Here is a 57,671-nt window from a genome sequence, read left to right on the forward strand (position 1 = left end):
AACCGGCCGGTGCCACGCCTTCCGATTTCTTGAATACCCGGCTGAAATAATGCTCGTCCTTATAGCCCACTTCCTTGGCGATCTGCTTGACACGTTCGGAAGAGAAGAGCAGCTGCTTGGCCCTTTTTATCCGTTCCTCCTGCAAATAGGCCATAGGTGTCTTGTCTGTAAGCTGCTTGAACGCTCTGATAAAATGATTGGTGCTTAAGCCCGCCATTAGAGCCAGTTGCCCAACTTTAAGCTCTTGGTTGTAGTTGTTCTTCATGTGGGCAAGCACAATATCCATCCCTACAGCCTTGTCCTGCACAATACGCTTACTTGGTTGAAGTATCAACGCGAGCAGCTGTTGCAGCCGGTGCTTGGCGTGCATGATTTCCTCCAGGTTACGGGTACGGTGAAAGGAGGTCATTTGCCGGTTGATCTCTGCAGCCTGCGGATGGCCAGATGCTTCAAGCTTCCCGCTAACCGGAAATACCGGAGGATGTAGCTCCTGGTGCCTGTGATCCTTACGAAGCTGTATACAGGAGAAGAAAATGATCACATAACGTAGCGGTTCTGTCGTCAGCGCTTTGCCTTCCACTGAAGTTTCGGGCAACAACAAAAAGAAATCTCCTTTATTCGCTGTAAGCAGCCCTCCATTTAGGATAATCTGTCCTTTACCTTCTGTGACATAACACAAGGCATGGTGGTGAAGGGTCCTTCGGGGCAAAGCTTCCCCTTCTGCCAATCTTCCGTAATAGCTGTGTACGCTTGAAAAAAACAAGCGCTCCAGCCTGAACGCTGCCTGCGGTATTGTGGATAACATGCGTTCCTCCTCGTTCGGCCGGGAAAATAGCAACTGCTAGATTCGGCAGCAAGTTAGCAGCCCAAGGGACTACCGGATGGCAAAGCTCGCAACCGGACATCCCTTAGGCTGGTTTCTATTGGTTTCAAGTCTCGTAAATAATATTGCCCGTCTCGCTCAGATCATAGCTGTGAATCGAGCTTAGCTCACTGCGGAAGGCCTCCGAGCGCAGAATATCCAGAATGGCGTTAATCCAGGCTTCATTCTCCGGCTTCTTCACCATGACCAGATCGTAGCGCTCGCGGATCAGCGGAATGAAGTCGATGCCGTCAATGATTTTGGCCGCCTTCTCGGTGCCGATGCCCACATCCGCCCCGCCTCTTGCCACCAGGCTGGCTACTGCCAGATGGCTGTTCTCTTCATTAGAGTATCCGTTCAGGCGGGAAGACGGAATTCCATGCAGGCGCAGCTGTTCATCCAGCAGCACCCGGGCGCCGGAGCCGCGCTCACGGTTAATCAGCGTTAGCCCGTCCTGCCGGAGATCCCCCCAGCTGCGGATGCCCAGCGGATTGCCCTTCTGCACATAGAAGCCTGCGCTGCGTGTTAGCAGATGCACTACAATATAGGAGAAGCCTACGAGCAGCTTGCGGATATAGGGCAGGTTATACTCGCCGCTATCGCCATCCAGCAGATGGGTACTGACAATATCTGATTCGCCCTGATACATGGCGATGAGGCTGTCCAGACTGCCTGCATAGGAACGGAGCGGGCGGGTGGAGGGCAGGGTCCGCTCCAGATGGGTCGCCAGAATATCAAGTGACATATCCTGCCCGGTAATGACTACATGTACACCGCTGCTCTTCATGCTGTGCGGCGGCGGGGAGGCGAAGGCCTGATAAGGCGCAGCGAACGGGGGGCCCATCTGCTGCGCTGACTGCGCCTGAGGCAATGCAGCTTCGCTCAGCCCGCCCCCGGGCAGCGGATGCGCAGAAGGCCCGCTGTTGCGGGAATTCTGCTTGTACCTCTCCAGATCAGAGAGGTCAACCCGCATCTGCTTGCCGACACGGTAAGAGGGCAGCTCGCCCTTTTTAATGAGATCATAGACCTTGAGCTTGGAGATTTTGAGCAGCCGGGCGATTTCCTCGGTTGTATAGGAAGTATTCTCGGTCATGTATTGTACCCTCCTGGGGGATGGACATCGGCAGATTCACAAATAGCCATATTAGGATAGCCTTATTATGCTCAAGACTACCTTATTTTGTGAACCTGTGCAATCCGGGCAGGCCCCCTAATAGGTCATATGGCGGTCTGTCTTCGCCTGCTGCACATCGGATAGCTGAATCAGCTCCGAGACGGTAACAAACCGGAAGCCCTGCTTCCTCAGCTCAGGCAGAATGATCTTCAGTGCTTCCTTCGTCTGCGACGGCCCGTGGACATGGTCGTGGAACAGGACAATATCGCCGCTCTTGGCATTGCGGATCACCCGGCTTGAGATGTTCCAGACGCCTGGGCGGTTCCAGTCGCGGGTGTCCTGATGCCAGGACCACAGCACGGGCTTAAGGCCCATGCTGTTGGACACATCGATCAGCGTCTCGTCATACATGCCGCCCGGCGGTCTGAACAGGCTGCTGTGTCTGCCGGATATCTTCATAATTTCCTTCTCCGTCAGCGCAAGCTCCTCCTGAATCTGCTCCCCGGAGATCGGCCTTTTGAAATAGACATGATTATAGGTATGGTTCGCCAGCTCATGTCCTTCATTAATCACGCGTCTGGCGACATCGGGATAAGCGGCGATCCGCTTGCCAATCGCAAAAAATGTGCATTTCGCTTGATACTCATGCAGCACCTCCAGAATGCCGTCCGTCTCCAGGGGGTCCGGGCCGTCATCGAAGGTCAACGCAATCACCTTCTGGCTGGTGCGCACTTCCCAGATCATATCGCCGCGCTCCTCATAGTAGTAGCGGTTTTTTGCCTTGTTCGGACTGCCCAGGGCCAGATCGGAAGGGCTGTGCATCAGCGCCAGTGCGGCAAGAACTGCGGCGGTCAATCGGGTGGCTGTTCTCATGGCTCTCAAATTCACTCCACACTTGTTTTTATAAGCGGTTCTTGCTGCTTAAGTCTTAGAATGCTCTATCCCCCTTGGTTGCTATGCATCTATAGCAGCCCGCAGGGCGATTTGCATTTTAGAGTGAAAGTTCCGGCAGAAATGACTTATAATAAGTTACTAAATACAGATCAAGGAATAGGGGCGGCGGAGATGAGACTGATTGAACAAAGAGAGCATAGACAATATCCCGAAATCACGAAGCTGGAGACCTCCAGAGCCGCATATGAACGCGACTATTCGCGTCTGATCCATTCGCCGACCTTCCGGCGGCTGCAGGGCAAATCGCAGGTGTTCGGGGCCGGAACCGGGGATTACTACCGGACGCGCCTGACCCACTCGCTGGAGGTGGCGCAGATTGCCCGTGAAGCGGCCAAGAGTCTGCTGCGTTCTTACCCGGAAGTAGAGACAGGAGCGGCGGAGAATCCGGGCCTGGTCATTGATCCCGAGGTAGTGGAATGTGCGGCAATCGCCCATGACTTCGGACATCCCCCATTTGGACATAAGGGAGAAGAGGTGCTGGACAGCCTGCTGGAGAAGCTGGTTACCCGCAAGACGGTGGAGGCAGTGGCCAAGTCAGGCGCAGGTCCGGTTCAGCAGCAGACGATTCATGAGAGCATGAAGCGCAAATATGAGCATTTTGAAGGGAACGCCCATAACTTCCGCCTGATTATGTTCCTGGAGAAGCGCGAGAATATCGACGGTCTGAACCTATCGGACGCGGTGCTGCTGGGCATTAACAAATATCCTTTTCCCGGGACGGTGCTGAAGAAGGGGATGTATCTGCATGAATGGGAGTATATCCATGAGATCCGCACCCAGTGGGGAATTCCGGCAGGCAAAAAGACGCTGGAAGCGCAGCTGATGGACCTGTGTGACGATATTGCTTATTCGGCGCATGATCTGGAGGACGGCATCAAGGCCGGTAAGATTGAGGTACATGAGCATTTCCTGCATGACGACTATATCCAGCGGCTGATTGTGGAGAAGATCACTACGCTTGAGGATGCCTTCTGGTCCGGCTGGAACAAGTCGGCGATCCGCTTCAAGGTGGAGGAGGTGCTGAGTTCATTCCTTCGGGTCTGGAAGGAGAAGATGCCTACCTGTGAGAATGACTATTCCCGCACCCGCCGTGAAGTCAAGGCCTATTGGGTCAGCACCTTTGTCGCCAGCCTTGGCGTAATCGGGGACGGGGACTGGAAGAAGGTTACCTTCATTAAGGAAGGCAAGGAGGATGAGGATATGCTGCGGACCGTCAGTGTGCTCAAAAGCTTCGCCTGGGTAACGATGATCCGCGATTTGCGCGTGCAGCGTCTGCAGAAACGGAGCGAGTGGATACTGCGGCGGCTGTGGGAGGCATTCCTTGATCCCGAGACCTCCCGGAGCATTATCCCTTCGGACTGGCTGCAGCGGTTCGAGAAGGATCAGAAGTCGGCCAAGCCGATCTGGACCTGGGAGCATATGGTGACCGATTATATCGCCGGAATGACCGATGCCTTTGCCGAGAAAATCTACAATGAGCTGTACGGGCTGAAGGTCGGTTCGATATACGATCTGGATTAGACCTATACTGGATTAGACCTATATATGTGGAGCCTTTACCTGTCCGCCGTTTGGGCTGGCAGGTAAAACCTTACATCGAGAGAAACATGTAAATTTTTAACCGACTGTTGCCGACATAGTAAATGTAACCTATTTTTTTTTGCTTTTTTTATGAAAATAAATGAAATCAGATGGAAAATGGTGTAAACATCCAGATATTATCAAGGGGGCACACAGGTGTGGGTATAGGTCAGCGACTGAAGGATCTGTTAGGAAAAGGGAGGAAGGGAGCAGACAAGGAGCAGCAGGCAAGTCTGTTCCGGGGCAGAAAAAGCATCGGCTCCAAGATAGCCTACGGTTATGCGGCTCTGGCTGTATTCGTTATGATTAGCGGCGGGGTTTCGCTCTATCAAATGAACAATATGCAGAAGAACACCGGGAACATTATTAAAAATATCATTCCCGAGCTGAACAAAATACACAATGTCAATTACCTTACAGAGCATGTTATGGCCCTTAGCCTGCAGCATATCCTGAGCACTGATAACGCGGACAAAAACGCGCTTGCGGAAGAACGGTCCAAATTCATCGGCAAAGTAGCGGATACTTTTAAGGAATATAAAGCCAATCTGAAAGGAGAGCAGGAGCTGAAGCAATTACAGTCGCTTGTCGGGAAATGGGGCGAGTTCTTGACTGTCAACAATCAGGCGATCCTGCTCAGCAGCTCGAATGACGAGAAATTAGCCCTGGAGGTATCGCGGAAAGGGATTGACGCTTTTAATTCCATGCAGGTAGATCTGGATGCGCTGGTGGCGCACAGCCAGAAGGATGCTGAGGACGAGGGCAAAACTTCTGCGAGTATTTTCAATACCGCCGGGAGAATGAATATTGCAACTGTGCTGATTGTCCTTATCGTTATCGGTCTGGTGAACATGTTCGTCCGCAGAACGATCATCAATCCGCTGAAGAAAGTAACGGCGCAGCTGCAGCAGATCTCGAGCGGGGATCTGACGGCGGAAGAGACGCTGATCCGCAACAAGGACGAGATTGGCCTGCTGGCCAAGACCGTGAATGAAACGAACCGCACGCTGCTGGAAATGGTCAGCCGGATCAGAAATGTATCCAGGGTCATTACGGAGCAGGGCGATGTGCTGATGCATACAATTGCTGAAACCAAGGAAGGCAGCAGCCAGATTGCGCTGACGATGGAAGAGCTGGCCACAGCCTCCGGAAGCCAGGCCGAAGCAGCGGTGGATGCCTCCAAGGCGGTGGAGGAGCTGAATACGTTAATTGAGAATTTTGCCGGCAGAGGTACGGATCTCTCCAATCATTCAGAGCAGGTACGTCAAAAGGGTGAAAAGGGCCGGGCGCTCATGGAAAGCTCCGTGGCGCAGATGAACGAGATTGCCGATGCGGTCTCGCAGTCTATGGACACCGTAGAAGAGCTGAACCGCAAGAATGAAGGTATCTTCCATCTGGTGGGGGCCATACGAAGCATCTCGGAGCAGACCCATCTGCTGGCGATCAATGCCGCTATTGAAGCAGCAAGGGCCGGTGACAGCGGACGCGGCTTCGCCGTTGTCGCACAGGAGGTGCGGAAGCTGTCAGAGGATGTGCAACAGACGGTCTCGGAGATCACAGAGATTACGCAGGGCATCCAGCTCGACTCCAGAACCATGGTAGAGCAGCTGCGCGGCGGGGTAGCCAAGACGGAGCAAGGCAGCCGGCAGATTGTCGAGACCGGTGATGCGCTGGCTGAGATCAACGGCTCGGTCCGCATGATGGCGGTGACTATCGACGAGATGAGCCAGGATCTGCAGCAAATGACCGGTGCCAGCGAGACCATGAACGAGTTCAGCCAGCATATCTCGGCACTCTCCCAGCAATCGGCGGCAGGTGTCGAAGAGACCTCGGCTTCAGCGCATGAGCAGCTCAGCTCGACCACCGCTGTGGCTAACGGCATCTCGGAGCTGAAGCTGCTGCTTGCGGAGCTCCGGGAGTCGGTGACTCGCTTTAAGGTGTGAGGGGGATAGATTGAAGCAGCGAAATTTCGGAGATTAGGGATACGCCGTGACTGCAGAGAATGTTTGGACTTCCGGCCGCTGTTAGATTTGTATTTCCTCATTTAAGCTGCTGTAAGCAGTAGAAATACAAATCTAAAGGCGGACGCTAACGCTCCTACAGTTCCAAACTTCTCTTCCGCCACTGCTCCCTAATGGGTGAATTTCAAGTTCAATCTATTTAGGGATGGAAGTAAATAAAGAGCCTCTGCTTAGTTTAGCAGAGGCTCTTTATTATGTGTGAATTCGTGAATCACTGAATGAACTGAATTGCTGAAATTAGTTAAAAGAGTTGAATGAGCTGGGCATGTATGCGACACAGCGCACCAGTCTCCCCGGCCGCCCAAGCCCCCTAATACTGGCGGCTATAATCCACCAGATTGCGCGAAGGCTTGCCGGATTCCAGGTAGGCCTTCATGTTCTCCACGAAGATGTCGACCACCCGGTCGGCATAGCGGTCGGTTACCCCGGCACAGTGAGGGGTGATGATGACCTGCTCCATGCCCCAGAGCGGGTGGTCCTCCGGCAGCGGCTCGGTCTCGAAGACATCGAGGCCCGCACCGGCCAGCTGGCCGCTGTTCAGGGCAGCGATCAGATCGTCCGTATGCGTGGTGACGCCGCGGCCAATATTAATATAGTAGGCCCCCTGCTTGCAGGCGGAGAAGACCTCAGCATCGAACAGCCCGCGCGTTTCGTCGGTGAGCGGCAGCGTGTTGACTACGAAGTCTGCTTCGCGAACGGAGTCCTTCAGCTCCCTGGTGGTGAAGATCTGGTCGAAGCCGTCCACCGGTCGCCCGGAGCGGCTGACACCGACCGTCTTCATCCGGAAGGCTTGGGCGATTCTGGCGGTCTCGCTGCCGATCGCGCCGGTTCCGGCGATGACGATTGTCTTGCCGGTCAGCTCGCTCTCCTGTCCGTCCGAGTGCCAGCGGCGGTTCTGCTGGTTACGGATGGCTGTGTGCATATTCCGCGTGAACATTAGCATGAAGCTGAGGATGACAGCAGTAATCGGTTCCGCATGCACGCCGCTGGCGTTCGTCAGCTGAATTTCGCGTTCCTTCAGGGCATCCAGCGGAAGCTTCTCTACTCCGGCGGACCAGGCTTGTACCCAGCGGAGCGGTGAGCCCTGGCGCAGCACAGTGTCCCGGATGCCTTTGCCCCAGCCGATAATAATCTCTGCGCCGGAGAGCAGCTCCAGATCAGGGTTCCTGGAATCTCCAAGGGTAAGGGTGTACTCTGGTGCAGCGGCGCGGATCAGTTCCTGTTGAGCAGAGGACAGCTGCTGCATACAAACGATGGATTTAGTCATGATGGTTCCCTCCTGTTCTACATTTCAGTAGAGAAATAGACGATAAGTATAGATAAGCATAACAAATCTGTCTGGAAAGGTGAAATTCGCATGAGCCATTTGGACCCGGAGCAAGAAGTTGAGCGTCTGTTCGTTGCGGTGCCGTTGCCTGATACGCTGCTTGAATATCTGAAGAATGAGTCTGCCCGTGTGTCGTCCGGACTTAAATTTGCCAGATGGACACATTTCAAAGATTTCCATATTACGCTTCAATTTCTTGGAGATACCCCCAGGGAAAATATTCCATCTCTCTATGAGGCACTCCGGAAGGTTGCGCGTTCAAGTAAAGGCTTTCAGCTGAAGCTCGGCGAATGGGGCACCTTCGGTCTTCCAGACTCGCCAAGAGTGCTCTGGGCCGGGATTTCCGGCGAATTGGAGCCGCTGAAGGAGCTGCAGCAAAAGGTAGTTTCAGCGACCCTTCCCCTAGGCTATACCCCAGAGATGCGAACGTACAATCCCCATTTGACAGTAGCCCGCAAATACCGAGGAGAAGATCCGTTTACGCTGGAGCAGCTGGAAAATTTACGGATAAAGAATCAGCCCCCGGGCGAATTACTTCCAGACATAGGCTGGACGGTAGAGGGTTTTGTGGTGTATGCTACCAGGATGCATGCCATTCCTATGTATGAAATGACTGAAAAATTTACATTTTTCTGAATATAAAATCGACAAGAAAGTTTTCAAAGCTTCCATTTTCGGTTACATACAATAGGAATGTGCCGTAAAATAGGAGGTAAAACATGTTGATTTTCAAACAGAGCCGCTATATTGCGCTGCTGGTTGGTGTAATCCTAGTGTCTTTCTCAGCGATAAGTTTGATGAACCCCGAAGGAACTGCTGCTACCGGGGAGAATGTAATAGAAATGGGTAAGCTGAAGTCTGCAAGCCATCAATCGGTAGAGCAGCTTATTCCGCAAGCCGCATCGGTCCTGCACAGGACAAGCCATTCAGCCGGAATCATTACACCCATGCTCTACACCACAGCTGCCAAACCGGTTCATACCTGGACCCGCACGGTGAGTGCAGGATGGTTAAGTCCCGAGAAGCTGCAGCGCAAGGACGCTGTCAAGCCGGCTTCCATTGTGACTAAGCCTAAGGTAACTGTGGTGAAAGCATCGCCGCCAGTGGCGCAAGCGCCCAAGATCGCGGCAACGGGGACGAAGAGTGTGAAATCAAGCAAGGCTGTAACTCAGCAACATCCCCCCGCAACATTGTTCTTCTCCCGGACCAAGCTACTACCCAAGGAGCAGCAAGCTGAAGCTACCTGGAGCTACGCCGTATCCGGAGAAGACCTGCATCTGCTGCAAAAAATCGTCATGGCAGAGGCAGAAGGCGAACCGTACAAGGGCAAGGTGGCAGTTGCCAACGTTGTTCTAAACCGGCTGCGGTCAGCCAATTATCCCGACACTATTAGAGAAGTCATTTATCAGAAAAGGCAGTTCAGTCCTGTGGCCAACGGGCGTCTTAAACGCGTGAAGCCAAATGCGGATAGTATTAAGGCTGTGAATGCAGCGCTTATGGGGGTCAAAGAGGTTACGGATGATACCTATTTCTTCCTGTCGCTGACGCTGGCACAGGATTTGACCGTGCATCATTCACGGACATTCGCCAAGACCATCGGCAATCATACCTTTTATAAATAAAAAAGCCCGCTGCACATCAGACGCTATACGTCTATTCTGTTACGGCCTTATGTAATGCAAAAACCTCCAGCCCGCAGGATCTATGGGCTGGAGGTTCTTTGTGTTAGGGAATCAGGATAAGGGCTTAAGGTGTGACATAGACGGCTTCTTCGCTCCGTACTTTGGGCGGAGGGGCGCTCCACGCCTCGGAGAAGACCGCTTCCGCAGCTGGCTTCCCAAGCATCTTAAGAATGGTGGCGGCGCAGTGCTGCGGCTGCTGGAGGTCCGGAGAGGCCTTGCGCTTCTGCGGTCCCCCGAATCCGGCATATTCGCTTAGCAGCATGGAGAACCATTTGTCCACGACGCCCGGATTCAGCATCTCGGCCAGTCCCAGCTCGACGAAATACTGGCTGTTCTTCTCTTCCTGGCCGGGGATGGCGTTATAGAACAGCATCGGAATGCCTTTGGCCTGACCTTCAGTGCAGGTCATTCCGCCAGGCTTCGTGATCAGCAGATCTGAGGCATCCATCAGCTTGTTGATCTCACTGCTGTAACCGAGAATCCTTACATTGGGATGGTTCAACAGGGGGTTGGCCTGCATTTTGGCTATAGCCTTGTCGTTGCTGCCCATACAGAAGATAAGCTGGATCTCATTGATCCGGGCGGTGAGCGAGTTCATAATATCCTTGCCGAACATCAGGCCCCAGCCGCCGCCCATAATAAGCGCAGTCGGGATGTCGGCAAGCCCCAGCTCTTTGCGCAGCTTAGTCTTGCCCTGGGACTCCCAGAATTTCGGATGCACGGGAATCCCGGTCACTGTCACCAGCTCGGAGGGGACGCCGCGCCCCGTAAGAATGGACTTGACCCTTGAGGTCGATACCAGATATCGGTTGGCTTCCGCATTCACCCAGCTGCCGTGGGCATCATAATCTGTAATCAGCGTATAGAACGGTACATCAAGCCCCTGGTGCTTCAGCCTGGAGATGACCGCAGCGGGAATCGGATGCGTGCAGATAATCAGATCCGGCCGCAGCTGTTCAATGACCTGAGAGGCATGGGTATAAAAAATCCGGTGAAGGGCCAGCTTGGTCAACCGGTTCAGTGATTTATGATATTGGGTCTTATACATCATGCCGACCAGCTTCGGCTGGCTGCTGACAGTTTTGCGGTAAGCGGAAAGAATCCAAGGAGCGACCGTAGGATTCAGGAATTTTCCGAGCTCGAAGACCCGGCACTGAACATCGGGATTCAGCAGTCGTATTCCTTCAGCCAGAGCATAGGCTGCCCCTGTATGGCCCGTGCCGAAGCCTTCCGAAAACAGCAGTACTCTTTTCTTTCGCATAAGTTCACCTGCAACTTTCCATTATAGATAGGTTTGTTAGATAGCTTCATTAGTAGTCCGTCTGCGGTTACCGCGTACATGCTTCTCCTAATATTATACTAGGGATTTTGCTTCTTTTCTCACATTATACAAATAAGACGTAAATAGAAAGTTAAAACACTGCAATAAAATAAAAAAATTTAGCAAAAGTATTGCAAAGGTATAGGCAAAGTGGTAAAGTTGGTCTTGACCGAGTGACCGGATTAGTAAAATGGTCAAAACGGAAGTGGCAGACGATCCTTCAGGAAAGGGAGTGTATGAATGGCTGTGGTAGATCGAAGGCAGCAGGTGCTGCAGGCGGCGACGAAGTCTTTTTCATTATTCGGATATAAGGCAACAACGATGGACCAGGTCGCCAAGATTGCCAATGTCGGCAAAGGGACGATTTACACCTTTTTTACGAACAAGGAACAGTTATTTGATGAAATCCTGCGCGATGTTATCCTCGAGATGAAAATGATCGCCGAGCGGGAGATTAGGCGCGATAAGCCGTTTTTTGATAATCTGCACCGTGTGCTGGATGCCCTGCTGGAATTTCGGAGCGAACACGAGCTATTCATCAAGCTCTCCCAGGAGAGTCTGGACTTCGGAACGCCGCAGGCTGGTGAAGGACTCGACAAGATCGAGAGTGTGGTGCTTGAATATCTGGAACGGGAGGTGGAGCAGGCCATTCGTCAAGGGGAAATCAAACCCTGCGATCCCCAGATTGTGTCGGTGGTAATGTTCAGGTTATATATCGCGCTTACTGCTGAGCTGAGCAAGGTACATGTGCCGTTGACCAAAGAACAGATCAAGTATTACTTTCATCTGTTTTTGGCAGAGGGGCTGTCACAGTAGAAGTTAAGTCCGGTATAGGGATGGCGTTTCGTACAGCTGCGCTTTCCCTGATAGGAATTGACGGGCTGAGGCGGATGGTGCTGAGTTGGATCGTACTGAACAGGATAGACCCATTTTTTTTGCCTTTGAATGACCGAATGGGGAAAACAGTCATCCAGTGTTACTGTAATATTCACGAAACTATCATTTCACAGCAAGACATCGTATTTTCAAGAGAGAGCATATGATCATAAGGAGAGAACCAGAATGAAATCTTTATCCGTGTTTATGAAGGATCTTGGCGCGGTATTCAAGAATCCCAAGATGCGTATTTCCATGTTCGCCATTCTATTTATTCCTGTTCTGTACAGCGGATTGTTCCTGAAAGCATTCTGGGACCCTTACGGTAAAATGAACGAGCTTCCGGTAGCGGTTGTCAATCAGGATAAGGGTGCTGATTATGAAGGCACCAAGCTGACCGCCGGAGAAGATCTGGTCACGGAGCTGAAGAAGACGGACGGGTTCAAGTGGAATTTCGTCAGCCGGGAGCAGGCGGAAGCCGGGCTTGCGGACAATACCTATTATATGGCGATTGTGGTTCCGGAAGACTTCTCGGCCAAGGCAACTACACTGCTGGATGCAGATCCGCAGCCGGCCAAGATCATCTACGAGCCGAATGAAGGCTACAACTTCCTGGCAGGCCAGATTGGCGGCACGGCAGTGAAGGATATCAAGAGCAAGGTATCTGCCAAGATTACAGAAGCTTATACCAGTTCTGTGTTTGATAAAATCACCAAAATCGCAGACGGTCTGGGCGAAGCCGGAGACGGTGCGACCAAGATCGCAGACGGCGCCACTAAGCTGGATGACGGCGCGCTGAAGCTGAAGGACAATCTGGTAGTCCTCACCGAAGGCACCGGCAAGCTGCTGGATGGTGTAGCGCCGCTTACACAGGGCGTGAGTGATCTGAATAACGGTGCAGCCGCACTCAAAACCGGCAGCAGCACGCTGGCCGGAGGACTGCAGCAGTTATCCGCAGCGCATAAGCAGCTGCAGGATGGGGTGACGCAGTCGGCAGCGGGCAGCAAGCAGCTGAATGCCGGGCTGCAGAAGACGGCAGCCGGAACAGCTTCGCTACAGGCTGGAACAAAGTCGGCTGTCGTCGGCACCGAGAAGCTGCAGACAGGTACGAAGGCAGTTGTGGATGGCAGCGCGAAGCTAGCCGCCGGATTATCATCCTCCGCCGAGGGCAGTGCGAAGCTTGAAGCCGGACTTACGGCTTCGAAGGACGGAAGTGCCAAGACAGCAGCCGGAGCTAAGGCGGTGTCTGACGGTCTGCAGGCGCTGGCGAAGTCGAATCCTCAGCTGGCAGCAAGCCCTGAGGTGCAGAAGCTGGTGGCAGCAAGCGCAGCAGTAGCTGCAGGCGCGGCGCAGCTGGACCAGGGCCAGCAGCAGCTCCTTGACGGAGCTGCGGCCCTGAACAGCGGCCAGGAGCAGCTGCTGCAGGGAGCGAATCAGCTGCACAGCGGTTCACAGCAGCTGGATGCAGGTGTGGGTCAGCTGCATGAGGGAGCGCAGAAGCTCTACGCAGGCAGCACACAGCTGCTGGATGGCCAGAATCAGCTGGCCGCCGGAGCAGGCGCACTGGAGAACGGCGGCGTGAAGCTGGCCGCAGGCATGAAACAGTTCGGCGCGAAGCTGGACATCGCAGCAGCGGGCGGCGTGAAGCTGGCAGACGGCGGCAAGGCGCTGGAAGCCGGCACCACGAAGCTGCTGGCTGGCGCAGGCAAGCTGGGCAGCGGCCTTAGCTCGGTAGCCGATGGCTCGAAGAAGCTAAGTGACGGAGCGGGGCAGCTGAAGGATGGCCTGGATGAGCTGAAGACCGGCTCCGGTGAGCTGGCAAGCAAGCTGGGCGATGCGGCTTCACAGACCAAATCGGTGAACAAGACCGATGGACTGGTATCGATGTTCGCCCAGCCGGTACAGATCGAAGAAGTGAAGGTTAACAAGGTGCCTAACTACGGCACAGGATTCGCTCCTTACTTCCTGTCCCTCGGATTGTTCGTAGGTGCTCTGATCTGTACGATTGTTATCCCTATGCGTGATTCCGAAGTCATTGGCGCCAGCCGGTTCAACCGGTTCATGAGCCGTACACTTACATTCTCCATGATGAGTGTGCTTCAGGCTCTGCTGGCTGTCCTGATTGTCTTGTATGGTCTGGGACTTGAAGTACAGAATGTACCCTTGTTCTACGCCTTCTCGTTCATTACCAGCCTGGCCTTCATGTGGATGATTCAAGCGATTGTTACTTGGTTGGATCAGCCTGGCCGCTTCGTAGTCATTCTGATTCTGATCTTCCAGTTGACTACAAGCGCAGGAACCTTCCCGCTGGAGCTGATTCCTAACTGGATGAAGATCTTCAATCCGCTGCTGCCGATGACTTACAGTGTCAAAGGCTTCAAGGCAGTAATCTCTACGGGAGACTTCGGCTCCATGTGGGCCGATGCAGGAACGCTTGGCGCTTATGGGGTAATCTTCCTGGCTCTTACCTTTACCTACTTCATGACCCGCGACCGCGGCAATGAAGCGGTACTGAAAAGTGAACAAGTTTTGACTGTATAAATCAACAACATTCTTTGTAAAACATACGAACCAAAAGCGCCCCTTTACGGGGCGCTTTTGGTTTATTCATAAATATAAATAGCTAAAGGAAGTGCTGTTTTCAGGCCGGGAAAATGATTGAAACGCTTTCAGTGCATAAGCGCTTATTCGTCATTTATGCATAATTATACATTCGACAGTTTTTTTACGCTTTTATTCGCTAAAGCTGCAATGCAAAAGCAAATGTTAATCAAGCTCATAAAAAAGTTTAAATTGCGCTCATGTCAGCTCGATGATAAAATAATAACACCAATTCTGCCTGAATAATTATTAAGATTTTCCGCTGAAAAATTTTCCTGGAATTCCGTCTACTTTATAATAGAGAGGTTGCATGTGATGAGACACACTGAACTGCCCGGCAAACAGGGCCTTTATGATCCCCAGTTCGAAAAAGACGCTTGCGGCATGGGATTTGTCGCGCATATAAAAGGCAAGCCGTCCCATGATATTGTCAGTAATGCACTGACTATGCTCTTCAATATGGAGCATCGGGGAGGCCAGGGAAGCGAGCCGAACTCTGGAGACGGAGCCGGCATTATGCTGCAGATTCCCCACCGTTTCTTTGCCGGCGAAGCTGCGAAGCTGGGCTTTGAGCTTCCGGAGCCGGGCCATTATGGCGTGGGCATGATCTTTCTGTCTCATAACGAGGAGATCCGCGCCCGCCACGAGGCGCTCCTGAGCGAGATTATCGCGGAAGAGGGGCAGCAGGTACTCGGTTACCGCGATGTCCCGACCTTTGACGAAATGCTCGGCAAGACAGCCAAGGCTGCTAAGCCTTACGTACGCCAGGTATTTATCGGCCGCTCGGAGGGAATCAAGGATGATCTGTCCTTCGAACGCAAGCTGTATGTGATCCGCAAACGGGCAGAGCTGGCAATCCGCTACGGCGGGGCAGAAGAGGGCGAATCCTTCTATGTGCCGAGTCTTTCCTGCAAGAAGATCGTATACAAAGGCATGCTCACTACCGTACAGGTAGGACAATTCTATCTGGACCTCCAGGAAGAGACGCTGGAATCAGCGATTGCGCTGGTCCACTCCCGCTTCAGTACCAACACCTTCCCAAGCTGGGAACGTGCCCACCCTTACCGCTTCATGATTCACAACGGTGAAATTAACACCCTTCGCGGCAATGTGAACTGGATGCATGCCCGCCAGTCGCTGTTCAAGAGCGAGAAGTTCGGAGAAGACATCAGCAAAGTTAAGCCGGTGGTGAACCCGGACGGCTCCGATACGGCCATGTTCGATAATACCTTTGAATTCCTCTACCTGAGCGGACGCTCCCTGCCCCATGTGGCGATGATGATGGTTCCTGAGCCTTGGAGCAATCATGACAGCATGGACGAGAAGAAGAAAGCCTTCTATGAATACCACAGCACCCTGATGGAACCGTGGGACGGACCTGCCGCAATGGGCTTTACCGACGGTGTACAGATCGGGGCCATCCTGGACCGTAACGGCCTGCGTCCTGCACGTTACTATGTCACCAAAGATGATCTGATTATTCTTTCCTCTGAAGCGGGTGTCCTCGATATTCCGGCAGAAGATGTTCTATACAAAGACCGGCTGAGACCGGGCCGCATGCTGCTCGTGGATACGAAGCAGGGCCGGATTATCTCGGACGAAGAGGTCAAAGCCGAGATCGCCTCCGAGCAGCCTTATCAAGAGTGGCTGGATGAGCATCTGATCGGTCTCGATCAGCTCCCGGATGCACCGGAGCTGCCGAATCCGAAGCATGATAATGTGCAGCAGCTGCAGCAGTCCTTCGGATATACCTTCGAGGATCTGCGCAAGGTGCTGGAGCCTATGGCCTCCACAGGCGCCGAAGCTGTCGGCTCCATGGGTTACGATTCGCCGCTGGCCGTACTGTCTGACCGTCCGCAGCGCCTGTACAATTACTTTAAGCAAATGTTCGCCCAGGTCACCAACCCGCCGATTGACGCCATCCGTGAAGAACTGGTAACGTCCACAGCGACTACGATCGGACCTGAACGCAACCTGCTGAAGGCAGAACCGGAGAGCTGCCGGCAGATCTCGCTGGATTCTCCAATTCTCTCGAACGAGGATTTCGCCAAAATCCGTCATGTCCGCCGTGCGGGCTTCAAGTCGATGTCCATTCCGATTCTCTTCCCGGCCGAGTTGGGGGCAGAGGGTCTCAGAATTGCGCTTGACCGGATGAATGAGGCGGCAGACCGCGTCATGGGCAAGGGACATAATATCCTTATTCTGTCCGACCGGGGTGTAGACCGCGAGAATGCGGCAATTCCGGCGCTCCTGGCAGTCTCCAGCCTGCATCACCATCTGATCCGCTCGGGAACCCGTACCAAGGTCAGCATCCTGCTGGAATCCGGCGAACCGCGTGAAGTTCATCATTATGCGCTTCTGCTGGGTTATGGTGTAAGTGCGGTCAATCCTTACCTGGCCTTCGAGAGTCTGGATGACATGATCAGCCAAGGCCTGCTCCGCGGAATCTCGCATGAGAAGGCTGTGAAGAACTATATCAAGGCAGCTACGAAGAGCGTGGTCAAAATTCTGTCCAAAATGGGAATCTCCACGATTCAGTCCTATCGCGGGGCACAGATCTTTGAAGCGGTCGGTCTGAATTCCGAGTTCGTAGACCGTTACTTCACTTGGACACCTTCGCGTATCGGCGGAATTGGCCTTGCGGAAGTGGCGCAAGAAGCACTTGCCAGCCATAACCGCGCCTTCACCGACAAAGACGGCAACGATATGGTGCTGGATTCCGGCGGTGAATACCAGTGGCGCAGTGACGGGGAAGAGCATCTGTTCAACCCGCAGACCATTCATCTGCTTCAGCACTCCGTGCGCAGCGGTGATTATGAGATGTATAAGAAGTATGCAGCGCTCGTTCAGGGCGAAAGCGAGAAGCACCAGACGCTGCGCTCGATGCTGCAGTTCAAGAGCGTAGGTGCTCCGGTATCGCTGGATGAGGTAGAATCGGCTGAATCGATCATGAAACGCTTCAAGACCGGTGCCATGTCCTTCGGCTCGATTAGCAAGGAAGCACATGAGACGCTGGCTATTGCCATGAACCGTATCGGCGGCAAGAGCAACACCGGGGAAGGCGGAGAAGATCCGGCGCGCTTCCTTACGGACGCTAACGGCGATTCCCGCCGCAGTGCGATCAAGCAGGTCGCTTCGGGACGGTTCGGCGTTACCTCCAACTATCTGGTGAACGCCGACGAGATTCAGATCAAGATGGCGCAGGGCGCCAAGCCGGGTGAAGGCGGACAGCTGCCGGGCCGCAAGGTATACCCTTGGGTGGCAGAGGTCCGCGGTTCAACGGCAGGCGTGGGACTGATCTCGCCGCCGCCGCATCACGATATCTATTCGATTGAGGATCTGGCAGAGTTGATCTATGATCTCAAGAATGCCAATCCGCGCGCTGCCATCAACGTGAAGCTCGTCTCTGAAGTCGGCGTCGGCACCATTGCCGCAGGTGTGGCGAAGGGCCGCGCTGATATTATCCTGATCAGCGGTTATGATGGGGGGACCGGCGCTTCGCCGATGAACTCCATCCGTCATGCCGGACTCCCTTGGGAGCTGGGCCTGGCGGAGACCCACCAGACGCTGATGCTGAACAATCTGCGCGACCGTGTCGTGCTGGAGACTGACGGCAAGATGCTCAGCGGGCGCGACCTCGCGGTAGCCGTTCTGCTGGGTGCTGAAGAATACGGCTTCGCTACTGCACCTCTGGTAGCCGTAGGCTGTATCATGATGCGTGTATGCCAGATGGACACTTGTCCGGTGGGCGTAGCTACCCAGAACCCTGAGCTTCGCAAGAACTTCATGGGTGATCCGCAGCATGTGGTGAACTTCATGACCTTCGTGGCACAGGATCTGCGCGAGATTATGGCAGAGCTGGGCTTCCGGACGATTGAAGAGATGGTCGGCCGTACCGATTGTCTGGATGCGGTTAAGGCATCCACGCACTGGAAGAAGAAGGGTGTCGATCTGAGCAGCCTGCTGCACATTCCGGCTATGCCGGAAGGAAGCACACGCTTCCGCAGCAAGTTCCAGAACCACGGTCTGGAAGAGACTCTGGATATGACGCATCTGCTCGATATTGCTGCACCTGCGCTGGAATCCGGCACGGCAGTGGAAGCTTCCCTGCCGATCACGAACGTGAACCGTGCCGTGGGTACGATTCTCGGCAGTGAGCTGACGCGCAAATACGGCGCAGCCGGATTGCCGGACGATACGATCCGCCTGCACTTTACCGGATCTGCGGGACAGAGTCTGGGGGCATTCGTGCCGAAGGGCGTCACCATTACCGTTGAAGGCGACTCGAATGACTATGTCGGCAAAGGGCTGTCCGGAGGCAAGCTGATTATCCGGCCTTCGCGCAAGGCTACCTTCGCGGCAGAAGAGAATATCATCATCGGAAATACGGCGCTGTACGGAGCAACCGGCGGCGAAGCTTATGTGAGCGGTATTGCCGGTGAACGGTTCGCCGTCCGCAACTCCGGGGCGAATGTAGTCGTTGAAGGCGTAGGCGACCACGGCTGCGAATACATGACCGGCGGCCGTGTGGTTGTACTGGGTGCAACAGGCCGTAACTTTGCAGCAGGGATGTCGGGCGGTATCGCTTATGTATACGATCCGGATAATACCTTCATCAAACGCTGTAACCTGGAGATGGTGCTGCTGGAGCGTGTAGAGGAAGCGGACGAAATTGCTGAACTGCATGCTATGATCAGCCGCCATACCCAGCATACAGACAGTAATGCGGGCCGGGCAATTCTGGATTCATGGGATGAGGCCCTGCCGAGATTTGCCCGTGTCATTCCGAAGGATTACAAACGAATGTTGGAGCAGATCCGCAAGGTGGAGAGCAGCGGTTTGACCGGTGAAGCTGCACTGATGGCTGCTTTTGAAGCGAATATGCGTGAGCTTGCGCGTGTTGGCGGTTAAGATTTTACACTTCATAAGTGATGTGCTTCAGCATTGACGGAGCGCATTGTCAATTCAAGAGGCTACCTCTTTCCCATATGGAAGAGGTAGCCTCTTATGTTTTTCTTACAGGAAATTAGGGTCTCGTCTGATGGTGATAAAGTATGTGTAGAATTGTGGAGGAGAAATGCTCCTTCATTTATCCACAAGATGCTGGCGCGAGGGTGGGCGGGCCAAGTGTATGTGAAAAACAGCATACATTGTGCTGGCGTGCAGGGTATCCCATTCATCCGGCAGATTGATTTTGTTTCCTTTCTATACTTTCCCTGCATTTCTTCCCTAATTTCAGGGAAAAGGAAAGGTGTGGTAAAATATATAAATGGTTGAAACGGGTTTTGGATATAACAATAAAGTGTAAGTAACGGAGGGGAAGTCCAAACCTTTCCCGCAGTTGCGATGGACACTTTAAGTTTATCTGTACCCGTTTCACACCAAACCGACGAAAGGAAGTGAAGTTATGCCGAATACGGCAGAAGTGGTGAAGCCTGTAGCCAGCCTGATGGGGGTTACCAAAAGAATAGGCTCCAAAACGCTGATCAGCGACTTGACACTCGACATTCCACCAGGGCAAATCTTCGGATTCCTCGGGCCGAACGGAGCCGGTAAAACCACTACCATCCGTATGATGGTAGGACTGATCTCCATTAGCCGCGGGGATATCCTGATCTGCGGACGAAGCATCAAAGACCATTTTGAAGAGGCCATAGCTAATGTGGGGGCCATCGTAGAGAATCCTGAAATGTACAAGTTCCTAACCGGATACCAGAATCTTCGCCAGTATGCCCGCATGGTGCCAGGCGTGACCAAAGAGCGCATCAATGAAGTAGTTGAGCTGGTCGGCCTCAGTCAGCGGATCAATGACCGGGTCAAGACCTATTCCTTAGGGATGCGCCAGCGGCTGGGGGTAGCCCAGGCTCTGCTGCACCGGCCGAAGCTGCTGATTCTGGATGAGCCGACCAACGGACTGGACCCGCAGGGTATCCGCGAGCTGCGTGATTATCTGCGCAAGCTGTGTCAGACTGAGGGGACAACCGTGTTTGTCTCCAGTCACCTGCTGTCGGAGATGGAGCTGATGTGCGATAGTGTGGCGATTATCCAGAACGGCCGGCTGATCGATGTGAAGCAGCTTAAGACGGTCGGGGATGCAGCGGTACCGGTAAGCCAGACGTTCTTCGAGGTAGATAACCCTGAGGCTGCACTGGCGCAGATCGGCCAAGGTGTAATCATGGAAGGCGGATTAGCAGTAGATGCGGTGCGGGAGGAGATTGCTGAGCTGAATGCCAAGCTGGTAGCTGCCGGGATTAAGGTCTACAGCATCAAGTCGTTGTCCCGTTCGCTCGAAGATCAATTCTTGGAAATTACAGGAGGTGAAGGCATTGGGTGAGTTCGCTTCTCTCATACATAATGAGAATATCAAAATATTCAGACGTCTGCGGACATGGATTATGCTGGTTCTTCTGGCACTGATGAGTGCGCTGTTTCCGGCGCTAATTCATTTCACCACGAACGGAAGTAATGTAGTCGGGCTGTGGGACAGCTTCCGGACCACCGTAACCATCGCATTTTTCCTGAATACCATCTTCACTGCCTTAGTGGCTGCCGACTCCGTAGCGGGCGAATTCACCTGGGGAACGATTAAGCTGCTGCTGATCCGCCCTTGGAGCCGCTCCAAGATTCTGCTCTCGAAGTATATTTCGCTGGTTATCTTCAGTCTTGTCAGCACGGGAGTGCTGATCCTGTTCGGCTATGGCTCCGCCTTTATTTTCTCTTCCGGGGCTGCAGGGATTACGGGGGACATGGTGATGGGCTGGGGGCAAGGGGAATATGTCTTCATGCTGATTCTGTGCAGCTACATTGAGCTGTTCCTGACAGCAGCCATTGCCTTCATGATCTCCAGCGTATTCCGTTCCAGCGGCCTGGCGATTGTGCTGTCGCTGTCGATCATGTTCACCAAGGATATCTTTATCGCCATCTTCAACCCCGACCGGTATGAGTGGGCGAACTATCTGATTTTTGCCCATATGAATCTTAGTAATTATGTGGTGTCGGATACCGGTCCCGGGGGAGCGACGCTGGGGTTCGCGATTGCCGTCCTGGCTGTGTATTATGTGGTATTCATGGCGGTATCATGGATTGTGTTCCGTAAAAGGGATGTAGCAGCGTAAGTAGCAGGATAGGGCTGGCTAGTGTAACCGTACAGGCTGAGAGCTTACGGCTCATGCGCCCTCCAGCTTACTCTGCTTGCTCTCTCTGCGCTTGCCTGCAGTCTTCTTGGTATTGACCGTTTGCAGCCCGCCCGCTGTCTCAGGGGCGGGCTGTTCGGTCATGGCCACAGCCCCGTTCAGCAGGCTGCCTTCCGTAATGCTCAGGGAACCGGCGGCAATGTTACCATGCAGCTGTCCTGTTCCGGTGAGAATGAGCTTCCGCTGGGCGGTTACGTCTCCATAGACCTTGCCGGCGATAATGATCTCCTGCGCCTCAATGCTGGAGTGGACGGTGCCTTGTTCACCAACCGTCACTGTACCCTCACACAGAATCTCCCCGCTGAAATTCCCTTCAATCCGCAGGTTCGTATCGCAATGCACTTTCCCCTCAAGCTTGCCGCCATGTCCGATCAGCGAGTCGGTTGACTTGGGTGAAGCACCCGGTTGACGTCTGTTCCACATTCCAGCATTCCTCCTTATATTCTTAATATTATGAAGGCTTAACATAGTTGAGCGGATTCACCGGCTTGTTCTGCTTCACGACCTGAAAATGCAGATGGGGGCCCGTGCTGCGCCCGGTGCTGCCCAGCATGCCGATCTGCTCCCCTTTGCCGACCCGCTCACCGGGGGTGACTATCATCTGGTTCAAATGCATGTACCAGGTCTCCAGTCCATTGTCATGCTTGATGATGATGTATTTGCCCCGGGCTCCCATTTGTTCTGCAGAGGTAACTACGCCGCCCAGTGCTGCGTATACTGCATCTCCGATATTTCCGGCAATATCAATCCCGGAATGATAAGCAGAGACGCCCTTGAAAGGATCGGAGCGGTAACCGAAGCTGGAGGTAATGACCTTCGAGCCGGTAGGCCACATCACGGCCCGTGCCAGCCGGGCTTGCTTCTCCTGGGCTTGTTTTGCCTGAAACTCCGCTCTTGTCTTGTGTGCCTTCTCGGCCTGTGTAATCGTGCTTGAGATACTGCTGATCATCTCATCCATTATGCTGTGGATCTCCTCGAAGTCGTCCTTTGTCTCCTCAACCAGCCGCTGCGGATCATTCTCGTAGACGGCGACATATTCACCGCCGACCTGCGGATTGGCAGGCAGGCTCAGTGCTGTAGCAGCAGCCCTGATCCGGAAGTTGAGGGCAGGCGATACGGCAGCAGAGAGAGCTTCCGGCTGTTCCCGGATGAACGGGCCGGCGCTTAACCGGCTGACCTTGCCATAGCTTCCGGCGGCTGCGGTTCCTGCTCTGGTATCAGGCAAATCTGCCACTACCGGCTGGCTGCCTTTGAAGGAAGCTGCTGAGGTTGACGTATCCGCGCTGTAGGTCTTGGCGCCAACATTTTCAGTGCGGATAGCCGCACTAGAACCGCTACCGGCAGCAGAAGAGGTGGTTTCTTTGTTGATCAGTGATTGCAGTTGCTCTTCCAGCTCAGTCACACTCTTCAGCTTGTCTTTAATGCTCTCCGCTTCCTCCGAGAGCTCGCTGACCTGGCCGCGCAGCTGCTGTAGCGCCTGATCCTTATCGGCAACCTTCAGCTCCATGCGGATATTGGTCAGTGATAAGGCGGCCGCTTCGGCCTCCAGCTCTGCGATGGACCGGGAGGCATGGATATGCATGGAGGTGACCAGACTGGAGAGGGACAGCGCGGCCGCGGCAGGCAGCGCCAGAGCGAAGGGCTTTGACATTTGCAGCTGCTTCACAGGCCGTCCGGCCTCACGCATAACGAGCAGCGTAATCTTTTCCTGACTTGGCTGACTCTTCATAACGTCTCCTTACTGCGGCCATGGCAGCCGCTGGGTATGAACTGACTGAAATCATCTGTCGGGGTGCAGGGGGCTTATCCGATTCGTCCTACTACTCTATGTATTCCATAACTAAGGTGAACATGACAACGGTTTACTTGAATAAAGAAGGAGAGTTAAGGCAAAACCTGTAGTAAGCGCAGGCTTCTGCCGCCGCAGATTTCTCATGAAAGTTAGCAGGCGCTGTCTATGCCCGCAGAGATAGTAATAGTTCATTCAGCTGATCAGGAGGACCGGAATGAGGATATTTGCCGTGATCTTATGTCTTTTTATTGTGCAGCTTGCCATTATTACCGCTTCCGAATTCCGCCGTCCGCAGCGGGCGCTTGCCTGGATATGTATTACCTTCTGTTGCCCGCCGCTGGGTCTGCTGTTCTACTATTTCCTGGGGCGCGATTACTGGCAGAGCCGCAAGCTCGTGAACCGGTGCGTCTCCCTGCTGCGGGAAATCCGTATTCATGTTGCCGGCAAGATTCATAAGGTCAAGCAGGCGGAGGATACCGGCAACCCCGGATTTGAACACCGCTCTGAGCTGCTGTATCTGTTCTCTGAACTGGCGGACAGTCCGGTTACAAGCCACAACCGGTGTGAAGTGCTGTCCAGCGCACAGGCAGCGTATAAGTCCATGCTGGAGATGATGGAAGGTGCGCAGGAGCATATCCACATGGAATTTTATATTTTCCGGGAGGACGGGATCGGCCGGCAGTTCCAGGAGCTGATGATCCGCAAGGTACGCCAGGGGGTGAGGGTGCGCCTGCTGTGCGATGGCCTGGGCAGCCATAAACTTAGCCGGGGCTTTGTGAATACACTGAAGAACGCGGGAGTGCAGGTTTATTTTTTTCTGCCGCCGCTGACTGCACTGCCGGACCGCCGGTTCAACTACCGCAATCACCGGAAGATCCTGGTGGTGGACGGACTGACCGGATTCACCGGAGGCATGAATATCGGCGATGATTATCTGGGCAAAAATCCGGAAATGGGGTACTGGCGGGATACACATCTGCGGCTTGAAGGGGATGCTGTCTATCATCTGCAGTATGTGTTTCTCAAGGACTGGCGGCTGGCGGCCGGTGAAGCTCTCAGCCATCCGCGCTTCTTTCCGGATCATGACTGTAGCGGAAGGGAAGCCGTCCAGATTGTCGCCAGCGGTCCCGATGCGGGCATAGATGCCACCCAGGAGATGTATTTTGCTTCCATCTGTGCCGCGAGGCAACGTATCTGGATGACCTCTCCATACTTCATCCCCGACCCCGCGATTTGCAGGGCGCTGAAGAATGCAGTCCTTAGCGGTGTGGACGTAAGGATTATTATCCCGGCGAAGCCAGATAACAAGCTGGTCTATTATGCCACGCTGGCGTATCTGGAGAATCTGCAGGACGCCGGCGTGAAATTTTACCGCTATACCAGAGGGTTCATGCATGCCAAGGTAATGATTATTGACAGCCTGCTGGCCACCGTCGGCAGTGCCAATCTGGACATGCGCAGCTTCTATTCCAACTTCGAGCTGACGGCGGTGCTGTTCCGTCCGGAGACAATTACAGAGCTGGCTGAGGACTTCAGCAGAGATCTGGAGCAGAGTGAATTCATTGATCCGAAAAAGTTCCGGGAGCGCAGCCGTAATGTCAAACGCATAGAAAGTCTGTGTCAGCTCTTATCTCCGCTATTATGACAGAAAAGATGGCCGAATCATCGATTATCGAAGGTTATATCAATTTACATGCGTTATTTGACTTTCTTTTATGATATAATGGAAATATAAGAAGAACAGGGGAGAAGGCACGACTGTACGTTCGCTTTCGTAAGCTTCTTAGATATACTATTTATAGGGGGAGTTCTATGACTGTAAGCCAACATATCTTTACGAATGAAGAACAGAAGAAGCCGGAGAAGTCTGGAGTGTTCAAGACGGCAAGACTGGCCCAGCGGATTGTGATGATTGTCATCGGAGCGGCCATGATGTCTGTTGCCCTTGAAATTTTTCTTGTTCCCAATAAGTTGATTGATGGCGGAATCACCGGTATTTCCATTATGTTGTCCCATATTTTCAATATACCGCTCGGTATTCTATTGACCCTGCTTAACCTGCCGTTCCTGGTTATCGGGTATAAGCAGATCGGTAAGACATTTGCCTTATCTACTCTATTTGCTGTAATTGTAATGTCCATCGGTACCCAGTTGCTCCATCCTGTTCATCCCATTACGGTTGAGCCGCTGCTCGCAGCAGTATTCGGAGGGGTAATTCTCGGCGTTGGGGTCGGGCTCGTTGTCCGTTACGGCGGATCGCTCGATGGTACTGAGATTGTAGCCATTCTTGTATCCAAGAGGCTTCCGTTCTCTGTAGGGGAAGTCGTTATGTTCTTCAACCTGTTCATCCTGTCCGGCGCAGGCTTTGTGTTCGGCTGGAATAATGCGATGTTCTCGCTCATTGCGTATTACATTGCTTTCAAACTGATCGATATTACACTTGAAGGTCTGGACCAGTCCAAGTCGGTATGGATTATCAGTGATAAATTCCGTGATATCGGCGAAGCTCTGACGGAGCGTCTGGGACGCGGAGTGACTTATCTTGATGGTGAGGGCGGATTCTCCGGCGATAACAAGAAAGTGATTTTTGTTGTCATTACCCGTCTGGAAGAAGCGAAGCTGAAGTCTATCGTAGAAGATTGGGATTCTGACGCGTTCATCGCGATCGGCAATATCCATGATGTTAAGGGCGGCCGCTTCAAGAAAAAAGCAATTCATTAGCATTAGCGTAACCGGTTCAGCCGGAACGCTTCGAAGGAAGGTATATTTACGAACGACAGAGTAACCCATACGGCGGTCCTGACTTGTTGCGCCGTATGCCCATATATAATAATACCTTCCGTCCTGATTCTGGACGCCAGATAAGCCCGCAGCCTGAGAAAGGCATTTGCGGGCTTATTGCTGTCCTGAGGGCAGCTTGGCAATAATCGCATCGACCGGCTGAGGAGGAACCTTGGCAATCAGATCTCCTAACCGGCTGAGACGCTCTTCTATATTCAGCAGGTTGAAATCTGTAGGCTTGACACCCCGTTCAACCTCCTCCCACAGGAGGGGAGTGGAGACAGTAGCCAGCGGCCGGGCGCGCGGGGTGTACGGGGCAGCGAGTGTTTTGCCGCCGTAATGCTGGAGATAATCGAAATATATTTTATCCCCGCGATGCTTCTTCAGACGCTCCAGGGTGAAGAGATCGGGCCGCTTCTCGGTGACATAACGGCCTACGAAATGCCCGATCCGGCGCAGTTCATCGAAGGTCACCCCCGGCTTAACCGGAACAATGATCTGCACTCCGGTGGCTCCCGAGGTTTTGGGAACGGAGTCCAGTCCGAGCGATCTCAGCACCTCCCCTACCACAGCAGCAGCTTCCATAATCCGCGGTTCGACCTCAAGCGAAGGGTCCAGATCAATCATCCATTCGCAGGGCAGTGTACTGCCGGCATAATGGAGGGAGGGATGGAATTCGAGCGCAGCCAGATTGCCCAGCCAGAGCAGCTCCGGCAGGCCCTGCAGCACAATGTAGGTGATATTGTCCTGCACCGCCGTGCGGACGAATTCCGGCAGCGGCTCCGGGGCGTTCTTCTGATAGAAGGACATTCCGGGAACGCCATGGGGATAGCGGATCACCGTGAGCAGCCGGTCCTTGCAATAGCGCAGCAGGTAGGGCGAGAGAGCCGCCAGCTTTTGCAGATAGATCTGCTTGGTGATGCCCATCTCGGGCCAGAGCGGTTTGTCGGGATTGGTGATGCTGATTTGGTGCCCGTCTACGGTAATGGTTCCTTTGGTGGCCGTTGGCATGGGACATCCCTCCTTAGGCTTGTGTATGTCTGCCTAGTATTTGCCGTGCTGCCGGTTTTCAGTCGGGGTTCCGGTCCGGGATAAGAGCAGTTCACACTTTTTTTTGCGCAAAATGTCCCTTTTGGCCCGGGCAGGTGCTTATAAGGGTGTTAGCTAGAAGAGAGGAGCGTTTTACGATTTTGGATGAAATGGAACACCTCGTTGTTAAGGTTCAAAACGGCGACGTGGAGCAGTACGGGCGGATCGTTGAAGCTGTTCAGCAGCCGATGTACCGTTATTGCAGCCGTCTGCTAGGCAGCGGGGCAGAGGCGGAGGATGCCGTGCAGGAGATTCTGGTCAAAGCCTATCAAAATATCGGCAAGTACCGTCCGCTGGTCAGCTTCTCTTCATGGCTGTATAAAATCGCTTATCATCATTGCCTGGCGGTTATCCGCCAGCGTCAGCGGCAGAGCCGGTTGATGCTGCTGCTGCGGCCGCAGAAATACGCGGAAAGCCCGGAGCAGCAGATGGACCGCTTCCTTTTCGATGAACCGCTCGCTGTAGCGCTTTCCCGGCTGAAGGTGGAGGAGCGGAACCTGCTTTTGCTGAGGATTTTTGAAGAGCAGAGCTTTGCCGAAATCGCCGTGATTCTGGGCAAGAATCAGGATGCGGTCAAAAAAAGATATCAGCGCACGATTATTAAACTCACCAACCTGCTGAAATCGCAAAGAGAGGGGGAGGAACCACAATGGACGAGCACTTCGCTGCTGAAGAAAAAAGGATAAGACGAATGGGCGCAGGTGAGGCAGCGGGCAGCATTGATGTTAAGTCATCCGTTATGGAGCGGGTACGGGTCATCCATGCACAGCGGCTTGCATCAGAGGGCGGCGGAACGCCAGCTTCACCGGGGCAAGCGGTGCCAGAAATGGTTAGGCAGGGGCCTGTGATGACCAGGCAGCCGATACCTTCGCTGCGTCCTGCGGTACAGCGGGGCAGAAGGCTGGCCGCCGGACTCTGCGCGGTTGCGCTGCTGGGGCTGGCTGGGTTCAGCGTTCTCCGCAATATGACGGATGAAGGAGTTACCGGGAAGGCACACCCAATCTTTGCGGTCATCCGGCAGACGGAGGGGCAGCCTCTGGTCTTGAAGGACAGCGGCGGCAGAGTTGTGGCGCAGCTTAGGTACGCTGAATCGAAGGTATACACGCCTTACATTGGCTCTAGCTCCGCCCGGGAACGTTACTTTAAGCTAAGGGAGCAATATGAACAACAGGCGCAAGCAAATTTACAGCCGGGAGAGACAGCAGCTTATTATGTCAATGACAGTGAATTGATTGCATTGATGAACGGGCTGGGGTATGGAAAACCGCTATTTTTCACCAGCAGAACGGTTACGTATACCAGCTACGCGAAGCTGTCAGCCGCCCGGGAGCAAACGGGCAAGTGGAGCTTTGCACTGCCGCCTGAGCGAATAGGCGGGTTACAGTTTGCGGAGGGCCGGCTGTTCGCCAAAACCCCCTCTGCGTTTGAGCCGGAGTATAGGCTGGCACTGGAGGCATTGAAGGCCAAAACGGAAGCTGCTCCGGACGGGAATCCGCTGGCTGCAACTTTATGGCCCTTGGAGAATCTCGCAAGCGCCGAGGTGATCTATCGGGATGGCAGCCAGCAGCTGAAGCTTCAGTTATTCTGGAATAACGCAGCAACAACCGGTCCTTCGCAAATTCACGTATCCCCCGGCCAAACGGCTGAACTATGGACCTACGAGGATAAGGAGCTGCTGTTCATTCCGGGGGCAGGCGCCGGAGAAGAGAACGGAAGTTCAGTAAGCAGACTGTATTGGTATGATAACGCCTATGGAGGGCTTGCTTTGATGACGGACCCGCCGGATAAGCGGTTGACCCGGGAGCAATGGGGGAGCATTGCCGCCGGGATGGTTCAGCGGTGAGGGAACAACAAATGAATCGGAAGGAAGGGATCGAATTATGAATCAGCATAAGAAAGCGGCGGTTGCCGCAATATGCCTGTCCATGCTGCTGAGCGCAGCAGCGGGGTCGGTGGGAGCAGCGGGAAGGCTGCCTGATAAATTAAAAAATAAAAGCAACGGCATTATGGCTACAGAAACCGCCAAGCCGGCTGCGCCATCCCCGCTGGACGCTTTGCTGTCCAAAGCGAACGAGGCTCCCTTGAACGCAGGGGAAATCCGGGCTGTGTATGTGAATGACGTCAAAATCAATACGCTGGACAGTCTGGATATCAGTTACGTGCCGTTTAGTTATATGTCTGTAAGCAAAGCGGCGCAGAAATTAACGTCAATGGGCGGAGGTGTATTAATGGCTCCAGCTTCGCTCCCGAAAGATTATGTGCTGAAGGAGGCAATCATCAGCCCTGACATTCCTTTTTCCTATGAGGAAGAATATATGCAGCTCAGGGAGAAACTCAAGGGGCAATCCACAGCAGCTGGTAAAAAGGTTATCACCAAAATGCTCGCCTGGAGCGGTCATGTCACCACGTTGACGTATACCCGCAAGGGAGAGGTGCTGAATCTGCGTGCCGAGCTTGCAAGCAAGCTTCCGGCTGGAGTTACACTGGCTGTATTGCCGGGGGACAAGGATGAGCAGGTGCAGGTTAACGGGCAGGAGATGATGTTCACCTCCTTCGGGCCGCATCACGGCAACCTCAAATCGCAATTGCAGTGGAGCAGTGCGGACGGCAGCAGAGAGTACACATTAACGGATAGCCGGAACACTGTGCAGAGTAAGGCTGAACTGCTGAAGATTGCCGGAAGCCTGACTCCGCAATAGGCATCTAGAACCCCCTCTGGCTTAAAGAACAGGAATGGGCGGGCAGATCGACCTGAGCCTGAATCACAGGCTGGCGGAAGGTGCCGGAGGGATTCCATTCCAGAAAATGCAGCTTAAACACCAGCTCAGGCTTAATCCAAACGGAGCCTGAGCTTCGCTGCGGGAGTGCGGCAAACGGCATATGTTCTGTGGCAAGTCCAGGAATTCGTGAGGTCAGTGTCCGCCAGTCCTGGACGGTCATTCTGCCTGCTCCGGCATGTCCGATATAATGCAGCCTGCCGGCATCATCATACAGGCCGAACAGCAGCGCATTCACGATGCCGTCCCGGAAGGTGACGCCCCCGGCGACAGCGGTGACATCGGAGATGATCTTGAGCTTCTGCCAGCGCTTGTCCTTGCCGCCCGGCGCATAAGTGCTGTCCAGATCCTTGCAGACGATCCCCTCCAGACTGCCCTGCCGCGCCGCAGCGAGCAGCTGGACTGGATCCGGGTAGCTGGGCACCTGCTGCAAATGGGGATGGGGCAGCAGCATTTCCTTCAGCAGCTCCTGCCGCCGGGACAGCGGTTCATCCAGCAGCCAGATGCCGTCACAATACAGCATATCAAAAACCATATACAGCACCGGAACCTGCGGCTGCACTGCCCGGATCGCCGCCTCGTTCTTCAGGCTGTCCCGCCGCATGACCTCATGGAAGGAGGGCTTGCCGCCGCTGAGTGCAATGATCTCGCCATCCAGAATGAAGGAGCCGGCCCGGCAATAGCTTCCTGGTTCGGCCAGCTCAGGATATTGAAGCGTGCGCCGGTTGCCACGGCGGTTAATCAGTTCGGCATGGCATCCATCGTAATAGGAGATCATCCGCACGCCGTCCCATTTGATCTGGGCGATCCACTGTTTTCCGCTTGGAAGCACAGTGGCCAGCACAGGCTCAAACGGAGTGACAGGCTGAAGCTGAAGGGAACCGGCTGGCCTTGCAGCAGGCGCAGAAGTCCGTCCCCTAGGCACCGGTGACCTTGCTCTTCGCGCTCCGGCGCTTCGGCTTCGGGGCAATCACCGGAATTGGTCCGGTAGCTTCATCTACAACCGGAGCGGCGGCTGTATCGGTTGAAGTCCCTGCGGCAGTGGCCTTGGCCGGACGTTTCTTCGCACCGGCGGCTGTCCTTGGCTTAGACCCGCTGCCTCCCTTAGCCGGTCCGGGATCGGAAGGAATATGCTGCACAGCCTCGATACTGGCCTGCAGGGCAGCCATCAGATCGATAACATTGTTCTCCTGGCGGGCCGGAGCAATATGGAACTCTTCGCCTGCAATCTTATGTGTAATCAGATCAAGCATCCGCTGGCGGTAATCATCGGTGTATTTGGCAGGCTCGAACGGGGTGGACAGCTGTGAGATCAGCAGCTTGGCCATATCCAGCTCTTTGTCGTTCACGCTGCCCGGCTCCGGCAGGCCGGGAACCTGCGATACCGGACGGACCTCGTCCGGGTAATAGATCGTTTCAATCGCCAAGCAGTCCGCCAGGACGCGGATGGCGGCCAGACTGCTTTTGGAGCGGATGGAGATCTTGGCAATACCGATCTTCCCGGTCTGACGCATCGCCTCCATCAGCAAACGGTAAGCATTGGCGCCTGCCTGGTCTGGCGATAAATAGTAGGTCTTCTGGAAAAAAATCGGGTCAATCTCCGTCAAATCCACGAAATCCAGTATGGTGATGCTCTTACTGCTCTCCTCGCTTAGCTGATCCAGCTCCTCCTTGTCGAACAAAACAAACTTGCCCTTCTCATATTCGTACCCCTTGCCGATCTCCTCCCAGGTGACCTCCTTGTCACAGACAGGACATTTACGTACATAAGACAACGGACTGCCGCATTCTTTGTGGATGTAGCGCAGCGAGATGTCTTTATCCTCCGTAGCGGAGAACATCTTGACCGGAACATGCACAAGCCCGAAGCTTATGGCTCCTTTCCAAACGGTATGCATGAGAATCGCCTCCTGATGGGATGTGGTATGGCTTAGTATGGGGAGGCAGGGCTTTTTCTAGCCGGATGCATGTTTTGAGAGTCATGGGAAAAAATAAATGCTGCTCAGCTTGCACAGACCCAAAGCGAGAAGAGGAGGCATTATGGACAAGGAGCACTATCACTGGAGCGATGCGTTATCCGAGCAGGATATTCCGGCTGAGGCGGTCAATTGGGACAATATTATTGCCGATCCGGAGGATGCCGGATTGGACGAGGATGCAGTACTACTGGATGCTGATGCAACAATCGGGGAGCTTCCGGCGGAAGATGAAGAGGAATAGGGGGGCAAGAAAAGAATGGATATAATACGTGCGCAGGATATTTACGCTTCCAAGGACAAGATTGCGGTGCATCTCGACGGTGAGCCGGTCTGGATTGAGCATGTAGATTCGGAAAACGGTATGGCAACGGTTCAGGTAGGCTCCCGGCCTACGAATACACAGACTGTTGGTGTTGAGCGGCTGGAGGAACAGAGGAAGTAGCGGGTCAGCACAATAAGTCCTTGTAGGTATCCAGGTAAAATACTAATTAGAGCAGGCGTTCTCTTGGCGGTGACACCATCGCGGGAGTCTCCTGCTTTTTGTGTGGCCTGACCTCCTACACACGTTATGCTCAGGGCCGGGGTATGGAGCTGTAGCCTCTAATAATAGCTGACACAGATATTGACGCCGGGCGTGGTGACCCCCTATATTTGGAAGAAGAATTTTGACGAAAAGAGATGATGAAAGTGCGTCCGATATTGCTGGGTGTGTGCTCGGCGCTGTTTTTTGCGGTGACGTTTGTGCTGAACCGGAGGATGGAGCTTGCGGGAGGAAGCTGGGCGTGGAGCGCCTCGCTGCGGTACTTGTTCACGCTCCCGCTGCTGCTGGCGATTGTGGCCGGAAGAGGGAGGCTGAAGCCGCTGCTGGCTGCGATGAGAGAACGGCCTGGAGCCTGGCTGCTGTGGGGAACTGTCGGGTTCGGCTTGTTCTACGCGCCCATCTGCTTCGCCGCTGCCTATGCACCGGGCTGGCTGACGGCTGGAACGTGGCAGATCACGATTATCTCCGGTTCGCTGCTGGCTCCGTTCTTCGGAGAATGGGTCAGCGGACCGGGAGGACAAGTATACATAAGAGGTAAAATCCCGCTGCGCGGGCTGCTGCTCTCCCTGATTATTCTCGCCGGAGTAGCGCTGCTGCAAGTGGAGCAGGCGCGGCAGCTTGCCCCATCCCAGGTCCTGCTGGGCATTGTCCCGGTTCTTATCGCTTCCTTCGCTTATCCGCTCGGAAACCGTAAGATGATGGAGCTGTGCGGCGGCCAGCTGGATGTATTCCAGCGGATTCTTGGCATGACGCTTGCCAGCCTGCCCTTCTGGCTGGCTGTCGCTCTGTATGGTATGGCAGATACAGGCCTGCCCTCCTCCTCGCAAATAGGACAATCAGTCATTGTTGCACTCAGTTCGGGAGTTGTGGCTACGGTGCTGTTTTTCCGGGCTACCGATCTGGTCAGGGATAGCATGAGCAGTCTGGCAGCCGTGGAAGCGACCCAGTCACTGGAGGTGCTGTTCGCCTTGCTGGGGGAGATGCTCCTGCTGGCCTCGCCGCTGCCATCCCTCCTGTCATGGGCGGGGATTGCGGTCATTATTGGTGGTATGGTGCTGCATAGCCTGTTCTCCCGGCATCCGGGGAAGCCTGCGGCGGCTCCGGCGTTCTCAACGGACTGACAGGCTGTTGCGGTGCAAGTAGCATACCGATATAATTAAAAGTATTGTTAACTGTTAAGGGATCTTCAAAAAGGTGGTAGTTGCAGCTTTGGACAATAATACACAAACGGTGTTTACAACCCGTTCATTCGGCCTTCAGGATACGGAGGCACTTGCCGCCGCCATTGCTGCCGCGTCATCGGCGGGGATGGTTATCGGACTTGACGGGGATCTAGGTGCGGGCAAAACAGCGTTCTCGCAGTGCTATGCACGCCATTTGGGTGTGGAAGGTATTGTGAATAGTCCTACTTTTACCATTATCAAAGAGTATGAAGGACGTCTGCCGCTGTATCATATGGATGTATACCGGATATCGCTGCAGGAAGCGGACGAGCTGGGACTGGAAGAGTATTTCTACGGTCAGGGTGTGTGTCTGGTGGAATGGAGCCGAATCATTGCTGATCTGATGCCGCCGCGGCATCTCCATATAGAGCTGAAGACCGCCGGCCCGGATGAACGGGAGATTACGGTGACCGGAATCGGAGAGCCTTACGGCGAAGTGTGCCGGATGCTGATCCAGAAGTGGGGTAAAGAAATATGACGAACTCGAATAATGAGCCGCGTAAGCGGTTTTTGGCGCTTGATACATCAACGGCAGTTCTGGGAGTGGCCGTGACTGGCGGCGGGGAGCTGTTGCATGAGATTAATGCTTCCGGGGAGCGGAACCATTCGGTTCATCTGCTGCCTATTATTGAGCAGGCACTTCAGGCGTCTGCCACTACGGCCGAAAGGATCGGCGGAATCTCGGTCGGGATCGGCCCGGGCTCCTATACCGGAACACGGATCGCTGTGACTGCAGCCAAGACGCTGGCCTGGGCCTGGAACGTACCGGTTACCGGTGTATCCAGCCTGCATGCGCTGGCCTGGGGCGGATACCATGCGGCTTCTGCGCAGCAGAAGCAAGGCTCCATAACGTCCCCGAACGGCACGGCAGGAACAGACTGGATCATTCCGCTGATCGATGCCCGGCGGGGACAGGCATACACCGCTGTATTCGCGGCGGACGGGGACAAGCCTCCCCGGCGGCTGGCGCCGGATGCCATCAGGTTGATGGCCGACTGGGTGCAGGAGCTGGCGGTACGGCTGAAGGAAGCCGCAGCTGAGGGCAATCTGCCGGACACACTGTGGTTCGTAGGCGAGACGGCGCTGCACGGAAGTGCTGATATGCTGGCTCCGCTGATGGAAGCTGCCAACGTCCAGGCAGTGCCTTATGAGCTGGAAGGACGCTGGACTGGATTTCTGGCGGAAGCGGGTCTCTACGAAGAGAGCGGAGATTTGCATACGCTGATTCCCAATTATACGCAGCTGTCAGAGGCGGAGGCGAATTTGCGCCGCAGCAGCGAAGGGAGCCTGAATACACGATGATCGAACCGGAACGTAGACCAGCTCAGGAGACTGAGCTTGTTTTTCGCCTGATGCGGCTGGAGGATGTGCCTGCGATTCTTGTGATTGAACGGGAGGCTTTCACCATGCCTTGGACAGAGGAAGCCTTCCGCAACGAGCTGACCCACAATCATTTTGCTAAATATATGGTAATGGAGCTGGCAGGGCATATTATTGGCTACGCAGGAATGTGGGCGATTGTTGATGAGGCGCATGTTACCAATATTGCACTGCTGGAGGCATACCGGGGACGTAAATGGGGCGAGCGGCTCCTGGACGAGCTAATGAAGACGGCGGCTTATCTCGGCATGCAGTCGATCACGCTTGAAGTACGGGTCTCCAATGAGGTGGCCCAGAATTTATACCGCAAAAAAGGCTTCAAGCCTGCGGGTACCCGCAAGGGCTATTATTCGGACAACCGCGAGGATGCGCTCATCATGTGGGCCGATCTGCCGGAGTACGGGGAGCAAGCTGTAACGGAAGGAAGCGTGGACTTGAAATGAAGACAGACACGGGCGCAAGGGAGCCTGTATTGATTCTGGCGATTGAAACCAGCTGTGACGAGACCTCTGTAGCTGTAGTGAAGGATGGCTGTGAGGTGTTGTCCAACATCATCTCCAGCCAGATTGAGACCCACCGGGCATTCGGAGGTGTGGTGCCTGAAGTGGCCTCCCGCAAGCATGTCGAGGTGATAACGCTGGTCATTGAAGAAGCCTTAAGCGTAGCCGGCGTACGTCCGCAGGAGCTGACGGCTGTGGCGGTAACGCAGGGTCCGGGACTGGTGGGGGCGCTGCTGGTCGGAGTCGTGGCTGCCAAAAGCCTGGCGCTGGCCTGGGGCAAGCCGCTCATCGGCACGCATCATATTGCCGGTCATATCTATGCTAACCGGCTGGTCAAGGAATTGAAGTATCCGGGCATGACGCTGGTGGTGTCAGGGGGGCATACGGAGCTGGTGCATATGGAGCGGGAAGGAGCTTTCCGGATCATCGGGCGCACCCGTGACGATGCCGTCGGCGAAGCGTACGACAAAGTGGCGCGGGCCCTGGGCTTCCCTTATCCGGGAGGGCCGCATGTGGATAAGCTGGCGCATGAAGCGGAGGAAGCCTTCGCTCTGCCGCGTGTGTGGCTGGAGCCGGGCTCGTATGACTTCAGCTTCAGCGGTCTGAAGTCTGCGGTGCTGAACGCGGTGAATCAGAGTAAGATGAAGGGGCTTGTGCCGGATGTCGCGGGCATTGCGCGCGGCTTCCAGGAATCCGTAGTTGAAGTGCTGGTCGAGAAGGCGATCCGTGCCGTCCGTGAATACCACGCGGAGCAGCTTCTGCTCTGCGGAGGGGTAGCGGCGAACAAGGGGCTGCGCGAAGCCCTGATCCGGCGCTGCGGGACAGAGGGGATTGAGCTGGTTATCCCTCCTCCCGTATATTGCACGGATAATGCGGCGATGATTGGTGCCGCAGCTTACGTGAAATGGAGACATGAAGGCGGGATTCCGCTGGATATGGTCGCCGATCCCGGCTATTCGCTGGAGAAATGGTCGGTATCTGCCTATTGACTTTTGCAGATGCCGCCGGGTATAATCAGTTCAATTCAATCATCTTATATTTGAACAAACGCAATGATCGGAAGCAGTAAGGTCACTCCGGGATAAGAGAGCTGCGGGAAGGTGCGACGCAGTCGATGGAGACCTGAACTCGTCCGGGAGCGGAGCGGTGGAAGCAGGGAGCTCTTTGAACAGGAGCGCTGGCCGGTACAGGATGTAATCCGGCGACCCTAGGTACACCGTTACGGTTAACCTCCGTGAGAGGGTGGTCAGTCAAGGCTGGACGGAGTGGTAACATTTCGGGAACCTTGCAGACATGGAGTGGGTATCGCAGAGCAGCTGGAAGGTTAGCGGGTTCGGATATCAACAAGAGTGGTACCGCGACAGTGAACAGCCTGTCGTCTCTTGAATGAGACGGCAGGCTTTTTTTGTGCACATTTTGTGAGAAGTGATATAGGAATGACACGCAAGGATCGGGAGCAGTAGACGGCTAAGGTGAACAGAGAGCTGCGGGGAGGTGCGACGCAGACACCAGAGGCCGGCGAATCTCGCCCGTGAGCGGAGCGGCGGAAAGAGCTAGAGGTACGCTGCTACGGATGTCCCCGTTACCGGACTATTCAGATTCTTAGAGCTTCCGTTATCGGGGCTGGGAGATCTGATACTAAGCTGGACGCAGCCAGGACTTCTGACATCAGGGAGACTATGCGTCAAAAAGAGTGGTACCGCGGAGGGCTGACCCCCCGTCTCTTTATAAGAGACGGGGGGTCTTTGTGCTTTTTAGGAGGCAGCCCTCCATTAGATAAACCTAATTTGAGGAGGAATTACAATGATTATTCCGGTAAAGAAACGAATTCAGATTTTTGACACGACGCTGCGTGACGGGGAGCAGGCCCCGGGAGCCAGTCTTACCCCAGAGCAAAAGATTATTCTGGCCGGCAAGCTGGCGGACCTGGGAGTGGATGTCATGGAGCCGGGATTCCCTGTATCCAGTCCGGGGGATTTCGCTGCGGTGGAGACGATCTCCCGCAACATTCAGGGTGTGGAGATCTGCGGCTTCGCACGGGCAGTCAAGGGGGATATCGATGCTGCTGTTCGGGCCACCCGGGATGCCGCGCGGCGGCGGATTCATCTGTTCATCTCCTCCTCCGACATCCATCTGCGCCATCAGCTGCGCATGAGCCGCCCTGAGGTTGTAGCGGTTGCCAGAGAGATGACGGCGTATGCCCGCCAGTTCTGCGATGTGGTAGAGTTCACTGCAATGGACGCTGCGCGGACGGGCATCGACGATCTGATCGAGATGGTCGAGGCGGTGATTGAAGAGGGCGCTTCGATTATCAATCTGCCGGATACGGTAGGTTATGCGCTGCCTCAGGAATACGGAGAGATGTTCCGGCGTGTGCGGCTTGGGGCCAGGGGCGGAGACAAGGTCATCTACAGCGCCCACTGCCACAACGATCTGGGCCTCGCCGTAGCGAACAGCCTGGCGGCCATTGAAGGCGGCGCCACACAGATTGAGGTTACGGTCAACGGAGTGGGCGAGCGGACCGGCAACTGTGCGCTGGAGGAGCTGGTCATGGCGCTGGAGACACGCGGAGACTCTATCGGCGCCGAGACTGGAATCGTGCTGGATAAGCTGTATGACACCTCACGGATGATCAGCGGGGCGATGCATTTCCCGATTGCCTTCAACAAGCCGGTGGTCGGGCGCAATGCCTTCCAGCATGAATCCGGCATCCATCAGGACGGCCTGCTGAAGGACCGCAGCACCTATGAGATTATGGACCCGGAGCGGCTGGGCATCCCGCGCAGCATGATTATCCTCGGCAAGCATTCCGGCAGGCATGCGCTGAAGGACCGCGCTGCGAAGTACGGCATTGCCCTGGATTCGGCGGAGCTGGACGCGCTCTACGAATCCTTCAAGGAGACGGCTGACCGCCAGAAGGCTGTCAGCGATGATGAGCTGCTGCGGATGGTCAGCAGCACCACAGGACAGCAGGCGCAGGTCTATGCGCTCGGCGAGGTCCAGGTCCTGGCCGGCAGCGCGCCGCGCCGCGTGGCCGCAGTGACAGTGCGCCATCTGCAGAGCGGCGCAGAGACGACCCAGACCAGCACCGGAGACGGTCCGCTGGAAGCAATCATTGCCGCTATAGGGCAAGGGATTGCCGAGGATATCCGCTTCGACGGGCTGGAGCTGCATTCCCTCGGCAGCGGCGGGAATGCCCAGGCCGAGGCCGCCGTCATGGTGGAGTGGAAGGACACCAAGTTCCGGGGCACGGCCATCCATCACGATATCGTGATGGCCGCAGGCATTGCTTACATCGCCGCTTGTAATGCGGCACTGCTGTCGGAATCGGAGGTGCCCTCTCCCGGCTCGGCGGTGAATAGCTAGAAGCTAGAGACCAGAGACTAGAAACCAGAAACCAGGAATCAGGGACCAGAGCGATGTTGTCTCGCGGGTCCAACGCTTTTCAAGGACCGGATGCCTCTGCCATGTCACCGACATCGGCAGGGGCATTTTTGCTGTCAGGGGCTAGCAAAGCGGCGTATGGCCGAATGTAGTCGAAAAACCGACCACATTATATGCCGCGACGGCTGACGGGCGCATTGTAGTCGAAAAACCGACCACAATGCGCCGGATGAAGGTGCGCGAGCCAAATGCGGTGCGACCCCCTTATCCCGGAGTCCTCCGTATAAAATCGGTACTTGTTGTAGATATGCTCTTTATTTCGCTTTTTCTCTCGGCCAGAAGAAACTGGAGCGGTCTTCTAGAGTCTGGACCCACTCCGCAAAGGTAACTGGCGGCATGTTCCGAAGGCTTGTATGCATTCTGCGATTGTTGTAAAAGTCCATGTACCGGTCCACCGCTTCATAGGCCTCTTCGAACGTGTCGAAGGCTTCTTTGCGGAATAAATCCCGATCGATATTACTGTGGAACGATTCAATAAAAGCATTTAAATCCGGCGTTCGAGGCGGAATGCGTTCGTGGGTCATTTCCCAGCTTTCACACATGTCGCCAAACAGATGGCTGACGAACTGTGGGCCGTTGTCGGTGCGGATCACCGGGCGTGCGCTGTCAGGGGCGCAGTGTTGCTCCATGGCACGTCCCAGCGTCTGGCAGGCGTGCTTGGCCTCACACGACGATCCGCGGTGGTAGCCGACGATGACACGGGTAAACACATCGATAATGCTCAGGACAAAGAAATGCCTGCCCTGGCCCGCCACGTAACCGTACTTAATGTCCATCTGCCAGAGTTGACCCGCCCCTGTAATGACCCGGTTCTCCGGCAGCTTCCGAGGATGCTTAAAACGCTTGTGACGCTGCGGCTGCAGGATATCCAGCGCCTGACACAGCCGGTAGCTTTTCTTGTGATTGAGCCTCAGCCCGTGCTGGTTCCACAAGCACTTGGCCAGCAGTTTGTACCCGTACACGTGCTCCTCTCCAGCGATTAATTCCAGCAGCCATTCCTGGATTTCCTCGTCGCTAATCTTCTCTCCAGACTCGGTCAGGGAATAGCCGGGTACGGGTCTTCCGCGCCCCTGGGGTACGGCCTGTGCATCCTGCTTCTTGCGTTTCTTACGGTCGTAATACGTAGACTCTGCTAGCCCCACGAGACGTAGTACCAACGCTGCGGTATTCCCCTGCTTAATGAACATGTCGGCTACCTCGATTTTTTCGGATAAGCAGGGGTTGGCTTTTTTAGCAGTTCACGCAGAATCTCGATCTCTAACTCCTTTTCGCCGAGGATCTTGACGGCCTTCTCGTATTTCCGCTCCACGTCCAGGAGGCGCTTCAGTTCCTCCACCTGCTCCTGAGGATACGGATGATCTTGTTCTCCATGGGCCTCTCGGTAGTCCCTCACCCACTGATTCACCGTCGATGGAGTCACCCCATACTTTCGGGCAACCACCGCTGCCTTAATGCCAGACAACACCTCTTGCGCAGCCTTCTCTCTTGTTCCTGTTAAGTGTCCCATACCGTTCATCCTCCTCCTATATCTAGTCTACATTTTTGTGGGGGAGGACTCCAACTTCTTTAGGGGGCTGTGGAGAATGTAGTCGAAAAACCGACCACAATGCGCCGGATGAGGGTGCGCGAGCCAAATGTAATCGAAAAACCGACCACAATGCACCGGGTGAGGGTGCGCGAGCCAAATGTAATTGAAAAACCGACCACATTCGGCGTTGCCTGGGAGCGTGGGCCGGATGGCGCACAAGTGAACGTACATATCGCCTAAACCTAACATGATTTTTGCCACTTGCGGCATTTGTCAACCTGTGGACAACGTTATCCACATATTCCGCACGAGTTGTGTAAAAACCGTGTAAAATCAGCAATAACGCCTTTTTTGCGAGCACCATAAACAGGAGGTTATGCTATGAAACAAAATTGTGAGAATTGTGGATAATGTGGATAGTTCGGTGGATAAAAAGTCCTTGACAAGCAAAGTAGCCATTTTACGCATGAAAAAAGCCCCGAAGGGCTAATTTTAGACGATAGTTATGCACGGAAACTGTGGATGAGCCTGTGGATAACTAGATTTGAACAAATTGGAAACTGTTAAATTTTTTTTTGATGCTCCTTTACATTATTCCTCAGCCAGTTTCTCCCATTCGCTAAATAAATCTCCCAGCTCGCGTTTTTTGTCCTTAAGCTCACTTTCATGCTCCTGAAGCGCCATATAATCCTGATACACCTCAGGCTTAGTCATTTCATGCTCAATCCCCGCGATGGCTTCCTCCAGCTTCGCGATATTCTCCTCCAGTTCGGAGATGCGGCGCTGGCGGTTCCGCTCCTCGCGTTTGGCCTGCTTCTCCGCCTCATAGGAGAGGGAGCTTCCTTTCTCGGCGGATACCGCTTCGTTGTCGGCACTGCGGGAGGACTTGGCGGCGGCAAGCTCGGCTTCCTCTTCGGCAATCGCCTTGAGCTCGAGCTTTTTCTCGATATAGTCGTCATAATTGCCCAAATACTGATCAATTCCGTCCGGGTGCAGCTCCAGTACCCGTTCAGCCATCTTGTTGAGGAAATAACGGTCATGGGAAATGAACAGCAATGTGCCTTCAAAATCGATCAGGGCCGATTCGAGCACCTCACGGCTGACGAGATCCAAATGGTTGGTAGGCTCATCGAGAATCAGCATATTGGCTCCGCGAAGCATTAGCTTGGACAGGGCCACCCGGGCCTTCTCGCCGCCGCTCAGCGCAGCTACCTTCTTAAGCACATCCTCGCCGCTGAACAGGAAGTTGCCGAGAATCGTACGGATTCTGGCCTCCTCCAGCATCGGATATTCACTCCACAGCTCCTCCAGCACAGTATTGCGCGGATTCAGCCGGGTCTGCTCCTGGTCGTAGTAGGCGATCTTCACCTTGGTTCCCCAGTTCACGGTTCCGCGAGAAGGCTCGCGGGTGCCGGTCATGCATTGCAGCAGTGTGGACTTCCCGATCCCGTTCGGTCCGATCAGCGCCGCTGTCTCGCCGCGCCGCAGCTCGAAGGAGGCATTGCGGAAGAGCGGTGCAGCCTCAGGACTGAAAGATACTGCGACCTCCCGGACCTGCAGCACTTCCTTGCCGGACATGAAGTCAGGCTCGAAGGAGAAGCTGGCCTTCTTCAGGTCGCCCAGCGGCTTGTCGATGCGCTCCATTTTGTCGAGCGCCTTGCGGCGGCTCTGTGCCCGCTTGGTGGTGGAGGCCCGGACAATGTTGCGCTGCACGAAATCCTCCATCCGCGAAATTTCGTCCTGCTGCTTCTCATACTGCTTCATACGAATCTCGTATTCCGCAGCCTTCAGCTCCATATAACGGCTGTAGTTACCTGTGTATCTGCGCGATTGGTGCCGCTCAATCTCCACAATGGTCGTCACCAGGCGGTCGAGGAAATACCGGTCATGGGATACGACCAGAATACCGCCTGCGTAGCCGCGCAGATAATCCTCCAGCCAGGTGAGCGTCTCAATGTCCAGATGGTTGGTCGGCTCATCGAGCATGAGCAGATCAGGGGCTTGAAGCAGAATGCGGGCCAGTGCCAGACGTGTCTTCTGGCCTCCGCTTAACGTTGAGATCGGAGTATCCGGTGCGAACTCTCCGAAGCCCATCCCGTGCAGCACGCTGCGGATACGCGTATTGATCTCATAGCCGCCGTGATCCTTAAACCAGTCGGAGCGTCTGGCATAGCGCTCCAGCAGATCCTCATAACGCTTCGGATCTTCGGCAAGTGCCGGATCGGCGATATCGGTCTCCAGCTGCCGCAGCTCGGCCTCTGCCTCCAGCAGCGGCGCAAATACCGCGAGCATCTCTTCCTGTATGGTGTTATCCGACTGCAGGCCGCTGTTCTGGGCCAGATAGCCAATCGTAGTCTCTTTAGACTTATGAATTTGTCCGCTGTCATAAGACATCTCACCCGCGAGAATCTGCAGAAAGGTCGATTTGCCTGCTCCGTTGACGCCAACCAGCCCGACTCTCTCCCTCTCGTTCACCATTAGGCTAATGCCGTCCAGCACGCTTTGTATACCGTATGATTTCGTAATTCCTGTCGCTTGAAGAAGCATTCTGATGAAACCTCCGCCCTTGCAAATTGGCCCCGGCGGCTTGCGCCCAGGCGATTGTCTAATCTTATTCTCCAGTTTACATGAAAAAGGTGGGGCATGCGAGGTTCATTCTTCTAACAAGGGGAATGAATCAACCTTGGCGAACCGGTGAGAAGAGTGGTAAACTGAGCTTACAAACTATGATAAGCTAGGAACAAGTGAAGGAGGAGGCTGCCTATGCAGGAGCACAGCATGCAGCTTGCCGGGCGGAAGCGCGAGCTTCGCGCCGGGAATACCGCGCTCCGCGATGCCTTGCCCATGGAGCAGCGGGAGCTGTTATCCGCCCGGGTGTGCGCCCATGCCTGGAGCTGGTTCTCACAGGAAGGCGCAGCTTCACTGCTTGCGTATGCGCCGTTTCGCTCCGAGCTGGACTGCCGTCCGCTTCTTACGGCGGCATGGGCGGAAGGGCATAAGGTGCTGCTTCCCCGCGTCAACCGGGAGAGCGGGGACTTAAGCCTTCACCAGGTAAGCTCCTGGGATGAGCTTGTCCCTGGAACCTACGGGATCATGGAGCCGCCGGCCGGGAGTGCTGCTCTTGCCGGAGCCCTCGCGCAAGCAGGACGGGGAACCGGCTGCCCGGAGGTTATCTTCGTGCCCGGACTGGCCTTTGACCGGCGGGGCGGACGCCTCGGCTACGGACGAGGATATTATGACCGCATGCACACCGCATTGGAGGCAGGAGTCCCCGGTACGGCTGCCAAGCCTATGTGGATTGGTCTGGCCTACGGCCTCCAGCTGGTACCGGAAGTACCGCTTGAGGAGCATGATGCCTTAATGGATCTGCTGATTACGGAGAACGGCATCTGGGATTGCCGGAAGGAGAGGGCTACATGGAATTAACTCATTTCAACGACCAGGGCAGAGCCCGCATGGTGGATGTGAGCGACAAGGAGGTTACCAGGCGGACAGCGGCAGCCAGAAGCCAGGTGCATATGGCCCCGGAGACGCTGAGCGCCATTAAGGCGGGAGCGGTCCGCAAGGGCGATGTGCTAGCGGTAGCTCAGGTTGCAGGAATCATGGCGGCGAAGCAGACCGCAAGCTGGATTCCCATGTGCCACCCGCTGCCGCTTACCGGAGTGGATATCCGCTTCATGGATAACAACAAAGATGAACTATATATAGAAGCAACCGTCAGCACTACCGGCAAGACCGGGGTGGAGATGGAGGCGCTCACTGCCGTATCGGCAGCGGCGCTGACCGTATATGATATGTGCAAGGCGCTGCAGAAGGACATGATTATCGGACCTACGATGCTGGTGTCCAAGAGCGGCGGTAAGAATGGGGATTACGCGCTGGAAGCAGAATAGAGCAGCAGGGAATGATACAGCCGAAGGCGCAGCGGCAGCTGCTTCAGCAGCCGGATATACATAGTACATAGAGAGGGAGGGACAACCTATGGCGTGGAAAACAGCAATCCTGACGGCCAGCGATAAAGGGGCCAGGGGCGAACGGGAAGACACGAGCGCCCAGGTGATTCGGGAGCTGGTGGAGGAGGAGCTGGGCGGCGAGATCATTGAATACCGGATCGTGCCTGATGAGCAGGATGAGATTATTGCTGCATTGATTGAGCTTACGGATTATTTCCAGGCGGATCTGGTGCTGACAACCGGCGGAACCGATCTGGCCATCCGCGATGTTACGCCGGAGGCGACGCGGCGGGTCATTGAACGCGAAGTGCCCGGACTCTCCGAGGCGATGCGCAGTACGGTGATGCAGAAGAACCGCGCAGCTATGCTGTTCCGGGGAATCTGCGGCATCCGCGGAAGAACTCTGATTGTCAATCTGCCCGGTACCCCGAAGGGGGTACATGAGAATCTGGCGGCGATTATGGATCAGCTTCCGGAAGCTCTGCTAATGGTTACGGGACAATACCGTCAGTAATCGGACTCTGCTCTCTTCACTTTTGTCTAAATCGTTCAGGATACACAATGGATGTGTGATATAAGTTATGGTATTATTATTTTATCGTTAACTATTGTCATGAACGGACAGAAGGATGGGAGGAAACCGGTATGTTAGGTGGTATTGGCACACCCGGAATTATCTTGTTGGTTATCTTGGCATTGCTGCTCTTCGGTCCCAATAAGCTTCCTGAGCTGGGGCGGGCAGTCGGGCGTACCTTCCGTGAATTCAAGGACGGTGCTCGGGAGATTGTGAACGAGCCGGAAGCGGCCAAGCGGAGCGAGACTGTTGCCCCTGCGGCTGCGCAGACGGCAGCAGCAGAACTTCCGCAGGACCGCCGTCTGCCGGAATAATTTTAAGGTTCCCACGCAGGGGCGTCTTTCCCAGGTCTGCTTTTAGACCGGGGCGGCGCCCTTTTTTTGAAGATGAAAAAATGTCAATCCGGGTGGTGTCAGTCATGTCTCTGGAAGCGGAAGAAATGTCCCTCGTCGATCATCTGACGGAGCTGCGCAGACGTCTTATCTACGTGCTGATCGTGTTCGTAGCAGGACTTGTGCTCGGCTTATTCGTCGCCAAGCCAATCTATCTGTACCTGATCAGCGCCGATGCTGCGCAGGGCTTCGTCCTGCATGCGTTCTCCTTCTGGGACGGAATCGGGATGTATATGAAGATCGCTATGGCGGTCTCGCTGGTCTTCTCCGTGCCGTTTATCGTCTACCAGCTATGGGCGTTCATCAGCCCCGGCCTGCGGCCTGTGGAGCGGAGCGCTGCCCTGCGTTATGTGCCTTATGTGTTTGTGTTGTTTATTGCCGGTATTGCTTTTGCCTATTACATAGTGTTCCCTATGGCCTTATCCTTCACCATCTCGATTACGCGGAGCATGGGGCTTGAGGAGACCTACGGCATCGCTGAATACTTCAACTTCCTGTTCAGCCTGGTGATTCCGCTGGCCCTGCTCTTCGAGCTGCCGCTGATTGTCATGTTCCTGACCAAGCTTAGAGTGCTGAATCCGTTGCGTCTGCGCAAGATGCGCCGGTATGCTTATTTTGCGCTGGTGTTCATTGCCGTGGTCATTACGCCGCCGGATTTCATCTCGGACTTTCTGGTGACGATTCCGCTGCTGGTGCTGTATGAATTCAGTGTGTTTCTGTCCGCATTCGTCTACCGCAGGCAATTGGCTGAGGACGCTAAGCGGGAGTCGCGGTATGTGAAGGCAGATTAGTGGGAAGGGGGCATAATATGCCCCTTGCTGGATAGAATGTAGGAGAGTGTGTGCCGGACAAGCGCTGAAACCATAATTTTGGCAAAAACAAATACGATTTTACGTAAAAGGACTTGAAATTCGCCTTCAAGTTGAGTATCATAAAAATTGTTGTTAGCACTACAGAGGGTTGAGTGCTAACGCTGCGAAAAAACCGGGAATAGCCGGAGCAACATCCCTTATCAAGATGCTGATTCGCTATATTGCCGCCCTGACGGCAGATCCCCGCAGCTCAATCTATGTTTTCAAGGCAAATCACATAATTTCAAAGGAGGCTATTTTTTCATGATTAAACCACTAGGTGAACGCGTATTGGTAGAACCAAGCGAGCAACAGGAAACCACTTCTTTCGGGATCGTGCTTCCGGACTCTTCCAAAGAGAAGCCGCAAGAAGGTACTATTATCGCTGTAGGCAGCGGAGCTTTGAAAGACGGAGTCCGTGTAGCGCTGGAAGTGAAAGAAGGCGACCGTGTGCTTTTCTCGAAATATGCCGGAACTGAAATCAAATACGAAGGCAAAGAATATCTGATTATGAAAGAAAGCGACATTCACGCTATTCTTGACTAGTCTTAAGCGTCTCTCATAACTCAGATTCAGAATACATTCACAAATTATATTAGGAGGTTAACTATACAATGGCAAAAGAAATTAAGTTCAGTGAAGATGCTCGCCGTGCAATGCTGCGCGGGGTTGACGCTTTGGCAAATGCAGTAAAAGTTACACTGGGTCCAAAAGGCCGCAACGTGGTACTGGAGAAGAAATTCGGCAGCCCGCTGATCACGAATGACGGTGTAACCATCGCCAAGGAAATCGAACTCGAAGATGCCTTCGAGAACATGGGCGCACAGCTCGTTAAAGAAGTAGCTACCAAGACTAACGATGTAGCCGGTGACGGTACTACAACTGCAACGGTTCTGGCTCAGGCTATGATCCGCGAAGGTCTGAAGAACGTAACTGCAGGCGCTAACCCGATGGTTATGCGTAAAGGGATCGACAAAGCAGTTAAGGCTGCTGTCGCTGAACTGCAGAATATCGCTAAGCCGATTGTGGATTCCCAAGCGATCGCACAAGTAGCTGCAATCTCCGCTGCTGACGAAGAAGTGGGCCAACTGATTGCTGAAGCTATGGAAAAAGTGGGCAAGGACGGCGTTATCACCGTTGAAGAATCCCGCGGATTCCTGACAGAGCTTGAAGTGGTTGAAGGTATGCAGTTCGACCGTGGTTACATCTCCCCGTACATGATCACCGATACGGACAAGATGGAAGCCGTTCTGGAGAACCCGTACATCCTGATTACAGACAAGAAAATCAGCAGCACTCAAGAAATTCTTCCACTCTTGGAGAAGATCGTTCAACAGGCGCGTCCGCTGGTTATCATCGCTGAAGACATCGAAGGCGAAGCTCAGGCGATGCTGATCGTGAACAAGCTGCGCGGAACGTTCAATGCAGTAGCGGTTAAGGCTCCTGGATTCGGCGACCGCCGTGAAGCTATGCTGCAGGATATCGCTGCTCTGACAGGCGGCCAAGTAATCACTGAGAAGCTTGGACTGGATCTCAAGAGCACTTCTATCGAGCAACTGGGTAACGCCCGTCAAGTGCGCGTAACCAAAGAAAACACTACAATTGTAGACGGAAGCGGCGACAAGGCGGACATTAATGCACGCGTTAGCCAAATCCGTTCCCAGCTGGAAGAAACCACTTCCGAGTTCGACAAAGAAAAACTGCAGGAGCGTCTGGCTAAATTGGCTGGCGGCGTAGCCGTTGTCAAAGTCGGTGCTGCTACTGAAACTGAACTGAAAGAGCGCAAGCTTCGCATCGAAGATGCCCTGAACGCAACCCGCGCTGCGGTTGAAGAAGGTATCGTATCCGGTGGGGGTACAGCTCTTGTGAACGTATATGCTGCTGTAGCTGCTGTTGTAGCTGAAGGCGACGAAAGAACGGGTGTGAACCTCGTGCTGCGCGCACTGGAAGAGCCTGTTCGCACCATCGCTGCTAACGCAGGCCAGGAAGGTTCCGTTATCGTAGACCGTCTGAAAAAAGAAGCTATCGGCATCGGCTACAACGCTGCTACCGATGAGTGGGTTAACATGTTCGAAGCAGGGATCGTTGACCCAGCTAAGGTAACCCGTTATGCTCTGCAGAACGCGGCTTCCGTAGCTGCTATGTTCCTGACCACTGAAGCGGTTATCGCTGACAAGCCAGAACCAGCCGCTGCTGGTGGCGGAATGCCAGATATGGGCGGCATGGGCGGTATGGGCGGCATGATGTAATAAGGGTGACAAACCCTTATGTATCAAGGGTTTCCTGAGAAGGAAACACCGTTTGACCACATGATGCAAAAATAAGAGACTTCCTATGAGTTCATTGAACTTGTGGGAAGTCTCTTTTTCGTAGCTCATATCTTTAATATTCTTCAATCTAATTCTTGATCTAAAAGAGGTTTTACTAAACGACGCACTTCGTCTGTTGAAGTGGTTTCCATTAATTGGTCTCTTAGTTCGCCTGCGCCACTAAATCCACGAACATAGATTTTGAAATAGCGAAGAAGGGGTCTAAATGAACGTGGCAAGGTTTCTGTTGAATATTTATCGTGAAGATCCAACTGTAAAAGAAGTAAATTGAGAAAATCCTTCGCGCTATGTTCTTTAGAGTCTTTCTCAAAAGCAAAGGGATTAGTGAAAATGCCGCGGCCAATCATGATACCATCAACGCCGTATTGTTCAACTAGTTTTAATCCTGTTGCGCGGTCCGGAATATCTCCATTAATGGTTAACAACGTATTTGGGGCAATTTCATCGCGCAATTTTTTTATTTCAGGAATTAGTTCCCAGTGTGCAGCTACTTTACTCTTCTCTTTTTTGGTACGAAGGTGAATGGAAAGATTCGCAATATCTTGTTTCAATATATGTCCTAACCAATCGCGCCACTCATCAATTTTAGAGTAACCTAATCTTGTTTTAACACTAACCGGCAATCCACCTGCTTTTGCTGCTTGAATAATTTCTGCTGCAACTTCAGGATGGCGTATTAATCCGGCCCCTTTTCCACTGGCTGCGGCGTTTTGTGCTGGGCACCCCATGTTTATATCGATACCACGAAAACCAAGTTTTTTCATATCAATACTCATCTGTTCAAAAAGTGCAGGTTTATTGCCCCAAATATGAGCGACAATCGGCTGCTCATCAGCTGTGAACATTAACCGGCCACCTACATTTTCTTTTCCAACAGGGTGACAATAATTTTCTGCGCTTGTGAATTCTGTGAAAAACACGTCAGGCTTTGCAGCTTCACTAATGACGTGACGAAATACTATATCTGTGACGTCTTCCATTGGAGCTAATATAAAAAACGGTTTCGGTAAATCCAGCCAAAAGTTTGGTTCGTTACGCATATTATCTTCTCCTGTTGCAACATATAAAAACGATATAGTCTATAGCAAAGTTTTTTACTCATCATACATAGTATCATTATTTTTCGTTTGATGCACAGAATCAATGGTGTGAGCGACGGACACATTTGTGGTGTCTGCCAAAGTCGAGCGGCAAGTGAGAACTTAAAGATTTCTTTAACTTTCACACAGGGGTTAATCCGCCATGATAGAGTAATAGCTTGATAGGATTTCAAATTGAAAGGCCGGAACTTGATGGGGAAAATCCGAGGTTTTATCATTTTTTTAATCTTTCTTCTCGCAACAACTCCATCAGCATCAGCAGCGGCACAAAGCTCCAACTATGCAGAAGGGCTTAACCACTTGGGGTTGTTCAGTGGAACGGAGCATGGATATGAACTGTCGCGGGTGCCTACCCGGGCAGAATCCCTTGTAATGATGCTGCGGCTGTGGGGGAAGGAAGAAGAGGCCCTGAATAGCATCTATAAAAATCCATTCACTGATACGGGGTGGGAAGGCCGCTACGTGTCGTATGCCTATACCAAGGGTGTAGTTAACGGAATTGATGAATTTCGTTTTGGCGGTAACCGGCCCATCTCTCTTAACCAATATTGTTCAATGGTATTAAGGGTGTTGGGATATTCAGAAACCAAGGGCGACTTTACCTATGGAACTGCGGTTTCTTTCGCCTCTATAGTTCTAGGAATAGACCTTACCAAAGAACGCGAATTCAATCGGGGAACTCTTGCAAAAATAAGCAGTTATGTTCTAAACACAAGACCCAAAAACCAACTTGCCACGCTAGGTCAAACCCTTAGTGCAACAGATGTCTTCACCACGCAACAATTAAACGAGGCAAGGGCACTTTGGGAGCAGGATAAAAATCTGGATGGAGCGACGATTTTAATCTATGCGGTTGGTTCTGATCTTGAATCTCAGCAAGGCCGGCTCACCGATGATTTGGAAGAAATTTTACGTGGTCAGCCAAACCAAAATACGAAAATCCTGATGCAAACAGGCGGAACGCTCAAATATCACAACAAATATATGGCCGATGGAGCGTCCGAACGCTTTGAGGTTAGCCATGGACAACTTCAAAAGCACGAAAGTCATATCCAAACTGCCGCATCAGACCCTAGGACACTAAGGGATTTTCTTGTTTGGGGTAAAACCGTTGCACCAAGTGAGCGTTATATCCTGATTCTATGGGATCATGGGTACGGTACAATGGGCGGATTTGGTGCAGACGAGCTAAACGAACGAAAAACGATGAAGGTTTCGGAGCTTTCCCAAGCAATCGGTTCATCAGATCTGTATTTCGACTTAATCGTCTTTGATGCATGTCTTATGGGCACCGTTGAAACTGCCTATGCTCTTAGAGATCAGGGCAAATATCTCATAGCTTCTGAAGATTCAACCCCCGCAGCAGGCTTGTATTATACCACATGGATAGGTGCGCTAGAGCGAAACCCGCAGATCAGCACGGAAAGAATAGGGCGGTTAATTTTAGATTCTTTTACCCTTCATTCGGGGATGGAAGCTAAGATGCAAACAACCATGTCCATGATGAAGCTGTCTCAGGCAGAATCCTTGGTTAAGGCCATAGAAAAGGCGAAATTGGATCGCTCACTAACAGACCTTGCAAAACGATCAGAGCTGTTAGGCAAAAACGAAGGGATATTGGATCAATATGATCTTATAGAGATCATGGGTCAATCATCAGAAGTCACTGCTGCCGCCCAAGCACTTGCTTTCGAAGTAAGAAATTCAGCTGGCTACAAAAATCGCAACGGCGTGGCTTTATATGTCCCTAACCAAAAAATCGAACTCACCCATCAAATGAAACAAGAGCTACAAGCCATTGGTCTTAGCTCAAAATACATAGAAACTATTTGCAGCGGAAATTAGCTGTAAAGGCTGATCGTTGTCCAGAATGTGGTCTTATAACGAGGAGGTATTTTATGAAGAAGATTTTAAGCTTGATGCTGGTAATATCGCTTCTCGCATCAGTAACGCCTGTTTATGCGAATGTAGCAACAGAGTACAATTATGAGTTTGGTGTGAAAACAGGAGGAAACGATGACGGCGGAACAGGTGATGATATTTACATGGGCGTGAGTACCTATGAATCTGGACCAGCCTCTGATTATGCAGCAAATTTTGGCGGAGCTCCCGCTTGGTCTGATATAAGACATACCTTTAAAATGGAAAATATTCCACCATGGAGAATGAATGAGCTCGTTTTTTGGCTGGTGGGCAGTGATGACTGGTACGGTAAATCTGTGGATTTGTATCTTCCCTATCTTGAGGGGAATACCAATCCGGCTAAGGTACAGACCATTAAAATAGATTCCTGGACAAGAGACCAGGGCAGACTTTACCGTGACATTTCGGACGTAACCAAAAGAAAATTCACAGATATAGGTTATGTTGATGAGCTCGGCGGAGAGTTCTACCTGGATGCGAATTCGGCAGGCTCAGAACATGCAGAGTGGAACAAATATGTCAGAGATCAATATGGTTACTATGACATCATGCAATATGAGGATGCTCCTGTATTCAGCTATTCTGTTTCGGACGACGCTGTAGGCAGGGATTGGTTAACATTTGAGGAGCCTACAAAAACAAAAACGTTTCAGCTCAATATTGACCGCAAGAAGCTTCACGATCAAATGGTTGCACAGAACAAAGCAGAGATTTCGCTAACCTACAGGGTGGCGCTGCTTGCCCAGTCTACCAATGCTGAAAGCCTCGGGGGGACCTTTGCCCATACAAGCTCAGGCGATCCCGAGGTTAAAACCTATTTAACAACAAAGATAGGGCAAGCGAATTACTATTATAAAGATGTAACTTATACGTTCTATCGTAGTATATATAACCTCGGCAACCCCGATATCAATCAGACGGTTACCTATTCGCCGAGCCAGGACAACCGGTATCTGAATCGGAAATTGACAGATGTTAACATCACAGTTGAAGCGGTTTCCATTCATAAAAAGGCTATGACGCAAGAAATTAAAACGGAGCTCATCACAAACTTCCAGGCAACGCCTGTGTTATATCTTGGCAACAGTACGGAAACACCGCTTGCCGACCTTACCATGACCAAACTGCAGGGCAATGACGGCAAACCAAACGGCAAACTTCAGTTCACTGGAAAAGTTCCGCTGGATGTTAGCGCAGTTGAAAGCGAGGGCATAAGGCTTCAGCTTAACAACGTATCTACCTATCTAATGAAAAAGGGGCGCGCTCAGGCCTATTATTTAGAGAATCCAACTCCAGAATCACCGACATCACAAAGCTTTTATTTCTCAACTCACAAAGTAGACACGAAAACCCCAACTGTAAGAGTGACCGACCAAAATGGAAATGACCTGCTGGGGGCAAATTCCATTCAAAACAACATCAAAAAGCTGCATGAATTTTATATGGTTGCCAGCGAAACACTCTATCCAGAGGGAAATGTCGCCCACAGCGAGTCGAATCAAAACTATTTGAATTATGAGCTGTACAAGAAAACCGGCGATTCCTATGAACCGGCCGTGACCCGAATAACAAACTTTGACGGTACAGGAAACAGAACAAGAGTTACCGCACCTATTAACACGCAGGTCATCAATGGAGTCAGCATAAAGCTAAGTCCGATCGACCCTACGGAAGGCGAATTCAAGCTTCGTCTGTATGGATGGGATCAAGCTGACAATCCGCTGGGCGGAGATGCCGGCTATGCAGAAATTGAAAATATCAAAATCGACAACCTGGCTCCGCGGGTGACCGTACATGAAACTGTACATCCGCAAGATGCACAGCTTCGCAAAAGAAATGAATACCGCTTTGAAATGAACGACCTTGAGCAAAGCAACAACGGCTGGTCAAGGACTTATTATACCTTTGTAGACGGAATTGCGGCGCCGCCTGACACGCCAATAGATCAAATTAAACCTGCCTCCAAAGAAATTGCTTCAACTCAAGGGCTGTGGGCATTTGTAGACTCAGAAGGTGACAGCACAACTGCCATTCTATCCATTCCAAAAGGGGACAACTTTGAGGGGACGCTCTATTATTTCACAGTAGACTCACTTGGAAACGATTCTAGAAACGAGCAAGCCTCTAGATACTATAAAAAGCCTGTGAGTATGTTCAATGGAAATGTTGCCGACACCCTCCATACGGAGGATTCCAGTCTTCCAAAGCCGTATTTTGACATTAGCTTTGACGTAAGCAATCCAAACTTTGAAACGAGTTACCGGTGGATTTCTGCTCCTGGCAATGACCAAAGCTTTACACAAAACTTTAGAGTTTATGAATCAAGCCAAGATGTTGGTGCAGCTGAAAAATCGAATCTTAGCGGAACCAAAGTTCTGATGGACGGGAAATATATACTGGAATATCGTGTGAAAAATAAACAGTCTGGTAACACTGCTGAATTTTCACAAGTCTACACGTATGATGCCTATTCCCCGGAGATTAAATATACCGCAATAAGTCAGCACGATCATTTCAAATCATCACAACAGTTTAACGTGAAAGTGACAGATCGCAGTGGAATTGCAAGTGCATATTACTATGTATCCAAGCCAGACTCAGAGTTGAGAATTGAAGATATGCCAAACTATCCTCTGACACTGACACTTGATAGTGACAACATAGCGCAGGTTAATCAAACCTTGACCCTGACAGGACTTCCATCAGGTGCGTACAGCATTGTTGTTGTGGCACAAGATCCGCATGGCAGAGTAAGTAAAAAGGTTTCCCCCTACTTTGGCATGAGGTCAGAAGCTGCGATCATTGACACCTTGAAATTTACGGAGTCAAAGACTGTAAACGGAATGGGTACAACAACGGATGGAACCTATAGTGTCTATGCTGTTTTGAATGAACCGCATGCAGCATGGACTTCTGATAGCGCATTGAAATATCAAAACCCGGTATATTATGCAACAACGGACGGCATGCCAACAGATAACGGCGCTTTAGTTCCTGAGTTTACAGCGAGCAACAATTCCGGCGGGAATTATGCATTTACACTCGACACACCGGTTCCGCTTCAAGAAGGTGTCAACACGATCTATTTCCAGTTTGGACTCATCAATGCTCCTGCGGACGACAAACCTGAATTTTTAACAGAAGCAAAGCCGCTCACCATTCTTTATGATAGCCAGGCACCAACCTTTGAATTGCCGGACTATAGCACCATTCAGCCAACCAACGCCTCCGTGACAGCAACAATCATCGCAAGTGATGCTGGGACAGGGATTAGTAAGCTGACAGTTGCACCAGAGGATGCAGACAAAATCACGGTTTCTCCATATACAGACGGTGCATTCACAGTAACGGTAAGCGAAAATATATCAACAAACCTGACCCTGTCTGACGAGCTTGGAAATCATGTTCTGGTTCCTATTTCCGTATCTAACATTGACCGGGCAGCTCCATCTGCGCTTGCTTCAAGTAACATCGTGACCAAAGGAGTAAGACAAGATGGTGTGATTACCGTTGAAGTGTCAGACAAGAACGATACAACCGTTTCATTCGCGCTTATTCAAGACCCGGCAGACAACCATATTCTAACCGAAGCGGACTATGCGTTGTTTCAATCAAGCCAATCCGTGGAAATGCAGAGTAGTCCGGTAATCATTAATGGCGCAGGCAACAAACAGAGAACCTACTCCATTGAGTTGAAGGGGCTTAGTGGAAGCTATGCCATTGGGGTCAAAGCTGTCGACACAGCAGGAAATGTGACTGAAAAAGTGTTCTTTGACTCAAAACTAGACCTGGTTGACGCGGAGGCAGCAATTGTAAGTGTCAGCGCAAACCCTGCAACCACAAAAACCACCGCAACGGTTAGCGTTTATTTTAACGTTCCAGTCACCGTGATGCCTAACGCACCTGTAGAGGGTGATGTTGTGGGTGAAATGGCAAGGTCGAACCTTCTGTATACAGGACTTCTAACAACATCGGCTGACTATGTCATGGACTACGAGGTTGTAATTCAAAACAATAATACAATCAGCCTCTATATTCAGGACGAGGTTGGAAGGGATAGCGTTCTAGAATTCACACCTGATGTTAATTTCGTTACAGGATTCGACATTTCCGGTCGTGTAGAGAAAAATGGTCAAACCATCCAAAACGGCGGGTTTATATCCTATAACCAGGGCGATAAGCTGTATTATGTTGTCGTTCCGGATCCAAAGTATTCCGGACAATATTTCTTTGTTGAAAATGCAGTGTTATCCGGATTAGAACTCAATACAGAGCTAAGTGTTCCGGACCCTTCATTTACAGAAGAGGAAGGAAGAACAGCTTATTCAAAGCTGGTATTCGAAGCGCTAAGAGACGGCAAAACAACAAAATCAGCTTATTTCGAGTCATACACGGCAGAAGGTATGGAAGCTGACCGGATGGAAGCTGAATATGTTGCAATTACAGTGGTTGATGAAACTGCACCTGTTGCCAAGGTGGACTATTCAAGCACAGAGTCAACCAACCAAAATGTTACCGCAACACTTTCTGTCTATGACCCGGAAAGCGGGATATTAAAACTTGAACGTTCGTATGACGGCATAAGCTTCAGCCCCATTGACTCTGTTGTTTCGCATACCGAAACCTTCGAGCAGAATGCAACAGTATATTTCAAAGTGACAAACAAAGCCGGAATAGCAACGGTACTGCCGGTCACAGTCTCGAATATTGATAAAACGCCAATTACGCAAGACAAGCACTACACGGTGGAATACAGCTACGAGAACTATCTTGGGAACTGGGTTCCAATCACAGAAGGAAAAGCCTATAGAAGGGTTATGGCAACGCTCAAGTTTACCGGAGGCGGAAAAACTCTTTCTATGACAAACAACAACGCAGCATTCTCAAGGACTCTAACTGAGGATAATAACACCTTCACATTTGAGTTTAGGGATCATTCGGGCAACACAGGTTCTCATATAGTTCGCTATAACCAGTTTGACAACACCATTGGACAAACATCCTATGTGTTATCGAATACGGCCAAGACCAACCAAAATATCTTTGCAACGATCACTTTAACGGATGATTCAGGTGAAATCGCATTCGCAGAGGTGAAGAAGGGCGATGTGGTTTATCCCTTCAAAGGGGAGCCGCTTGAGAATGAATATGTCGTTGAACTGGACAGCTCAGGAATTTACAATGTGACAGCCTATGACTACGCTGGAAACCGTTGGATGACTCCGATCACCGTCTCAAACATTAACAAAATAGTGCCAACTGCAATTGCAAAAACGTACAGCACGCCACCAACCACCATTACTGCACAAAGCGTGAATGTGGAGTTGACCCAGTTCAGCAAGGATATCAAAACGATTACAGTCACCGGTGTAGAACCTACCGGAAGCCTAACTGCGGGCGATATCGTACATATCCCCGGCACAAAAGCTGTTCGGTTTAGAAAAAATGGTACAGTGTCCATGTTCTTTGTTGACGACTATGGCAACGAAGGACAGGAAGTGATTACCATATCGAATATTGTGTCCACACCGCCGCAAATCAAAGCCACTGCCACATTAGCTGAAGATAAGCTGAGCGTGAATGTAACCTTTGACCAAATCCGTGACAGTGACGGCGTTCCGCTGGACATTCTTAGAAAACTAACAGAGCTTACCGTTTCTTATCGTGGATATGAACATGCACTTCTGACTGAAGTGAAGGACGAGTCCGGCGATGCCCTGTCCTATAAAGAGGCAGTAATCAACGTTAAAACTAACGGGGAGCACGTTTTTCAAGTTAGGGACCAAACAGGTATCACGCAAAAAATTCTCGTAACGGTTGAAGGCATTGAAGTGGGCGGCCCAAGGGTTAAGGAAGTCCGCTGGACATACAAATATCTCGAAAAGAACCAAAGCGGCGAATGGGTGGAAAAGGATCATCAAAACAAGATTGTTGTTGGTGTGGACACCTCTGGAAAAGAAGAAGGATATGTTGTGGGAATCG

At 52.8% G+C, this 57,671-nt stretch carries 45 protein-coding genes and 1 other annotated feature (2 of these 46 running past the window's edge); of the genes, 31 read left to right on the forward strand and 14 right to left on the reverse strand.

The genetic code is table 11. The features are described from left to right. The 3 genes from NST26_RS04520 to NST26_RS04530 all read right to left on the reverse strand — a co-directional run. Nucleotides 1-805, reverse strand: partial view of an ABC transporter substrate-binding protein gene (locus NST26_RS04520; RefSeq protein ID WP_340978671.1) — the 5' portion only. 833 nt of this gene lie to the left of the window's left edge; only the first 805 of its 1,638 coding nucleotides appear in the window; it begins with the start codon at nt 803-805; its stop codon lies beyond the left edge, outside the window. A 124-nt stretch (nt 806-929) separates the two neighbouring features. Next, on the reverse strand, nt 930-1,955 hold the full coding sequence (locus tag NST26_RS04525; RefSeq protein WP_340978672.1) for a helix-turn-helix transcriptional regulator: 1,026 nt from the start codon (nt 1,953-1,955) through the stop codon (nt 930-932). A 117-nt stretch (nt 1,956-2,072) separates the two neighbouring features. Continuing rightward, complete coding sequence (locus NST26_RS04530; RefSeq protein ID WP_339253915.1) at nt 2,073-2,849, reverse strand: polysaccharide deacetylase family protein; 777 nt, start codon at nt 2,847-2,849, stop codon at nt 2,073-2,075. Nucleotides 2,850-3,041: 192 nt separating this feature from the next. Between NST26_RS04530 and NST26_RS04535 the strand changes: the two genes are divergently transcribed. Beyond that, complete coding sequence (locus tag NST26_RS04535) at nt 3,042-4,451, forward strand: deoxyguanosinetriphosphate triphosphohydrolase family protein (RefSeq protein ID WP_339312958.1); 1,410 nt, start codon at nt 3,042-3,044, stop codon at nt 4,449-4,451. 218 nt (nt 4,452-4,669) lie between these two features. Further along, nucleotides 4,670-6,454 carry a methyl-accepting chemotaxis protein gene (locus NST26_RS04540; protein WP_339253918.1) on the forward strand — a complete coding sequence of 595 codons (1,785 nt, stop codon included), beginning with the start codon at nt 4,670-4,672 and terminating at the stop codon, nt 6,452-6,454. A 388-nt stretch (nt 6,455-6,842) separates the two neighbouring features. Here the strand turns inward: NST26_RS04540 and NST26_RS04545 are convergent, their stop codons facing one another. Next, on the reverse strand, nt 6,843-7,799 hold the full coding sequence (locus NST26_RS04545; RefSeq protein WP_340978673.1) for a D-2-hydroxyacid dehydrogenase: 957 nt from the start codon (nt 7,797-7,799) through the stop codon (nt 6,843-6,845). Nucleotides 7,800-7,889: 90 nt separating this feature from the next. Between NST26_RS04545 and thpR the strand changes: the two genes are divergently transcribed. Further along, nucleotides 7,890-8,495 carry an RNA 2',3'-cyclic phosphodiesterase gene (gene thpR / locus NST26_RS04550; protein WP_340978674.1) on the forward strand — a complete coding sequence of 202 codons (606 nt, stop codon included), beginning with the start codon at nt 7,890-7,892 and terminating at the stop codon, nt 8,493-8,495. An 83-nt stretch (nt 8,496-8,578) separates the two neighbouring features. Continuing rightward, nucleotides 8,579-9,481: a cell wall hydrolase gene (locus tag NST26_RS04555; RefSeq protein WP_036723157.1), complete on the forward strand. Its 903-nt coding sequence runs from the start codon at nt 8,579-8,581 to the stop codon at nt 9,479-9,481. Nucleotides 9,482-9,605: 124 nt separating this feature from the next. Here the strand turns inward: NST26_RS04555 and NST26_RS04560 are convergent, their stop codons facing one another. Beyond that, nucleotides 9,606-10,802 (reverse strand): UDP-N-acetylglucosamine--LPS N-acetylglucosamine transferase, encoded by a 1,197-nt coding sequence (locus NST26_RS04560; protein ID WP_036723158.1) that lies wholly within the window; start codon nt 10,800-10,802, stop codon nt 9,606-9,608. A 300-nt stretch (nt 10,803-11,102) separates the two neighbouring features. Here NST26_RS04560 and NST26_RS04565 point away from each other — a divergent pair, with 300 nt between their 5' ends. The 5 genes from NST26_RS04565 to NST26_RS04585 all read left to right on the forward strand — a co-directional run bounded on the left by NST26_RS04565 (nt 11,103) and on the right by NST26_RS04585 (nt 21,454). Further along, entirely contained in the window at nt 11,103-11,678 is a 576-nt protein-coding gene (locus NST26_RS04565) for a TetR/AcrR family transcriptional regulator (protein ID WP_076081070.1), read from the forward strand. A gap of 246 nt (nt 11,679-11,924) precedes the next feature. Then, nucleotides 11,925-14,279, forward strand: a complete 2,355-nt coding sequence (locus NST26_RS04570) for a YhgE/Pip domain-containing protein (RefSeq protein ID WP_340978675.1) — start codon at nt 11,925-11,927, stop codon at nt 14,277-14,279. A 375-nt stretch (nt 14,280-14,654) separates the two neighbouring features. Next, complete coding sequence (gene gltB, locus NST26_RS04575; protein ID WP_340978676.1) at nt 14,655-19,250, forward strand: glutamate synthase large subunit; 4,596 nt, start codon at nt 14,655-14,657, stop codon at nt 19,248-19,250. A 496-nt stretch (nt 19,251-19,746) separates the two neighbouring features. After that, nucleotides 19,747-20,673, forward strand: a complete 927-nt coding sequence (locus tag NST26_RS04580) for an ABC transporter ATP-binding protein (RefSeq protein ID WP_339253930.1) — start codon at nt 19,747-19,749, stop codon at nt 20,671-20,673. Continuing rightward, on the forward strand, nt 20,666-21,454 hold the full coding sequence (locus tag NST26_RS04585; protein WP_340978677.1) for an ABC transporter permease: 789 nt from the start codon (nt 20,666-20,668) through the stop codon (nt 21,452-21,454). The genes NST26_RS04580 and NST26_RS04585 overlap by 8 nt, the downstream gene beginning before the upstream one ends. Nucleotides 21,455-21,505: 51 nt before the next feature. Here NST26_RS04585 and NST26_RS04590 read toward each other — a convergent pair whose 3' ends face one another. Then, nucleotides 21,506-21,955, reverse strand: a complete 450-nt coding sequence (locus NST26_RS04590) for a bactofilin family protein (protein ID WP_340978678.1) — start codon at nt 21,953-21,955, stop codon at nt 21,506-21,508. A 28-nt stretch (nt 21,956-21,983) separates the two neighbouring features. Further along, entirely contained in the window at nt 21,984-23,261 is a 1,278-nt protein-coding gene (locus NST26_RS04595; protein ID WP_340978679.1) for a M23 family metallopeptidase, read from the reverse strand. Nucleotides 23,262-23,538: 277 nt separating this feature from the next. On the opposite strand from NST26_RS04595, the gene cls reads away from it, so the two are divergent. Together cls and NST26_RS04605 are read left to right on the forward strand one after the other, a co-directional pair. Continuing rightward, complete coding sequence (gene cls / locus NST26_RS04600; protein WP_340978680.1) at nt 23,539-24,969, forward strand: cardiolipin synthase; 1,431 nt, start codon at nt 23,539-23,541, stop codon at nt 24,967-24,969. A 167-nt stretch (nt 24,970-25,136) separates the two neighbouring features. Continuing rightward, complete coding sequence (locus NST26_RS04605; RefSeq protein WP_036723169.1) at nt 25,137-26,045, forward strand: YitT family protein; 909 nt, start codon at nt 25,137-25,139, stop codon at nt 26,043-26,045. Nucleotides 26,046-26,219: 174 nt separating this feature from the next. On the opposite strand, the gene ligD is transcribed toward NST26_RS04605, so the two are convergent. After that, nucleotides 26,220-27,116, reverse strand: a complete 897-nt coding sequence (gene ligD, locus NST26_RS04610) for a non-homologous end-joining DNA ligase (RefSeq protein ID WP_036723170.1) — start codon at nt 27,114-27,116, stop codon at nt 26,220-26,222. A gap of 188 nt (nt 27,117-27,304) precedes the next feature. Between ligD and NST26_RS04615 the strand changes: the two genes are divergently transcribed. The 3 genes from NST26_RS04615 to NST26_RS04625 are packed head-to-tail and all read left to right on the forward strand — an operon-like array spanning nt 27,305 to nt 29,893. Continuing rightward, a complete protein-coding gene (locus tag NST26_RS04615; protein WP_200869514.1) occupies nt 27,305-27,880 on the forward strand; it encodes an RNA polymerase sigma factor in 576 nt (191 codons plus the stop codon). Next, nucleotides 27,844-29,037 carry a hypothetical protein gene (locus NST26_RS04620; protein WP_340978681.1) on the forward strand — a complete coding sequence of 398 codons (1,194 nt, stop codon included), beginning with the start codon at nt 27,844-27,846 and terminating at the stop codon, nt 29,035-29,037. Before NST26_RS04615 ends, NST26_RS04620 begins: the two co-directional genes overlap by 37 nt. 37 nt (nt 29,038-29,074) lie before the next feature. After that, nucleotides 29,075-29,893: a hypothetical protein gene (locus NST26_RS04625; RefSeq protein WP_340978682.1), complete on the forward strand. Its 819-nt coding sequence runs from the start codon at nt 29,075-29,077 to the stop codon at nt 29,891-29,893. Nucleotides 29,894-29,897: 4 nt separating this feature from the next. Here NST26_RS04625 and NST26_RS04630 read toward each other — a convergent pair whose 3' ends face one another. Together NST26_RS04630 and ku are read right to left on the reverse strand one after the other, a co-directional pair. Then, on the reverse strand, nt 29,898-30,896 hold the full coding sequence (locus NST26_RS04630) for an ATP-dependent DNA ligase (protein ID WP_340978683.1): 999 nt from the start codon (nt 30,894-30,896) through the stop codon (nt 29,898-29,900). Beyond that, nucleotides 30,889-31,869: a non-homologous end joining protein Ku gene (ku, locus tag NST26_RS04635; protein ID WP_340978684.1), complete on the reverse strand. Its 981-nt coding sequence runs from the start codon at nt 31,867-31,869 to the stop codon at nt 30,889-30,891. Before ku ends, NST26_RS04630 begins: the two co-directional genes overlap by 8 nt. Before the next feature lie 142 nt (nt 31,870-32,011). Between ku and NST26_RS04640 the strand changes: the two genes are divergently transcribed. From NST26_RS04640 to NST26_RS04675, 8 genes are all read left to right on the forward strand, one after another. Then, complete coding sequence (locus NST26_RS04640) at nt 32,012-32,191, forward strand: hypothetical protein (protein ID WP_339253947.1); 180 nt, start codon at nt 32,012-32,014, stop codon at nt 32,189-32,191. Nucleotides 32,192-32,206: 15 nt separating this feature from the next. Continuing rightward, nucleotides 32,207-32,392 (forward strand): H-type small acid-soluble spore protein, encoded by a 186-nt coding sequence (locus NST26_RS04645; protein WP_340978686.1) that lies wholly within the window; start codon nt 32,207-32,209, stop codon nt 32,390-32,392. A 245-nt stretch (nt 32,393-32,637) separates the two neighbouring features. Continuing rightward, a complete protein-coding gene (locus NST26_RS04650; RefSeq protein ID WP_340955731.1) occupies nt 32,638-33,612 on the forward strand; it encodes a DMT family transporter in 975 nt (324 codons plus the stop codon). A gap of 88 nt (nt 33,613-33,700) precedes the next feature. Next, nucleotides 33,701-34,192 carry a tRNA (adenosine(37)-N6)-threonylcarbamoyltransferase complex ATPase subunit type 1 TsaE gene (gene tsaE, locus NST26_RS04655; RefSeq protein WP_155991279.1) on the forward strand — a complete coding sequence of 164 codons (492 nt, stop codon included), beginning with the start codon at nt 33,701-33,703 and terminating at the stop codon, nt 34,190-34,192. Further along, nucleotides 34,189-35,016 (forward strand): tRNA (adenosine(37)-N6)-threonylcarbamoyltransferase complex dimerization subunit type 1 TsaB, encoded by an 828-nt coding sequence (tsaB, locus tag NST26_RS04660; protein ID WP_340955728.1) that lies wholly within the window; start codon nt 34,189-34,191, stop codon nt 35,014-35,016. The genes tsaE and tsaB overlap by 4 nt, the downstream gene beginning before the upstream one ends. After that, nucleotides 35,013-35,537, forward strand: coding sequence for a ribosomal protein S18-alanine N-acetyltransferase (rimI, locus tag NST26_RS04665; RefSeq protein WP_209878273.1), 525 nt, complete (start codon nt 35,013-35,015; stop codon nt 35,535-35,537). The genes tsaB and rimI overlap by 4 nt, the downstream gene beginning before the upstream one ends. Further along, nucleotides 35,534-36,583, forward strand: coding sequence for a tRNA (adenosine(37)-N6)-threonylcarbamoyltransferase complex transferase subunit TsaD (tsaD, locus tag NST26_RS04670; RefSeq protein ID WP_339253954.1), 1,050 nt, complete (start codon nt 35,534-35,536; stop codon nt 36,581-36,583). The genes rimI and tsaD overlap by 4 nt, the downstream gene beginning before the upstream one ends. Before the next feature lie 448 nt (nt 36,584-37,031). After that, nucleotides 37,032-37,322, forward strand: a binding site (T-box leader). 75 nt (nt 37,323-37,397) lie between these two features. After that, nucleotides 37,398-38,960, forward strand: coding sequence for a 2-isopropylmalate synthase (locus NST26_RS04675; protein ID WP_340955724.1), 1,563 nt, complete (start codon nt 37,398-37,400; stop codon nt 38,958-38,960). 332 nt (nt 38,961-39,292) lie between these two features. Here NST26_RS04675 and NST26_RS04680 read toward each other — a convergent pair whose 3' ends face one another. The 3 genes from NST26_RS04680 to NST26_RS04690 all read right to left on the reverse strand — a co-directional run bounded on the left by NST26_RS04680 (nt 39,293) and on the right by NST26_RS04690 (nt 43,113). Continuing rightward, on the reverse strand, nt 39,293-40,225 hold the full coding sequence (locus NST26_RS04680) for an IS3 family transposase (protein ID WP_340953811.1): 933 nt from the start codon (nt 40,223-40,225) through the stop codon (nt 39,293-39,295). 5 nt (nt 40,226-40,230) lie between these two features. After that, nucleotides 40,231-40,545: a helix-turn-helix domain-containing protein gene (locus tag NST26_RS04685; RefSeq protein WP_339313488.1), complete on the reverse strand. Its 315-nt coding sequence runs from the start codon at nt 40,543-40,545 to the stop codon at nt 40,231-40,233. Between the two features lie 612 nt (nt 40,546-41,157). Further along, complete coding sequence (locus tag NST26_RS04690) at nt 41,158-43,113, reverse strand: ABC-F family ATP-binding cassette domain-containing protein (RefSeq protein ID WP_036723187.1); 1,956 nt, start codon at nt 43,111-43,113, stop codon at nt 41,158-41,160. A 216-nt stretch (nt 43,114-43,329) separates the two neighbouring features. Between NST26_RS04690 and NST26_RS04695 the strand changes: the two genes are divergently transcribed. The 7 genes from NST26_RS04695 to groL all read left to right on the forward strand — a co-directional run bounded on the left by NST26_RS04695 (nt 43,330) and on the right by groL (nt 48,585). Then, nucleotides 43,330-43,992: a 5-formyltetrahydrofolate cyclo-ligase gene (locus NST26_RS04695; protein ID WP_340955716.1), complete on the forward strand. Its 663-nt coding sequence runs from the start codon at nt 43,330-43,332 to the stop codon at nt 43,990-43,992. Continuing rightward, nucleotides 43,983-44,459 carry a cyclic pyranopterin monophosphate synthase MoaC gene (moaC, locus tag NST26_RS04700; protein WP_340955715.1) on the forward strand — a complete coding sequence of 159 codons (477 nt, stop codon included), beginning with the start codon at nt 43,983-43,985 and terminating at the stop codon, nt 44,457-44,459. Before NST26_RS04695 ends, moaC begins: the two co-directional genes overlap by 10 nt. A gap of 88 nt (nt 44,460-44,547) precedes the next feature. Continuing rightward, complete coding sequence (locus tag NST26_RS04705) at nt 44,548-45,033, forward strand: MogA/MoaB family molybdenum cofactor biosynthesis protein (RefSeq protein ID WP_036693720.1); 486 nt, start codon at nt 44,548-44,550, stop codon at nt 45,031-45,033. A gap of 131 nt (nt 45,034-45,164) precedes the next feature. Next, entirely contained in the window at nt 45,165-45,407 is a 243-nt protein-coding gene (gene tatA, locus NST26_RS04710; protein WP_036723189.1) for a twin-arginine translocase TatA/TatE family subunit, read from the forward strand. 104 nt (nt 45,408-45,511) lie between these two features. Further along, nucleotides 45,512-46,276: a twin-arginine translocase subunit TatC gene (tatC, locus tag NST26_RS04715; protein WP_340978689.1), complete on the forward strand. Its 765-nt coding sequence runs from the start codon at nt 45,512-45,514 to the stop codon at nt 46,274-46,276. Between the two features lie 324 nt (nt 46,277-46,600). After that, entirely contained in the window at nt 46,601-46,882 is a 282-nt protein-coding gene (groES, locus tag NST26_RS04720; protein WP_036723192.1) for a co-chaperone GroES, read from the forward strand. Between the two features lie 68 nt (nt 46,883-46,950). After that, nucleotides 46,951-48,585: a chaperonin GroEL gene (gene groL, locus NST26_RS04725; RefSeq protein WP_036723193.1), complete on the forward strand. Its 1,635-nt coding sequence runs from the start codon at nt 46,951-46,953 to the stop codon at nt 48,583-48,585. A 143-nt stretch (nt 48,586-48,728) separates the two neighbouring features. Here groL and NST26_RS04730 read toward each other — a convergent pair whose 3' ends face one another. After that, entirely contained in the window at nt 48,729-49,706 is a 978-nt protein-coding gene (locus NST26_RS04730) for a tRNA dihydrouridine synthase (protein ID WP_339253962.1), read from the reverse strand. A 252-nt stretch (nt 49,707-49,958) separates the two neighbouring features. Here NST26_RS04730 and NST26_RS04735 point away from each other — a divergent pair, with 252 nt between their 5' ends. Continuing rightward, nucleotides 49,959-51,611: a clostripain-related cysteine peptidase gene (locus tag NST26_RS04735; protein WP_340980798.1), complete on the forward strand. Its 1,653-nt coding sequence runs from the start codon at nt 49,959-49,961 to the stop codon at nt 51,609-51,611. 53 nt (nt 51,612-51,664) lie between these two features. Beyond that, nucleotides 51,665-57,671, forward strand: the 5' portion of a protein-coding gene (locus tag NST26_RS04740) for a hypothetical protein (RefSeq protein ID WP_340978691.1). It continues 812 nt past the right edge of the window; 6,007 of the gene's 6,819 nt are visible here — the first part of the coding sequence; its start codon is at nt 51,665-51,667; its stop codon lies off the right edge, out of view.

The organism is Paenibacillus sp. FSL R7-0128 (assembly GCF_038002245.1).
In the GTDB taxonomy this organism is placed as follows: domain Bacteria; phylum Bacillota; class Bacilli; order Paenibacillales; family Paenibacillaceae; genus Paenibacillus_AQ; species Paenibacillus_AQ silagei.

Bases quoted from the DNA above. Each gene is read 5' to 3' on its own strand.
- NST26_RS04525 (WP_340978672.1), bottom strand. From the start codon at position 1,955: ATGACCGAGAATACTTCCTATACAACCGAGGAAATCGCCCGGCTGCTC.
- NST26_RS04530 (WP_339253915.1), bottom strand. From the start codon at position 2,849: ATGAGAACAGCCACCCGATTGACCGCCGCAGTTCTTGCCGCACTGGCG.
- NST26_RS04535 (WP_339312958.1), top strand. From the start codon at position 3,042: ATGAGACTGATTGAACAAAGAGAGCATAGACAATATCCCGAAATCACG.
- NST26_RS04545 (WP_340978673.1), bottom strand. From the start codon at position 7,799: ATGACTAAATCCATCGTTTGTATGCAGCAGCTGTCCTCTGCTCAACAG.
- thpR (WP_340978674.1), top strand. From the start codon at position 7,890: ATGAGCCATTTGGACCCGGAGCAAGAAGTTGAGCGTCTGTTCGTTGCG.
- NST26_RS04555 (WP_036723157.1), top strand. From the start codon at position 8,579: ATGTTGATTTTCAAACAGAGCCGCTATATTGCGCTGCTGGTTGGTGTA.
- NST26_RS04560 (WP_036723158.1), bottom strand. From the start codon at position 10,802: ATGCGAAAGAAAAGAGTACTGCTGTTTTCGGAAGGCTTCGGCACGGGC.
- NST26_RS04565 (WP_076081070.1), top strand. From the start codon at position 11,103: ATGGCTGTGGTAGATCGAAGGCAGCAGGTGCTGCAGGCGGCGACGAAG.
- NST26_RS04570 (WP_340978675.1), top strand. From the start codon at position 11,925: ATGAAATCTTTATCCGTGTTTATGAAGGATCTTGGCGCGGTATTCAAG.
- gltB (WP_340978676.1), top strand. From the start codon at position 14,655: ATGAGACACACTGAACTGCCCGGCAAACAGGGCCTTTATGATCCCCAG.
- NST26_RS04580 (WP_339253930.1), top strand. From the start codon at position 19,747: ATGCCGAATACGGCAGAAGTGGTGAAGCCTGTAGCCAGCCTGATGGGG.
- NST26_RS04590 (WP_340978678.1), bottom strand. From the start codon at position 21,955: ATGTGGAACAGACGTCAACCGGGTGCTTCACCCAAGTCAACCGACTCG.
- NST26_RS04595 (WP_340978679.1), bottom strand. From the start codon at position 23,261: ATGAAGAGTCAGCCAAGTCAGGAAAAGATTACGCTGCTCGTTATGCGT.
- cls (WP_340978680.1), top strand. From the start codon at position 23,539: ATGAGGATATTTGCCGTGATCTTATGTCTTTTTATTGTGCAGCTTGCC.
- NST26_RS04605 (WP_036723169.1), top strand. From the start codon at position 25,137: ATGACTGTAAGCCAACATATCTTTACGAATGAAGAACAGAAGAAGCCG.
- ligD (WP_036723170.1), bottom strand. From the start codon at position 27,116: ATGCCAACGGCCACCAAAGGAACCATTACCGTAGACGGGCACCAAATC.
- NST26_RS04615 (WP_200869514.1), top strand. From the start codon at position 27,305: ATGGAACACCTCGTTGTTAAGGTTCAAAACGGCGACGTGGAGCAGTAC.
- NST26_RS04620 (WP_340978681.1), top strand. From the start codon at position 27,844: ATGGACGAGCACTTCGCTGCTGAAGAAAAAAGGATAAGACGAATGGGC.
- NST26_RS04625 (WP_340978682.1), top strand. From the start codon at position 29,075: ATGAATCAGCATAAGAAAGCGGCGGTTGCCGCAATATGCCTGTCCATG.
- ku (WP_340978684.1), bottom strand. From the start codon at position 31,869: ATGCATACCGTTTGGAAAGGAGCCATAAGCTTCGGGCTTGTGCATGTT.
- NST26_RS04640 (WP_339253947.1), top strand. From the start codon at position 32,012: ATGGACAAGGAGCACTATCACTGGAGCGATGCGTTATCCGAGCAGGAT.
- NST26_RS04645 (WP_340978686.1), top strand. From the start codon at position 32,207: ATGGATATAATACGTGCGCAGGATATTTACGCTTCCAAGGACAAGATT.
- tsaB (WP_340955728.1), top strand. From the start codon at position 34,189: ATGACGAACTCGAATAATGAGCCGCGTAAGCGGTTTTTGGCGCTTGAT.
- rimI (WP_209878273.1), top strand. From the start codon at position 35,013: ATGATCGAACCGGAACGTAGACCAGCTCAGGAGACTGAGCTTGTTTTT.
- tsaD (WP_339253954.1), top strand. From the start codon at position 35,534: ATGAAGACAGACACGGGCGCAAGGGAGCCTGTATTGATTCTGGCGATT.
- NST26_RS04675 (WP_340955724.1), top strand. From the start codon at position 37,398: ATGATTATTCCGGTAAAGAAACGAATTCAGATTTTTGACACGACGCTG.
- NST26_RS04680 (WP_340953811.1), bottom strand. From the start codon at position 40,225: ATGTTCATTAAGCAGGGGAATACCGCAGCGTTGGTACTACGTCTCGTG.
- NST26_RS04685 (WP_339313488.1), bottom strand. From the start codon at position 40,545: ATGGGACACTTAACAGGAACAAGAGAGAAGGCTGCGCAAGAGGTGTTG.
- NST26_RS04690 (WP_036723187.1), bottom strand. From the start codon at position 43,113: ATGCTTCTTCAAGCGACAGGAATTACGAAATCATACGGTATACAAAGC.
- NST26_RS04695 (WP_340955716.1), top strand. From the start codon at position 43,330: ATGCAGGAGCACAGCATGCAGCTTGCCGGGCGGAAGCGCGAGCTTCGC.
- moaC (WP_340955715.1), top strand. From the start codon at position 43,983: ATGGAATTAACTCATTTCAACGACCAGGGCAGAGCCCGCATGGTGGAT.
- NST26_RS04705 (WP_036693720.1), top strand. From the start codon at position 44,548: ATGGCGTGGAAAACAGCAATCCTGACGGCCAGCGATAAAGGGGCCAGG.
- tatA (WP_036723189.1), top strand. From the start codon at position 45,165: ATGTTAGGTGGTATTGGCACACCCGGAATTATCTTGTTGGTTATCTTG.
- tatC (WP_340978689.1), top strand. From the start codon at position 45,512: ATGTCTCTGGAAGCGGAAGAAATGTCCCTCGTCGATCATCTGACGGAG.
- groES (WP_036723192.1), top strand. From the start codon at position 46,601: ATGATTAAACCACTAGGTGAACGCGTATTGGTAGAACCAAGCGAGCAA.
- groL (WP_036723193.1), top strand. From the start codon at position 46,951: ATGGCAAAAGAAATTAAGTTCAGTGAAGATGCTCGCCGTGCAATGCTG.
- NST26_RS04730 (WP_339253962.1), bottom strand. From the start codon at position 49,706: ATGCGTAACGAACCAAACTTTTGGCTGGATTTACCGAAACCGTTTTTT.
- NST26_RS04735 (WP_340980798.1), top strand. From the start codon at position 49,959: ATGGGGAAAATCCGAGGTTTTATCATTTTTTTAATCTTTCTTCTCGCA.